The organism is Sphingobium estronivorans (assembly GCF_008692605.1).
In the GTDB taxonomy this organism is placed as follows: domain Bacteria; phylum Pseudomonadota; class Alphaproteobacteria; order Sphingomonadales; family Sphingomonadaceae; genus Sphingobium; species Sphingobium estronivorans.
Window position 1 is genome coordinate 1 of record NZ_LFCT01000002.1, and the last position, 56,332, is coordinate 56,332.

Here is a 56,332-nt window from a genome sequence, read left to right on the forward strand (position 1 = left end):
GTCCGAATTTCCGGCACCACCTCACAGCGCCGAAAGGTCGCCGCCCCGCTTGCGCCGGCTGACCGAGATTATCGGCGGCCGGTGCCGTCCGATGAGACAGAACAGCAACCGCGCGTCGATCATGCTGGCATTGCCTCGTCATGCCGCGATCTCGCTTGATGCCATTACCGATCACTGCCGCTTTCCTGTCGCCCAATAAAGATGGCAGGGCGGGATGTTCCTCCATTCGTAGCTTTCGCGCAGGCTCGCGAAATGACGCCTCAGCAGCGGACGGATGGCGGTGCGCATCTGGTAGGCCGCCAGCGTGCCGCACGGCGACATGGCCCGCACCGTCTCGCGCATGATCGCCTCGGCGTCGCCCGGCTCGAGCGTCGAGAAGGGCAAGCCCGTTAAAATACAGTCGGCCTCGCCCAGTCCATGCTCGGCAAGGTGGCGATTGACGTCCTGCGCCGTTCCTTGAACGACGATGAGCCGGCGATCGTCGCAGCGCTGCCGCAAAGTTTTGACGAATCTTTCGCCGGTCTCAATCGCCAGAAGAACGGCATCGCGCCGCATGCGCTCCAGCGCTTCGAAGGTAAAACGCCCCGTGCCCGGACCATATTCGACCAGAATGCTGATGCGCTGCCAGTCGAGCGGGGCGAGCATGCGGCGAACCATGCGCGCGCTCGCCGGGACGGCCGAGCCGACCATGCCGGGATTGCGCACAAACTCCGAGACTGCCACCCAAGCTGAATCCTGCGCCATCGCTCTCTCCTTGCAACCGTGACAACGATACTCGCGGCCAGTGGTTCGCGGGGAGGAAGCAGTACCTCGAACTGCGCCGGTGGCGATAATGGTCGTGCTCATCCTGTTCGGCGATTCGCTGGTCCATGGCCTCCTCTCGCCGCTCGGCTCGGCCTAATGGGCGGCGGCCATTGCTATCATCATAATCGAGCGATTGCCCGCCGGGCTGATCGGCATGACCGCTTTCAGGGCGGCGCGGCACGAGAAGTCGATGCTGACCTTTTTCGGCCTCCTAGTTTCGGATCGTTTTACTATATAGCTTATGGGGTCGACGACGGCCCGTTTGCCGGTTGCCACCGGCTGCGAACCCCTGCGGATTGTCGGCCCCTTGTCATCCTGCCGGCCAAACGATCGATGAATATCGGGTTCTGACAAGAGCTGCCCTCCGATCCATCGCTTGCGAACGGCAGCAAAGTCCCAGCCCTCGCCATTGCGCCTCCCGCTTCCGCCGGTCTTCAACGGCAATAAGGTGGGTGGCCGATGGCCATCTAAAGCACGCACGGTCGGCTTCTCGGCAACGAGATGCGGAGCGTCGGAGCGCCGCACAAGCCAACCGGCATAACCTGCACCCCTGCCTGCATATTCCACTTGCCTGCGCACGCCAGTCGAGCAATGTGGTCCTGCTTCCCGTGAAAGCCGGGAAGCGGGGCGTCGAAACCCCTTCTGAACAAGCTCGGTCACGGATTTTCCGGGGCCGGGTGGCATGCGCGCATGTCCAGCCGGCAACGGTAAAGGCGCATGCGCCTGTGTTCAGCAGGTTTCGAACATCCGGCTTCCGAGCCGTCGCCCCGAGAGGACATAGGAGCGACGCACGAGGCCAGCGCCAAGCGCCGCTCCCGAGATGAGGAGCGTGACCACTGAGTGCATCTGCCATCCGTAATGCCGCATCGAAGGGCGAGCTGTCGCGCCAGTCGACCCTGATAGAGACCACCCTCGAATATCATCTCTGCGGAGCGATCACCTCCGAACTCCTGCTGCGCGGGTACGCCTACGAACTGCTGCGCAGCGACCGCGACCTGACCGGCTATGACATCGTCGTCGAGGCCAATGGCGTGACCCGCCACATCCAGTTCAAAACCCAGATTGCGGGCGGCAGGGCCGGAGAGGTGAGCGCTCAGGTAAAACTGGAAACAAAACCGTCGGCCTGCATCATATGGACGACCTATGACCCGGTTACGCTGCGACCCGCCGCGTGGCGGTTCTTCGGAAACAGGCCCGGGCAGCGGATAGAACCCCTCGGCGACCGGATTGCCCGGCACAGCCGTGGCGACCGGGGCTTCCGGCCTGATCACCGCGTGATTGCGGCAAAAAGGTTCGACCGGGTCTCCGACATTGAAGAACTGGTCGACCGCCTCTTCGGCAATACCGATCATGAGATTGCCGGCCTCATCGATCATATGCGTGACCCGCCCAAGCCGGCGGGTGAACCTTGGCTAAACGCCGTGCGAAAAGGGCAATTCGCAGCAATTCCCGAAAACTGCGACTGGGAGAGTTCTGACGGGCTTGCCCATCTGATTGATGGCTATGCGCTCCTCAGGCAGCGGGGCAGGAAAGATCCTGATATCTTTGCCGATCACGCCCTCTCGGTGGCCACGCAGATCGGGCGCTGGTGCGGCTCCCCGTCAGATCTCTGGATAGCACTGTTTCTCGAACATCGCCGCTGGCGGCAGTCCGATCCGCACGAACCCGATCCCTCGCAGCGCATGCTGCTCGACACCCTTGTCCGTCAACTCCGGGAGGCCCTCGTCGCATGAAGAACCATTTCACTGTCGCCGCCATCTCGGCCCTGACCCTGATGGCCGCGCCGGCTGCTGCAAAAGACAGGGAGCCGCGTACATGGCAGGCAACCCGCACCGCTGACCCGGTGACCGGTGTGACGCGATGCGTCGTGTCCGCTCTCGATTATATCGGAAAGACCCGATACTCGCGTACCGGCTTTCTCTATCCCGTGATCGAAAACCATCCCCGGCATGGCCTTCTCGTCGGCGTAAGCAGTGGCGGGCGCTTCAGGCTGCCGACCGGTACCATCCTCTGGCGGGTGGATGACCAGCCCTTTCGGGAAGTGCGGCCAGAAGACGGTCCAGTGACCACTGACATGTCTGCAATGCCGGCGGGTCTCACGCCGCAGGACCCGGTCGCAGCGAAGGCGATGGCCGACGCCATGGCAGTGTCCGGTCGCATGATCATGAGCGCGACCGCCACAAGCAGCTTTGCAGCGGGTGATTCGGCCCGGGCAATGCTCGCAGAAATGCGCAGCGGCCATGGCCTCCTGTTCAGGGCAAAGGCGGCAGCGGCTGATACCGGCCTCCCCGATTCGGGCATGTACCGCGTCGGGCAGATCACGAAGGATGGTCTCAGACCTGTGCCCCTGGATGCATCCCTTCATACGGCTCTGGCGGAATGCAGCATTGAGTGATACATCACTCACATAGCCAGATCCATACCGGCTTGGAAAAATGATAACTACCTATTGATTAGTACCCATGGTTCATGTAGGAACCCCCACGTTGATCTGGAGGTTCCTGTGACCCACGAAGAAATGGACCGGCTGACGGCCGGCATGACCAGCAAGGCCGCCAAGGTGCGGGCGCTCAATGAAGCAGGTGTCAGTACCGGCGACATCAGCCGCTATCTCGATATCCGGTACCAGCATGTCTACAATGTGCTGCTCCGTGCTGGCGCCATCGAGAAAAGCACGCCTCCAAAAGAGGCAAGGGCTGCCGTCCTCGGCGGCGATGGCGAGATCATCATCGGCCGCGTCAACGATGCCGGCGCGATCGAACTGCCTGCGCAGATCATGGAACGCTACGGGCTGATCGCTGGCGAACCACTATACTGCCGCACCCTGGATGATGGGCTCGCAGTGCTGAGCCAGCAGGCCGCCCGCCAAGCAATTACCCAGGCGGCCCGCGAGAAGATGCCGGAGCAGGCCGCCCTCCTCGAAGCCTTGATTGGCGGACTGACACCTCCGCCACCAAAAGCCTGCTGAGTGCCCGGCCCGAACTGATCAGGAGTGAGACATGGATAATGACAATGTCCGGGGGAGCGGACTCATCCGTTCCCTCAAGGTAGAGTTGCGCCCGCTAAAGGCGCTGAAGGAAGCGCCGCGCAATGCGCGCCGTCACAGTGAAAAGCAGATCAGCCAGATCGCCTCTTCGATCCGGCAGTTCGGCTTCACCAATCCCATCCTGCTGGATGGCGAGGGCGTGATCGTGGCAGGCCATGGCCGCTATTCGGCGGCGAAGATGCTGGGAATGGAAGATGTCCCCGTCATCCCCATCGTCGACCTTACCGAAGCCGAGCTGCGGGCGTACGCTCTTGCGGACAACAGGATCGCGCAGAACAGCGGCTGGGACGAGGAAGTGCTGCGGATCGAGTTCGAGGAGCTTCATGCCCTCGAACTCGCCTTTGATCTCGAGATCACGGGTTTCTCCACAACGGAGATCGATCAGTTTCTGCTCGTGACGCCGGAGGAGGCGAAGCTGGAGAAGCTGCCGGAGGTGGATAGCCGACAGACCTGCGGCGTCGAGCGGGGAGATCTGTGGATCCTCGGCAATCATCGCCTGCTTTGCGGTGACACGCGCAGCCCGGACAGCTTTGAGCGCCTGATGGGCGATGATCGTGCCCGTCTCGTTTTCTCCGATCCGCCCTTCAATGTGAAAATCAACGGTCATGTCGGGGGACTGGGCAAGACGAAGCATGCCGAGTTCGCCATGGCGACGGGCGAGATGAGCGTATCGGAATTCGCGGGCTTTCTCGAAACCGCATTCCGCAACGCCGCCGACGTCAGCATGGACGGCGCCATCCATTATCAGTGCATGGACTGGCGGCACGTCGAAGAGATGATGAAGGCTGGTCGCGCTGTCTATTCCGAACTGAAGAACATCTGCATCTGGTCCAAGGACAATGCAGGTATGGGCAGCTTCTACCGGTCGCAGCATGAACTGGTGTTCGTCTGGAAGGTCGGCACGGCCCCCCACCTCAACACGGTCGAGCTGGGGAAGAACGGTCGTTATCGCACCAACATCTGGAACTATCGGGGCGCCACGAAAACCGGAGCGGACGCGGAGCTGGCGATGCACCCGACAGTGAAGCCGGTTCCGATGATCATGGATGCCATCAAGGATACGTCGAAGCAGGGAGAGATCGTGCTCGATCCCTTCGGAGGATCAGGCTCGACGCTGATCGCTGCGGAGAAGACGAAGCGTCATGGCAGGCTGATCGAATATGAGCCGGGCTATTGCGAGGTGACGATCAGGCGCTGGCAGGCGCTCACCCGCAGGGCCGCCATCCTCGAAGCGACGGGCGAAAGCTTTGCCGATGTGTCGGCGCGGCGCATCGCCGACATGGAAAACATGGCCGATGCGGCCCTTGCCGCGAGTGCAGCCCATGGCTGAGCGCGACAGCAGGGGACGGTTCCCCCGCGGCACTTCTGGTAACCGCCGTGGCCGTCCGAAGTCCGCGAATCGTCGGCTGGAAACTCCCGAGGATCTGGATGACGTGATCATCGAGGTCATGAACCTGCCCACGACCATCCGCACATCCGCCGGGGAAGAGAATGTCCCGCTGTTCAAGGCGACCATGCTTCGCCTTGCGACCGGCAAGGCCGAAAACAGGCTGGCGGCCGTTCATGCCATTCACCTGATGCGCCAGGCGACATATTCGCGTCAGCAGAGGGTGGCGCGGGAAGAAAGATGGCATCGCCAGCTGGAGGAACGGGAGTTGACCGCCGCCATCAATTCCGATGCCGGGCGCGAAAGATGAACAGAGCCCTGGCACCTGCGGCAGCGGATCCTGCTCGTACCACGGTGGAGGATGCCCGGCGGGCGATTCTCGAACTGGCCAATATGAAGGTCAGGATGATCTGCCCCGATGGTCGGCGACGCACCATCAGCGTACTCGAAGCCCGGCTGATCGAGCTCGCTTCGCCGAACTGCAGCCGACGCATCATGTGCGAGGATTTCATCAGGCAGGTGCGGCAGGCGCTGCTGATGTTGACATATCAGTTGGATGTTGCAGCTTCGCCGTGAGAGCCGCAGAAATCTGCGGTTTTCGTCAAGGGATACGCTGAAATTTCTGTCAGGGTTGGAACAGGCCGGAACTGCCTGTTCCAACCCTTTTTTATGAGCGATCGCGGTAGAATTGCTTCCTGTTTCCGCCTGTTATTGGTCTGGCGCGATATCGTCAAAGTGAATGCATGGAAGGCAATAAAATCAGTAGTTTACGGGATTTTCCACGAGCAATTCGGCACGAGTTTCATCCAGAAAATTGTTGGGAGCTTTTCTTACGCCGTACCGGAGAACAGTATTCGTGCGGGATATCTGGATTTATGCATTACGCCTGCGGCGGCCGCCAAAAGGTGCTGCGAGCCATTCCGTAGTGCGGGGGATAGCAGCAGAGAAAGCTGGGCCAAATTCCGTATCTTTGGTTCGCATCTGACTCTCTGCAGTACCGAACTGAACTGAACGCGCGCGAATTTGCGCCGCTTTTCGACAGATTCTCTAACGTCTGCAATATGTTGAGACTAGGTGGCGGAGCGGGAGGGATTCGAACTCAGGCGCTAAGCGATTGATTTAACGCAGTCCTGTTTCGATCATTCTCGCCGCGTACCATGGAAAGTACCATGCCGACTTTTTCGCCCGAAATCAGCCCTTTGCAGGCTCAGTTCGACGGACTGCCACTCTATCGAACCCACGATACGCTTTCAATCCCGTGGCGACACTTTGGGCGTTCCGGATGTGGAAGCCGAAATGCTAATGCCGGTGGATGGACTCAATTCACCTTTTCTATTCCTGGCAGTCCGATCGCGATCGGATCCTCTGCAGCGATTTCGTTCAGATTGCGCTAGAGATGGCGAAGGCCAAGCTAGAAACTCAATTCGACATCGAACTCAACATCGATCGGGACACCCAAGGTGTGTCTGGGCAGCCGGAGGTCACACGAACGATCCTAGCAAAGCTTCGCGCCTGCGACATCTTCGTCGCCGACATGAGCTTCGTTGGCCGCGCCGATCCATTGGGCGCGGAACCGGGCAAACTGATGCCGAACCCCAACGTGATGATCGAATATGGTTATGCCCGCCATGCCCTCGAAGACAGCCGTATCCTGTTCGTGTTCAACGCCGCGTTCGGATCATTCAAGGACCTGCCATTCGACTTGGCGACCATCCGCCGACCCACCGAATATACGGCGGCGCCCGGCATCAAGGATGGACCGCGCCGAGCGGCTCGTGAGGTGTTCTCAAATCGGTTGGCGGACCACCTCGGCGAGATAATAAAGGTCGTGCTCGCCGCGCGCGCGAACCCCTCCGCAGCCGATGCGGAGGCTAACGCGCGCGCGTACGACAATCTCACCCATCTCGACACGCATGCGGCGCTCCACATGCCTGCGATCGTCTCGCGGCCTTTTTTGCGGGTCCGCCTCGTCCCGTTCGACCTGAACGACGATCACCTCTTCGACCTCACCCAGGTCAAGTCCCTTCGCCCAAGCTTCGCGCCCGGCGGGTTCGCGTCCGAGCGCCGAAAGGACACCATCAGCGCGCGAATGTTCGCGAGCTTCGAGACCCCGCGTCCGATGGCCGAACGTCCAAATCCCGAATCTCGCTGGTACACCCGCATTCTGCGGCCCGGCCTGTTCGAACTGGCGGCCACGATCGGCGAACGCATCGACAATGATCCGACCATCGTCGTCAATGGCCATCAATTGGAAGCGCGCATCGTCGACGCCGCCACTCGCCTCGCTGGACTGGCCAGCGCCCTGGGATTTTCAGGGCGGGCGCTCGTCTCTGCCTCGCTCCATCAGATGGACGATGTCGAGATTCTCTGCGGCCGAACCAGCTGTCGCCTACTTGGACCGCCCGACCACCACATCTCGACCATGTCCATTCCCTCGATTGGGGCCGTTGACGGGATGACGCTACGGCCAATCATCGATGCGCTGTGGCTCGACTTTGGGATGGAGTACGGGTCGCCTTCCTACTCGTCCGGCAGTTGGGCGGGCGAAGAGAAGCAAGGACCCTATCGGCTAGATTGAACCGCGCTCAATGTAGATGGCAACGCCCGGGACGGGACGGCCGTCAGACTTTGCGGCGCTTGCCTTCGAAACCATCCTTCACCTCGTCAATCCAGGCGACGATCTCCCGGTCGCTCCAGCGCGACGCGAATGGCGAAAGCTTGTATGGTGGTGGAAACTTTCCTTCCTGGATCAAACGATAGATCATGGTCTTGCCAAGTCCGACGCGGCGCTTGACCTCGTCGAGCTTGACGAACCGATCCGAGATCTCCGTCTCGCTCATTTTCCGGCCAGGCGGCTGCGAACGAAGTTTCGGTCGCTCTCGAGGAACGCCGCCAACATGGCAGGTACGAGTTCGGTGACAGACTCTTCACGCCCGTACGTTTCCGCGTAAAGCGCCGCGTATTGCTGCAGCATCAGGTGCAGATCGGGCGTGACGGTGATCGCCAGCTTGACCGGAGTCCTGTCCGGCAACCTTGCCAGTTTCAGTTCGGGCATGACGTGCTCCTAGCCGCGCCAAGGCGCGAGAATGAGATCCTTGTGGACGACCAGCCGGACGATCGCTCCGGGCCGGATCGTGATCGTCGGCTGAATGTTGAGATTGCGCGACGTGAGCTGGTCGCCGGCCCGCGATACATTCTGCTGAGTCGACTCCCTGATCGCCTGGACGAGGTCGCTCTCACCGGTAACCGTCAGTTGCGAACCCACTCCAAGCAGCGTGGACAGCGCGACCCCTTTGAGCAGGGCCCAGGTGTGGAAATCGACCTTGTCCTGAAGCCCAGCGTATCCGGACGCATCGGTCGCCGGCACATTGTCGATCCTCATCGAACTGCCGTCCGGCAGCATGATCCGCTGCCAGACGATCAGCGCGCGCTTCTGGCCGAACGCCACGACGCTGTCATAACTGCCGATCAACCGCGATCCCTGGGGAATGAGCAGGATGCGGCCCGTGGGACTATCGAACACCTGGCTGGTCACCTGCGCCGTGACAAGACCGGGTAGATCGGAACGAAGTCCCGTGATCAGGCTCGCCGAAATCACGCTCCCAGCTGAGAGCAGATAAGGCGAAGGTGCTGCTGTCAGCTTGTGCGGGTTGACGTCGTCCGAACGGTCGAGCGTCTCAACGAATTGCGCCTTGCGGCCCTGCGCGTTCGGATCACGATCGGGGTCAAGCGCCGGACTTGCCGTGGGTGTTGGAGTTGGAGCTGGTGTCACTGCTGCCTCAGCAACGATCGGTGTCGAGGCGGTGGTGTGGCCCTTTACTAGGACGTCGGACTCTCGAGCGGCCTTGAGCGCCGCGAGCTGACGCTCACGTTCCTGCGCCGCCTGCTGGGCCGCCGGATCGCTACCGTTTCCGGTTTCCATCGCCACCCTGCGCTGGCTTTCGAGGATCGGGCGTCCGAGGTCTCCAGGCAGCGGTGGACCGAGTTTCGGCGCGTCACCATAGGTCGCGGGCAGTCCATTCAAGGCGTCGGCCGATGGCCGAGTGCTGGGCTCCGACAGTTCCTGGCGATCGGCAACGGCGCTGAACACCCGCGGCTTCAACGCGATCCAGGCTACCGCCATCAGGCTGACCGACCCCAGGGCGGCGATGGCGATGATAACTCCCCGGCGAAAACGGATCGCGCGAGCGGGTTTGGTCCGGATCGCCAAGGTCTCGGGATCGACCTTGGGCGCCGGAGGAATGACGGCCTCGCTCATGAGCGCTTGCCCTTCCGCGAGGCACCACCCTCGGCGATACGACTGATGCGGACTATCTGCTGTTTCCTGGTGCCGAGCCTGAGTTCGGCCACATCGAAGATGCGATCGACGACGTAGAAGCGGCCACGGACGCGGTAGTTGGCGAGTTCGGCCTCTCCGCCCGCACCAATGATGAAGAACGGCGGCGCCTCGCCGACCGCGATGCTGGCCGGAAACTCGACGAACGTTTGACGGCCGTCGTCGAAGGCACGGAGAGGTCGCCATGCAGCCTGGTCACCGCTGATGGTATAGTTGAAATGAAGGCTGTCGACGGACAGACCCTCCGAGACCGGTGCGGCTGCGGCGGCCTGTTCGGCCGCCCGGCGCAGTGCGATCAGCTGGTCCGCGGGATAGGTCCACGACAGTGCCGCCATCGCGGTGCGCGACGTCGCGGTAAGCTGGAGGTGGTAGCTCCGCCGATCGGTCGTGATGACGAGGTTGGTTGCGAGGCCTGACGCGAACGGCTTCACCAATATATGGGTGCGTTTCTCCGTGCCGCTGCCGCTCGTCGTGTCGCCGATCACCCAGCGCACTGTATCGCCGGCGGCAACCGCCACGAGGCTTTCGCCAGGCTGAAGGGCAATGTCGGTCACTGCGCCCGGCGCGGTGTAGACTTGGTAGATTGCGCCGTCCGCAAAGGGAAAGACCTGCACGGCATTCACGAACCCCTGCGCCTGCGGTTCCTGGGTCGCCGCCCTGTTCGCGGTGGCGACGCGGGCCACGCTGGGGCTAATCGGACGTTTGACGCGGACGCGACGGACCGATGGCTTCGAGATTGGTACGACGGCGGGCGCGGCCACCGGCGTCGGCACCTTCGGCGATGCGACGGTCTGCGCGGACGCTGGCGCCGTCGCGAGGGCGATGGCCGATACGGCAAGGATGAATCTCATTGGCGTGACTCCGGGGCGGGCTGCGTAGGCGCAGCGAGATTGGGATCGAGGGGTGAACCGAGCGGCAGGTTGACCGCTGCCGGTGGCGACGGAGCCGGCGGCGCGGATGGTCGCGGCGTCGGCGGATCGAGTTCGCGGCTCCAGTCGACCGCATCGACATAGACGCCGAGCGGATTCCGGCGGAGGGTATCGGCGTCGCTCGGTGGCTTGATCACGATCGTGAGGATAGCGGTCCAGCGCGATGTCCCGGCCTCGGTACCACGCTCGTAGGCGGTCTCGGTCCACTTGACCTGGAACGAACGGTCCGACGCCCGCACCACGCTGGTGACCTGAACCGAAACAGTCCGCTCGCCGATATTAGCGAAGGGATCGGCGCCGCGCGCATAATCGCCGAGGAACTGGCTGCCGCGCTTGGTTGTGAAATCATAGGCTTCGAGCCAGTCCTGGCGAACCAGCACAGGATCGAGCGATCGGCCGCGGACGTTCGCGATAAAGCGTGACAGGTGCCATGCGATCTGCGGATCAGTGGGGTGATAGCCTGCCTCCGCTTCCGAGACGGCGCGTGCCTCGCCCAGCCGGTCGACCTCCACGACATAGGGCGTGATGCGGCTCTGCACCGACTGCCAGACGAGACCTGACGAGAGACCGCCGGTGAGGGCAAGGCACCCGAACGCCATCAGGCGCCAGTTACGCGCTTGCACGCGGGCGGAGCCGATCCGCTCGTCCCACACTTGGCCGGCACGCTGGTACGGCGTCTCCGGCTCCGGGGTTTGTCCGTAACGCTGGACGGCGCGTTTGAAGATCATCAGTCGTCCCTTTCCTTGATATCGGGGGTGGCGGAGGCGCCGCCACGATCGCCTTGCTGCAGGGTGTGCAGCGCGATCTGGCGGTGATGTCGGGCGGTCTGCTGGCCGCGCATGGCTCGTGCCCAAGCCGGGGTGCCGTCGGCATCGGCGGATGATCCTGCTTCGGCCCGGCCGCCGCGGTTGAGAGCATTCCAGGCCGCGGCCCAACCCTGCGAAGCGGCCTCGCCCAGGCCGAGCGCGCTCGAGGCCCGCTCGCGGGCGGCATTGCCGGCGGCGCGTGCCACGCCGCCGAGGCCAGCCGACATCGTCGGTGACGACGCGGTCTCCTTGCCCAGCGTGTAGGCGGTCGAAGCTGCCGATCCCATCGAGGTGCCGGCCCGCACTGCGCCGAGTGCCGCGCCGCCAAGGGCACGAGCACCGCCGACGGCTGCGCCGCCCGCAAGCATCGTGATACCGGCCGCCCCGACGGTCGTGCCGAGCGCGGCACCGGCACCAAGTTGCGGAGCTCCCGCAACGAGGCCCGAGGCAATGCTTGGACCAAAGATGCCGAGACCGAACATGGTCAGGCTGGCGAGCATCAGGCTCAGCGCCTGGCCGATGTCGGGCTCCTGGCCCTGAAGCGCGGCGGTGAACTCGATGAAGAAGTTGGAGCCGATACCGACGATGACGGCGAGCACCATCACCTTGATGCCCGACGAGACCACGTTGCCGAGGACGCGTTCGGCCAGGAAGCTGGTCCGGTTCCAGAGCGCGAATGGTACTAGGATGAAGCCGGCCAGCGAAGTCAGCTTGAACTCGATGATCGTGACGAACATCTGCACCGCGAGAATAAAGAAGGTGATGATGATGATCGCCCAGGCGAACAGCAGCACAGCGATGGTCAGGAAATTGTCGAAGAAGCTGACGAACCCCGTCAGCTCGGACACCTGCTGAAGTAGAGGCCACGCGGCCGAGAAACCTGTCCCCGCGAGGCGGCCGGGTTTGAGAAGATCGGTCGCTGACATGCCGCCGCCGCCCGCGGTGAGGCCGGCCTGCGCGAACGAGCGGAAGATGATGTCGGCAAGGGTCGAAAAGCTGTTCAGGATGAACGCGAACGCGCCGATGTAGAGGATCTTCTTGAGGAAGCGGCCGATCACATTGTCGTCGCCGCCCATCGCCCAGAACAGTCCGGCCAGCGTGACGTCGATGCCGATCAACGTCACGGTCAGGAAGTGGACGTCGCCGCCGAGCAAACCGAAGCCAGCGTCGATGTAGGTGATGAACGCCTGCATGAAGCGGTCGATGACATTGAGATCGTTCACGTCTGTTGGTTCCTCGGCGAAGTGAAAGAGACCGCGGGGCGAGGCCGGGGGAGCAAGACCCCACCCCGCGGCGGACGCCGACGGGAGGCGGACCGTCGCCGCCCTCCGGCGCGCCTATTGGGGGGTGTAGGCGGTGCCGGAACCGAGGAACTTCTTGGTCGCCGCCTGCGCATCGATCTGCGCTTGCGCCTGCCGCGCGCGCTCAATCGTCTCGGCGCGATACTGGGCGGCCATCATGTTCTGGATCTGGAACTGCTGCTTGGCGCTGAGCGCGAGCAGCTGGTTGGTTGCCTGCTGCGCTTGCAACGATCCTTCCGCGCCCTGGCTCTTCGCAACCAGCGAGGACAGGGTCTGGGCATCGGCCGCGACGTTTTCGACGACCTGCGCCTGCACGGTCATCGTATGCTGGTAGGCGGTCATGGCGGTGTCGAGGCGAGAGCGCGCAGCAACGACCTGATCGTTCATCCGCAATGCCTGGCCGAAGCTCTGTGGGAAGAGTTGGTGGAATTGCTGGTCGAGGCCGGAGACCTGGAGCCGGATGCCCTGGGCTTGCCCCATGAGGCGGTCGACCTGCTGCAGCGTCTGGGTAAGCGCCTGCAGCTCGGGGAAATCGATCGTCGTCAGGTTCTTCGCCTGGTTGAGCAGGCTTCGCGCCTGGTTCTGCAGCGACTGGATCTGGTTGTTGATCTGGGTGAGCGTCCGGGCGGCCGTCAGGATGTTCTGGCTGTAGTTGCTCGGGTCGAACACCGTCAGCTGGGCGTGGGCAGGCGTAGTTGTCATGGCCAGGCCCATGGCGAGCGAGCCAGCTGATCCGAGACCAAGGGCGCTCGCGATCAGATATTTGCGGGTAAGGAAACGCATCACATTACTCCTTTGCTTGGGGGGCGGGAAAATCGGCGAGCAGGTCGGCGGCCCAGTCGAGGCCGGCCGACGCGAGGAAGCGGGCCGCGAAATCCGAGGGGCCATCGTCGGCGATCATCGCGTCGATCCGCGATTGCGTGGCGGGGTCCGACGCGCCGCACAGGGCTAGCGCGACCGAACCAAGACCCAGTTCGAACAGCCGATTGCCGCGCGCCGACTGCAGGTAATATTGCCGCTTCGGCGTGGCGCGGCTGACCAGTTCGATCTGGCGGTCGTTCAGGCCGAACCGCTCATAGGCCTCGCGGCTCTGCGGCTCGATCGCGCGATCATTGGGAAGCAGGATGCGCTGCGGGCAACTCTCGATGATGGCCGGCGCGATGCTGCTAGATGCGATGTCGGCCAGGCTCTGCGTCGCGAACAGCACCGCGACATTCTTCTTGCGAAGCACCTTCAGCCATTCGCGAATGCGCGCGGCGAACAGGGGATGGTCAAGGAATATCCAGGCCTCGTCGAGCACCAGCAGGGTCGGCCGACCATCGAACCGCTCTTCCAGCCGGTGGAAGAGATAGGTCAGCACGGGCGCCACCACGCCGGCCTGGCCCATTAGCTCCTCGCTCTCGAAGCACTGCACATCGGCGAAGGCGAGATGCTGCTCGGCCGCGTCGAGCAGCCGCCCATAGGGGCCGTCTAGGGTGTAGGCGCCGAGCGCGGTGCGAAGCGCATTGGATTGGAGGAGCAGAGTCAGCCCGGTAAGGGTGCGTTCCTCCGGCGGCGCAGACGCCAGGCTGCCGAGCGCCGACCAGACGGCATCCTTCACCTCGGGCGTGACGAGGACCTTTTCGTGCGTGAGCAGCGCCGCGATCCATTCCGCCGCCCAGCTTCGCTCGGTGGCGTCATCGATCCTGCGCAAAGGCTGGAACGCCAGCGTCTCACCCGCATCGGCACCGAGTCCGAGCGCGTGGTGTGCGCCGCCCATCGCCAGCACGGCCGCCCGTGCGGAAAACCCCTTGTCGAAGATATAGACCTGAGAGCCCGCGTAGCGCCGAAACTGGAGCGCGATCAACGCGAGCAACACCGATTTGCCGGCGCCCGTCGGTCCGACCACCAGCATGTGCCCGACGTCGCCGACGTGTGTCGACAGGCGGAACGGCGTCGATCCTGCCGTGCTGGCATGGAGCAACGGAGGACCGTCGAGATGGGCGTTGCGGACAGGGCCGGCCCAGACCGACGACAGCGGCATCAGATGCGCGAGGTTCAGCGTGTGGACCAGGGGCTGCCGGACGTTCGCGTAGACTTGCCCTGGCAGCGACGACAGCCACGCCTCGACCGCGTTGACGCCTTCTCGTATCGTCGTGAAGCCGAGCCCGTTGACGATCCGTTCGACCCGCCTGACCTTGTCTTCGACGCCGGCGCGATCACTATCGCTGACCGTGATGGTCGTGGTCAGGTGGCCGAACGCGACATGGTCGCCGCCCAGGACCTGAAGCGCGAGGTCAGCATCGACGACCTTGTTGTCGGCGTCGGTGTCGAGCAGCTGCGACGGCTGATTATACATGATCTCGCGCAGGAGCGCGGTGATCGACTTGCGCTTGTTGAACCACTGCCGGCGCAGCTTGGTCAGCGCCTTGGTGGCGTCGCTCTTGTCGAGCGCGAGAAAGCGCGTGACCCAGCGATAGCCGAAGTCCTGATGGTTGAGCGCATCAAGGATTCCCGGCCGGCTCATGCTTGGGAAGCCGAGCACGGTCAGGGTGCGAAGGTGGGTGCCGCCGAGCTGCGGCTCCAGCCCGCCGGTCAGCGGCGTGTCGACGAGAAGAGCGTCGAGATAGACCGGCGTCTCCGGGACCGCGACATTATGCGGGCGATTGGAGATGGTGCCATGGAGGAAGGTCAGCGTCTCGGAGTCATCGAGCGCGCGGACCTCGGGCATGAAGCTCGCGAAGAGATCCAGGGCGCGATCGCTTTCGGCGATGAAGCTAGACAGCGCTCCGTGCCAGTCGCGACCCTTGTCGGCATCGGGCCGCTCGACGAGCGAACGGCCGGCCGCCTCGGCGCTATCCGGCGTGGGCAGCCAAGTCAGCGTCAAATGGTAGCGGCTCTCGTAGTGCTCGCCTTCGCCGAGGAAGGCGGCGCGGCGTTCCTGGTCAACCAGCCAGGACGCGGCGTCCGGAAAGCCGCTGTCGGGGTAGGCAGATGCCTCGCGACGTTCGGCCTCGAAGAACAGCGCCCAGCCCGTCCCGAAGCGCTTGAGGACATTATTGGCCCGGGCGCAGGCCGAGATCAGCTCGCCCTCGGTTGCGGATTCCAGGTCAGGACCCCGGAAACGCAGCGTCCGCTGGAAGCTCCCATCCTTGTTGAGGATGATGCCGGGCGCGACGAGCGCCGCCCATGGAAGATGGTCCGCCAACCGGTCGGGACGGTGACGATATTCGGCGAGATTCAGCACGCGAGATAGCCTTTCTGGCGGAGATGACGGATCAGCACGGGTGCGAAATCCGGGTCGCGGCGCGCGGCAAAGACAGCGATGCTGTGGCCGACCGCCCAGAGCACAAGACCGGCGATCCATTGCTGGAGGCCGAGGCCGACGGCGGCGGCCAGCGTTCCGTTGACGATCGCCAGCCCGCGCGGTGCGCCGCCGAGCAGGATCGGTGATCCGAGGCTCCCGTGGATGGGAGCCTCGAACCCTTCGAGATGTTGGCCGGCGCCAATCACGCGATCAGCGCCCCACCGCCGAAGCTGAAGAAGCTGAGGAAGAAGCTCGACGCCGCGAAAGCGATCGACAGGCCGAAGACTATCTGGATGAGGCGCCGGAAGCCGCCGCTGCTCTCGCCGAATGCCAGCGTCAGGCCGGTGACGATGATCACGATGACGGCGACGATCTTCGCGACCGGACCCTGGACTGATTCCAGCACCTGCTGGAGCGGTTGCTCCCACGGCATGCCTGATCCCGCCGCCTCCGCGGCGGGGGCTATGGCAAGGATCAGGCCGATGGCCGCGCCGACGAGGAAGGTCGATCCGCGAGACGGAATCTTGGCAAGTTGCATGGTCATTCTCCTTGGGGGTTGAGGGGCGAGAGGAAGTCGGCGAGCGCGTAGGCGCCGGTGTCGGGATCGAGCCCGGCGACACGCGCGATCTGCGAGATGCGGCGCTGGAGGCCGCGTCCGGAGATGAAGACGATGACGTCGATCGCCTCGGCGATCAGCCGGCGCGGGACCGTGACCACCGCCTCCTGGACAAGACCCTCGATCCGGTAGAGCGCGGAGAGCGCGCTATTAGCGTGGACGGTGGCGATGCCGCCGGGATGGCCGGTGTTCCAGGCCTTAAGCATGTCGAGCGCTTCGGGACCGCGCACCTCTCCGACGATGATGCGGTCGGGGCGCAGGCGCAGCGTCGAGCGGACGAGATCGGCCATCGTGACGACGCCCGGTCGCGTGCGGAGAGCCACGGTGTCGGCGGCGGGACTTTGCAGCTCGCGCGTGTCCTCGATCAGGATGACGCGCTCATCGACCCAGGCCATTTCGGCGAGCAGCGCATTGGCGAGCGTGGTCTTTCCCGAGCTGGTGCCGCCGGCGACCAGAATGTTGTAGCGCTGGGTGACGCAGGCCTTCAGCCGGTCGGCAGCGGCCGGCGCCATGATGCCGTCAGCGACATAGTCGTCGAGGCTGTAGAGGCGCTCGGCGGGCTTGCGGATCGAGAAGCAGGGTGCGGTCGATACGGGCGGCAGCACGCCTTCGAACCGCTCCCCCGCGCGTCCCTCGATATGCGGTGGCAGTTCGGCCGAGACGATCGGTGCGTCACCGTGAACCTCGGCCCTAGCATGGGAAGCGACGAGGCGGATGATCCGCTCGACCTGCGCGGCGTCCATCCGCACGCCTGTGTCGGTGCGGCCCTCGCCAAGCCGGTCGAGGCGCAGCGCGCCGTCGGGATTGACCATGATCTCGATGACGCGGGCATCGGCGAGGGCATCGGCGATCGCCGGTCCCATCGCCGTGCGCAGCATCGCGCGCCGCCGGTCTGCGGAGATACCGGCGCTCACCGGCCGGACTCCGTCGCGCCGCCGAACCCGTCGGCGATTGTCCGCCGTCCAGCGGCGATCTGCCGCCCGACCTGGGCGATGAAGGCATCGAACCTCTTCGCGGCGATTGCCCGACCCGCATGATCATTCTCTGCAAGCGGGGCCTGGATCGCCAGCTCATAGCGGACGAACAGGGCCAGTGTTTCCAGCTGGATATGCCCGTCGCGCTCAAGCCGGCCGATTGCGGTGGTCAGACGATCGAGTCGGATGCCGAAGCGATCTTCCAATTCAGATGCGCCGCGGCGGTTGAGCCAGGCTGTGACCGCGTCGGTCAGGATCGCCGATTTGGACGCGCCCGGCTTTGCGGCCAACGCTTCAAGGCGATCGCTCACCGGTTTCGGCAGGAACAGCTGGTGGCGGATCTTCTCGACCATGGTCAGAGGTCCAACTGGAGGTCGCCGGGCCGATGCCCGCCGGAACCATCGGCGCCGGCATCGATGGCGTAGACGGTGCGTGCGGTGCCAAGCGCTCGTGCCTGATCCATCGCGCGCTGATCCGCTGCGGCATCGTCGTCGTCAGCGCCGAGACCGAGCGGATCGGTGGTGACCGGGTCGGGAGTCAGCGGACGATCGATTTCCTGCCCGGGTTGCCGGGCCTGCTCCAAACCTCCCCCAGCATCGCCGCCGGCCTCATCTTCTCCGGCACCGAGACGTGCATCGGTGCCGCGAACGGTGCCTGCCCAAACGTCCGACCGCGCTGTCGGCCGATCGGCATAGTCGCCGCTCGTCAGGTTCGGCGGTGGCAGCACGCGAGCCTTGAAAGTGCTGTCCTCGAAGTAGCGAAGCTTGGTCGCACGGATCGGCGGTGTGCCGGCGACGAGCACAAGCTCGTCGGTCGCGGGCAGCTGCATCACTTCGCCTGGCGTCAGTAGGGCGCGGGCGGTCTCCTGCCGGCTAACCATGACATGCGCCAACCAAGGCGCGAGCCGGTGGCCGGCATAGTTGCGCATCGCGCGCTGCTCGGTGGCGGTTCCGAGCGCATCCGAGATGCGCTTCGCCGTGCGCTCGTCATTGGTCGCGAAGACAACACGAACGTGGCAATTGTCGAGAATGGCGTTGTGCTCGCCATAAGCCTTCTCGATCTGGTTGAGGCTTTGCGCGATCAGGAAGGCACGCACGCCATAGCCGGCGAGAAAGGCGAGGCTCGTCTCGAAAAAGTCCAGGCGGCCGAGCGCTGGAAACTCGTCGAGCATCATCAGCAGCTTGTGCCGGGCAGCCGCGTTCGCCCCATTCTCGGCGTGGAGATGCTCGGTCAGCCGGCGGCCGATCTGGTTGAGCACGAGGCGAATGAGCGGCTTGGTGCGACTGATGTCAGACGGTGGCACGACTAGGTAGAGCGAGACCGGCGACCTGCCCTCGACAAGGTCGGCGATCCGCCAGTCGCAGCGCGACGTAACCCTTGCCACTGTCGGATCGCGGTAGAGACCAAGGAACGACATGGCCGTCGACAACACGCCGGATCGCTCGTTTTCGGACTTATTGAGGACTTCTCGCGCCGCCGACGCGACAACCGGGTGAACGACAGGCGCTTCGGCCGTGCCGAGATGATTTGTAGTCATCATCCGGCGCAGCGTGGCGGTGAACGGACGTTGCGGATCGGACAGGAAGGACGCCACCCGCGCGAGCGTCTTATCTTCCTCGGCATAGAGAATATGGAGGATGGCGCCGACGAGCAGGGAGTGGCTGGTTTTTTCCCAGTGGCTGCGGCGCTCCAGCGCGCCTTCGGGATCGACGAGGATATCGGCGATGTTCTGAACATCGCGGACCTCGTCGATCCCGCGGCGAACCTCCAGTAACGGGTTGTAGCGCGCCGAACGAGCATCGGTCGGATTGAACAGGAGGCAGTGGGAGAAGCGCTGGCGCCAGCCGGCGGTCAGCTGCCAGTTCTCGCCCTTGATGTCATGGATGACGGCCGAGCCTGACCAGCCAAGCAAGGTCGGCACGACCAGCCCAACGCCCTTGCCACTGCGGGTCGGGGCGAACGCCATGATGTGCTCGGGACCGTCATGACGAAGATAACGTGGTCCGGTCCGACCAAGAAAAACGCCGGATTCAGTGAGTAGACCAGCACTACGGATATCCTTCGCGGTGGCCCAGCGTGCGGAGCCATATGTCGTGATGTTCTTGCGTTGCCGTGCACGCCAGAGCGATCCGAAGATCGCGGCGGCGCAGCCGAGCAGACCGCTCGTCGCGGCGATCGCACCGGCCTCCTCGAACAGGGTTGGCGCATAGGCCTCGAACGAGAACCACCAGCCGAACAGGGACCAGGGCAGGTAGACCGGATGACCAAACGCCACGAACCATGGTCGGCCAAGCTCGGGTTGATAGGCCAATTCGGCGGCAGCCCATTGCGTGGCGAACCAGACGCCCGCCAATACGATGGCGAACACAACGATGATCTGTCCGATGAGAAGTTTGGTCGGGGTCATGCGGGCCTCCGCCCGCACGAGAATCAATTCGTGTGGGCTCGGCCGTTAACTTCGACGAAAGCGCTCGATTGAATGAGAGGCTGTCTGGTGACCCAAGGTACCGATCTGGGGACGATCAATCCCCCCGTTCATTCTCCGGGCTGTTCGGGGCGTCGGCTGAGGCGCTGGCGGCTAAAATACTGAGCTCACCATTGATCGCGTCAAGTCGAGCGCGAAGTTGGGATCGGTCGGAGGACAAGCGCTCGCCATCGAGCGTTGGGCTTCCCGAGAGGGTCTGGACAATGCGCTCGCGCTCGTCCTCCAATTCGGAGATTCTGATGACGACGTCATTCGCGTCGTTCGCCTCTCGCTGGCGGCGCTTGGCGCGCTCATCGCCAAGAAGGCTCTTTTCCACCTCGTCTACATTTTCACGGATTTCCTGGTGGCGTTCCGCAGCGACCCGAAGGAAGTTCGTAAACTCATAGATCAGGAATTCCTGACCGTCCGTTTCGCTATGGAATTCCTCGACCAATTCGGGGCGCGGCCCTAGTTTCCGTCCCCTGTAGAGCCACCACCAATCCTCCTTCACGTCGTCGGAAATGAAGACGATTGGCCGCTTCTCCTCCTTCGCTTTGGCTATCATGTCCTTCCAGATGATGAGATCGCCGAACTTATCGAGATCGCCGTCCTTCTTGATATCCTTGAATCCGGGCGGGATCTTCTTGGCGTATCGATCGTCGCCTTCCTTCTTGATCGCCGCGAGACGATCGGCAGGCCATTTTTCACCGACTCGTCCCTCCAGCAGAGCAGTTAGCTCGTCCATGGCGGTCTGGATCTCGTCCTTGGGGTGAGATTGGGCGGCCGCGTCCATGCGGACATGGAAATCTGCCTGGAAGGTCGCGATCGCGGCGAGTTCCCTTTCCACCTCAATGACGGGGTGCGCCCTCAACTGTCGGAGCTTTTCCTCGATTTGCTTCAGGAGACCGTCATAGTCGGCGGTCAGGCGCTGATAGGTATCCTGAGCACCAAATTCGACGTCGAGGCGGTTTCGATGAAACTCCAGGCCAACCTGATAGGGTATCCAGAGGGACTCGCGCAGGATCGTGAATACCCGAATCAATTCGTTTCGGACTTTCGCTGGATGACGGAGACAATGGAGTAGGACATTCGCGTCCGGAACGAATATCGCAGTCTCCCAAAGCGCGGAGATGCGATCGGCGTCGCGGGTGTACCAGCCCGGAAACTTGTCCTTCATCGTCACTCCAGCCACGCCAGTTTATCAATCCCCAGAAGCGAGGCCGCCTCTCGAACCAGGGATCGGGATTTCTCGCTCTCGGTCTTGCCGCTCTCCAGCAACACGACACCGAAGGCAGAGTAGGATTTTGCCGCGCGACTCCGCTCGAAGACGGCCATGAGCACCGATTTCCAATCTCGGCTCCGACCCCAGCCCACTATTCGTCCGTCTTCGAGCCGTCGGCCATGAGGCTTAATGAAGGTTTGTACGGATCGATCAGTCTCGGTCAGGTCCAAAAGCCGCCAAACCTCGGATTCATTCAAGGATAGTCGCGCTCGTACATACGGTTTGACCAGCGAGTCCTTTATGTAAACTCGAACCTTTCGCGCATCCATGACTTGGGCCAACTGACCGCCGATGGTGCTGTCGCGAGTCCACTGCTCATAATATCGGGCGCGCTCGACATCCTGCAGCGCCATCCAACCAAGATCGTCGCATTGTTCCCAAAGCTTGTCGCGCATCGCGTCGCGTATCTTGGAGGGGATTGCCGTCATTGAATTCCCCCTCCCGCATGCGGTGGAGGAAAGTCGAACGCGGGAAGTTCAAGCGTCGGATCCCCCTCGCGCATAAAGAGATCCGCTTGATCCTTCATCCAATCGAGCATGAAGCTGCCGGCGCCCTCATCGCGAAACTGGATGACGCCCGGCAGGGACAGGCGCTCGACATCACCGCGTACGGCCCGTTCAAGCTCGACCACCTCGGCCAGCCGCCGCAGGTCGCTGACGAAATCGAGCACTACGACCTTGGTCTTTCGCGGACTGATCCTCAGTCCGCGTCCCAATTGCTGCACGAAGATGCGACGGCTGTGGGTGACGCGCATGAACACGATCATGTCGACATCGGGCACGTCCACACCCTCGTTGAAGAGGTCGCGCGTGGTAACGACGTCAAGAGCGCCTTTGCGGAAATTCGACATCACCCGGTCGCGCTCGCGCGGTGTCATGTCGCCGGTGATCGGCTCCGCCCTGAATCCGAAAAGACGCAACATCGCCGCGAAGCTCTTGGCGTGGGCGACCGACGAGCAAAAGATGATCGCCGAGCGCCGTTCCTCCTTGTCGAACGTCTCGCGGATCGAACGCGCCGCCTCCTCGTCGCGGGTGGGCAGGAGCAGCAACTTGTTCAGCTGCGTGAGCGAGTAGCTGTTCCTTGATTGGGCGCGCACGAAGGACCAGTCGATGTTATCAGCCAAGAGACGGTAGTCCGCCTCGCAAAGAAAGCCTCGCCGCAAGCCCTCGGCTATCCCGATGCGGACGACCGGCGGGCCCAGCAGATGATCGATGTCATACCCATCGCCCCGCCAGGGAGTTGCGGTCACGCCTCCGATCATAGCATTGGTCAGTTGGTCGGTGACGCGTCGAAAACTGTCCGAACCGACGTGATGGGCCTCATCGATCAGGACGACGCCGAATTCGGGTAGCTGATCGAGGCGCGAAACGGCGCTTTGAACCGTCGCGAAAGTGATCCCTTCCCAGGCGCTTGGGAACTCGCCGCCCATCATTCGGTGGGTCGGCACCCATTTGGGGAGTTGATCCCAGAACGCGCGCTGTAGCTGATCGACCAATTCGCGCGTCCCAGCCAGAACCAAGACCTTCGAGCCGGAAATCGCCTCGTCGCGAAAGAGTTGCGAAACGCTTTCCGCCAAAACCACGGTTTTGCCGAGACCCGTCGCCAACACGACCTGTCCGCGACCAGTCTCTCTCAGCGTCCCGATGAATTTATCGACCGCTTCCGATTGATAGTCGCGCAAGTCCCGCCTGCTCGGCGGATATTCGGGACTACGCCGCGCCATCTCGAGCAGCGTCGCGGGTTCCAATATGCCGATCGTTATGCCGAGAGCGGCCCAGCGCCGGATCGCGTCCAGCATCGCCGGTCCCGCTCGCCGGCTCGTCGCGACGAAGAGACGGTCCGCTTTGTAGTAGCGACCAGCCTCACCGACCTGATCAACCGCGCCTGCGGAGGGGTATCCGTTGGTGGTGAACTTGCACTGGATAACCCATAGCTCTCCGTTCTTCACACCGAGGACGTCGGCGCCCGCGTCCCCCGATCCACCGATGAGCCGCACATCGTCAAAACCGTTGCAGACGAGCAATCTGGCGATGTCACGCTCGAACGCCTGCCACGAGCCGTGCAGCAAGCTGTGGGTATTCAGGAACGGTTCCGGGATCACACGTCCGAGTCCGGTCTCAACAATCGAAGCGAACACGTCGCTCGGATCACCGCGTCCCGGGAAGCACGAGCGAGATCGGCGGGAGTCTGATCGGCGAGCCAGATCGCGTCGCCGAGGTAGGCATCATACCGGGCCACGGTGGCGGCCTTCGCCTCCTCGGTGACGTCGCTCGCGCCGAAATCGAGCGACGAATAGGCGTCCTCCCAATAATTGCCGTCGAGGAACAGTTCCGGATGGCGCTGGAAAAGTCGGCGAACGGCGGCGCCGTCCGCATACTCCCAAAAACGGCCATCTTGGATCAGGGCGCGCGGGTCGGAGACACCGCGTCCGGCCATGCGGCGGGCGACGCCCTCCTTTTCGCGCTCGGTCAATTCCCCATGCATCGTGTCGGCCGGCTGTCCACTGACGAGGCCGGCCGCCGCACGGCAAATCTCCGTCAGCGTATTTCCCGCAACGGCGATGATGTCCTGCTCATCCAACTTGGTGTCGACACAATATTCGGCGCGCAGGTCGGCGAGCACATTCGCCACGGTCGCCTCCAAACTGTGCCCCTTGATGAATTCGATCGTGCGGTAGGTCAGGTCCACCAACAGGGCATCCAGCGGCGTCATGGTCGTCGAGCGAAACATCTCGTGGGACGTATCTACCAGGAAGGCGTATGTTCGCGTCGCGACGTCATCCAGCCGCACCGTCCAAGCCTGGCCGGTGGGAAGCTGTGGGTCGGCCGGATCGACCGCGAACGCCTCGACATCGAATTCGGCGCGGTATGTCGGATGAATGTATTTCCGAGTGAGCTCGAAAATCGGACGTCTCGCCGGCGGTGGCGGGGGTTCGGGCGATGCCGCAGGAGGCGCCGCATCGGGTTGTTCAGGCGCGGCCGGTTCGCCGGGTTCGGCGTCGCCACCTTTGCCGAGAAAACCTTCGGGAATCGCCGCACCGTCACCGCTACCGGGCGTGTCGCCAAGTATTTTCGCGTCCTGCTCCTCAACGCGCTGCCACCATCGTTCGTCCGTGAGATAGTCCGGGTCGGCCGCCGCGAAGAACCCGGCCATCTCGACGGCTCGGTCGTTGTCCTGGACGACCATGATCCGAGACCATAGTCCGTTTTTTCCCTGCGGGCTGGTCCGCCGAAATGCTTGGAACAGCTTGTAAAGCGGACTGTGGTTGCCTTCATATCCCTTGAGCCTCGCCGCGTTAGGCCGAAGTGGTCCCTCACCGCGCACGACCCGGACCATTTCGCCCCATGCCGGGTCGTCCCGCTCAAACCGGTTCTTGGTGTAGCTAACCTGGCAGTGGTCGAGGTGGATCTCGCCGATGAAGCGTCCCCGACTTCTCGGATCGTCGATCGGATACTCGCTTTCCTGTGTTTCCCCGTCGTTCCAGATGAAGAGATCCTTGTTTCCGATCTCGATTTTTCGCCCGTTGCGGATGAAGTCGATTCCGAAGTCGGATTTGTCGAGATAACGCTGCAGGCCCACCCAGCCTCGGACCCTTCGGGGTGTCTCGACGATGGAGCAGGACGCGCTGCCGGTCGGGCACGACTCCTGGTCCGACGCCAAGGTGCGCATGCAATGCTGGCAGTAGCGCCGAGGCGCGAGCGCCACGTCGAACTGCTCAACGGCGTTGACGGTCGTTCCGTCCGGCAAATCAACGGAACGACTGGCGTCCCAAACACACGGCCGCAACGGCATGACGCGAGCACCGCCAAGCATGAGTCGTATGGTGCCGGCGTCCGAATTCGAGAGAAGCGCCGAGTAGGTTTTCGCCAAATGTTTCTTGATCGTGGTGCGATTGTTCGCGCGCGCCAGATAGGCCCTCTGCTCCGGCTTCAGGCGTGAAATGACAATCTCGGTGCCGTGATCGGTATGATCGGCCTTGGGACGTGTCTGACGCGGCACTCGATAATTGTTCGAAGCACGCAACTCTTCGAGATCGATGCGAACGCCTACTTGCTCCGGATCACCGCTGCGGCTGGTCCAGACCTCGGTGACCACGCCGAGGCGCGCGGTCGCAATGTTGAAGCCCATACCGAAGAGCCCAAGCTTCGAGAGCGGGTCGTTTCCGGTCCAGCCCGCCCGCAACGCGTTCTCGAGTATCTCAAGCGACATTCCCGGTCCGTTGTCCTTCACCGAAACGCGCGCCGCGTCGGTGTCAGCCATTGGTATGGTGACCGAAATTTCCGGCCGCGTGATGGGCGTTCCGGCCCTGGCCGCGTCGATGAAGCCGTCGATCGAGTTATCGATCAATTCCGCGAGACATCGCCATTGCTCGAGCGTGATCTCGCCCAGCATTTGCAGCACGCGTGGCGCCGGCGTCAGATCCAGTTCCTGCGGCATTCTAAGACGGCCTCCCCAATTTCACGGTGGGGTCGCCGATGCTCCGCCAGCCGCGCGAACCACATTCACCAGTTCCGCGAGATGATCCTGATCGAGCTGGCACTCCCAGATTTCGATCACTCGCCAACCTTTGTCCTGGAGCGTAGCCGTAACGGCTTCGTCACGCGACCGATTTCCGTTCAGCTTTGGTTCCCAGAAGTCTTGGCGCGACTTCGGCAATCTCGCGCGTTTGCAGTTGGGATCGGGGTGTTGATGCCAAAAACAGCCGTGGACGAATATTGTCAGGCGTTTGCGGCGGAAGATGATGTCGGGTTTGCCGGGTAGATCCTTGGCGTGAAGACGAAAGCGTAGGCCCGCGGCGTGGAGGGCTCGACGGACGATAAGTTCGGGCTTCGTGTCGCGCGCTCGAACGAGCCGCATTTGCGCGCTACGCTTCGGATCAACCGCCTCAATCTTCGGCGCCACCCGCTTCCTCCAAGCTGGGCCCCGTCGCGTCGCCGACCGGCGGGGATTCATTTCCCTCGGCGATCTCGCCATCCTGACGGAAACCAGTCAGCATTTCCTCCAATAGACTGGCGTGATCGGTGCGTGGCGGTGCCCGCTCCAGCGTGGCGTTGATCCGAGCCTTGATCTCGTCGGGACTGATCGAGTCGACGAGCCGTGAGTCCAGCGCCCATTGCCGGCCGGGATGTACGACGTCCCAAGGGGAGCGCTTGTTGGCCCGCGTGGTGGCGGCGTCACCGTGTTTGCTCATGCCCCAGCATGCTTTCGTCTCCTGGTTCCAAAGCGGCCAGAAGGTCCGGATCAAATGCTTTTCGGCGACGAGCTGCGCGTTGGTCGCGCACACGAGCCGCCGACAATTGAAGTCGTCAAGTTGGATGGCGTGGAGGCCCGACGGAAGCCGATCAGCGTAACCGGCGGCAGTCGCGATTGTGCCGGCGTGCTCCAGCAACCGCGCGGTAAGCTTAGCGCCCTGCTCGCGGGGATTGCTCGCATCATCGTTCTGCGGGTCGGCCTTGCCGACGTAGATCGGCGTCTCGGTGCCGGAGATCGCTGCGTAGAGCGGATGGTCGCCGGTGTAGTAAATCGCGTAGACGCCCGACCCGTATGCGGATTTGATCGCGCTCAATGGAATCATCGGTTGCGCCAGCAAAGCCAGCGACACCATTCTACCAACCGTTTTTGGATCGGAGGGATCAAAAGTCGCAGTGGGCATACGAACGGGGTCGGTCCGCGACCGCGCCGCCTCCACCGCATTGGCGTGCGCGGCCAGGCTTTCGCGAATCCGGCGCACAACCGCCTGAGGCGGGTTGTCGCCCGCCGCCGCGAGTACGCCGGCGAGCGCCTCCTCCAATGCTTTGATCGCGGCCCGATCGGGTGACAGCGCCATCAATACCCCTTCAAATTCCTAAGGGGGGCACCGTAGTTGCGACTCAACCGACTTGGTTCCCCACCAACCCGTGTTAAGCGGCGCGACGACGGGGGGCCAGCCCGACCTTGCCGGAGTTCAGGAGGCGACGCAGCCAACCGCCCGCAGCCAAGGCGAGCGGCACCGGGACGGCGTTGCCCATTTGGCGCATGCTCTCACTCCACGAGCGCGGAAACTCGAACGCGTCCGGCAAGCCGACCAGCCGCGCCGCTTCGCGTTTCGTGAAATAGCGCACGGACCCATCGTCCCGAACCATCATGTTCTCGCCACCGGGCACGCCATGGTCGCCCGCCTTGAGGGCTTTCGCCGGCAAATCGAGAGGGCTGCCCGTGTGGCCGGGGTAGACGCGCGCGCCCGGCTGCAAAACATGGTTCCGCAGTCCATCGGGATCGCCAAGATCGGACAACGCGTCTCGAACCGTGACCCAAGCCGCGCCGACCGGCGCTGCCTTCGCTTGGCGCAAACGCGCGACGGTGGCCTGATCCTGTCTAAGGGACGGCGCCTTGCGCGGCTTGAGTCCGTGCCGCTTCCAATATTCGCCGGTGACATATTGCTCCCACAAGAGGCGTTCGCGGGAATGCGTCGCGATCATCGGCATTGGCGTCACGCCCTCGCTGGCCCGGGCACCGAAAATCAGAACGCGATGCCTTATCTGGGAAGCGCCGAAATCCGCGGCGTTCACGATCTGCCAGCAGACCTCGTAATCGCGCGGTTGCGAACTCGCGCGCAGCCGATGGGTATGGGCAATATACGACTCGCCCGGTCGACGGGCCACCGACGGCCGTTCGAGATGAGCGAGAATCCATTCGAGATAGTGCCTGAACTTCGGACCGGCGAGATTCCGGACGTTCTCGAAGAGAAAAGCGCGAGGCGCGCCATCCCGGATCGCCCGAATCGCCTCGGGCCACATGTCGCGGTGATCTTCCTGGCCAAGTTTTTTGCCGCCGATGCCAAAGGGCTGGCATGGCGGCCCACCAGAGATCAGATCTAGTGCCTTGTGCGCCGACCAATCGATATCGCGCACGTCCGTACGCTCCATCGGCCAGTGCGCGACGTGCTCGACCTTTCGATCGCGATTATGATGCACGGTGGCGACCGCGTCGGAGTCAAACTCAGCCATGAGAAGGTGACGGAAGCCCGCCTGCGACATACCGAGGGCAAGCCCTCCACATCCGGCGAAGAGTTCAGCGCTGCGCATCTTCGCCCCTCTCAAAATCCAACGGCAGCATCGGGCCGCCCGACGCCTGCTCCAAAAATCGTTCCACGGCCCGGCGAACGAGCCACGCAACCTTTACACCCTCAGCCTTCGCTAAACGGTCCAACTCCAACTTTTGCAAGCGGGACAATGTAGTCGTGACGCGTTCCGCGTCCTTTCCATCCTTGCCCATCGTTGGCTCCGCAGCGATCCGCGGCATTCCGCGGCGCAGCGACTATGCCTTATTCGCTCACTTCACTCAATGCACTTGACACATAGCATCCACAACGGAACAAGACAAGAACATTTGATCAGGGAATCTCTGGCCCCCCTCGTCCACGGCCTATGCGCCAGCTAATTCCATCGGTTCTGACGACCCCGGCCACCGGGTTGCCGATGCGCCGATCAAACACCGGCCGCCAAGGCACGAGGGTGAATTCACGGCTCTTCTCAACCAGGGCGAACCGACCGCTGGCGAGATCCACCCGACGCGCCAACCGCCCCTCGATAGTTTCCCCGGCTCTCGCCTCGACGAACGGCTTGCCCAACTCGCCAGCCAATTCCTCGCCGGCACGAAGAAGCTCACGTCGCTGAAGCATCATGATCGCGTTGGCGCGAAGCCGGATACGATCCCCTTCGACATCCGCAAGCTGCTGCTCGACCAGCCACTGCTGACGGCCCGCCATGGCCGCACGGACGTCGCGTCCGAAGCCGGCGTCACGGATCGGCAGCGGAGATTGCGATGCCAGCTCTCGATCGACCCAAGTTGCCGCGTCGGCTCCACGAAGCTGGTCCAGTGGTTGCGCTGACAGGGTCTCCACCTCCACCGGCTGGTCGCGATGGCGGCGCGCCTCGTAGGCGGCCGCACGATCGACATGGTCAGCCGGGATCGTCCAGGTCCCGTCGGCCTCCCGCTCGACGCCCGCGCCGGCGCGTCGCATCGCCTCGAGCCGGCGCACATGGGTTTCGGCGAACGCCTGCGTGGCCGAAGGATCGCTCCGCAGATGCAGGTCGACCGAATATTGCCCGCCATTCGCCGCCGCCACCTCGGCGACGACGCGATCGGCGTCCCGAACTTCCATGCTCCGCGCTGACACCCGCACGATCGCACCCTCCGGGAACGGCGCGACCGCGTCACCGCGCCCGATGTCGACATAATGGGCATGACCGTCGACGCCGTCGACCAGCAGATAGTGGCGATCACGGTGCTCATCGGCGAGGCCGCGGGCGATCACGCGTCCGACGATCGGTTCGGGATCGCTCTCACCGGCGCCGAACAGGCTGCGACCGAGCCAGGGCCGCTCCAGCTTTCGCGCGGTCAATTCGCGCTGCATCGTGCGGATGATGTCGCCGCGTTCGCCGAGCGTCCTGAGCGCCGCTTCGAGATCTTCGGCGAGTTGCCATCGGCCGGCGCCGACATTCTCGGCCAGCCCCAAACTGGCGAGCTTCTGCAACCGGCCGGCCCGGAGCGATTGCTGGAAGGGATCGCGATCCGCCGATGTGACCAGACGATCGGCGTCCATCGACCGGATCAGGCGGCGGTCGATTGCGGTCATCCGCTCGTCGCCGATATCATGACGAAGCCGCGTTTCGATATCCTGGTCGGTGCGTGGCCCGAGATCGAGCGTCACCAGCTCGGCCGCGCGCTCCCGGATACCATGGGAGATATATTCGCGGGCGATGATCAGATTCTGGCCGGTGTCATCGACACCGCGAAGCATGATGTGGGTATGCGGATGGGCCGTGTTGAAATGATCGACCGCAACCCAGTCGAGCCTGGTGCCGAGGTCGGCCTCCATCTGTGTCATCAGCCGGCGGATATAGGGCTTGAGATCGGGATATTCCGAACCGTCCTCTGCCGAGACGATGAAGCGGAACTGATGGCGATCGCCATCGCAGCGCTGGAGGAACGCCTTGCCATCGGCCGTGTCGCGCTCGGCCGAGTAGAGCTCGCCCGGCGCGCCCTCCCGCGTCACGCCGTCGCGCTGAATGTAGCGCAGATGGGCACGCGCCGCCGGCATCCCCTTGCTGCCGATGCGGACCAGGCGCGTCTTCACCACCGCGCGCCGCGCGCGCATGCCGCCGAACCGATCGCGGCTGGAGAGAAGTCGTCCGATGCTCGCGCCACGTCCGATCCGGCTGCCGTCGAACCTCCGGCTTCTGATCGCGCCCTTCTCGGCCGATCGGATCGCCGCGCCGACGACGCGACCGAGATATCGCCGGGCCTTCTTGCCGCTCCGCTGACGTTGCCGACCGAGCCGGGGCGTGAACTCGTCATCCTCGCTCATCGACTGCCCCGAATCTCGCAATCTGGCGGCGAAAACGACGGATTTCCCCCAGTCTTCACGAGCATGTCTCGCGCGCTGTGCGGCATGTCTCGTGAAAAAACGATGTGCAGACAATATCTTAGCAATGCCTGAGAGGCATTGCCTTTCTCTTGCTTTCGCTTTTCCCCTTCTTCGTCCCACCCTCGGCTCAAAACAAAGGCCGGGACACGATGCCGACCTGGCACAGCGCCCCGGCCTGAAATGCGCAGATCCTCACGCATCCGCGAACGCCGCCAACGCCTGCCTGCGCCGCCCGAACTCGCGCTTTCCCATCACCCCGTGCGCGTTTCCATTGCCATCGACGATCATCACCGCGACGAACCATCTGCCGTCCAGTCGCCCGAAAATCCGAACCCGATCCAGGTCGATCTCGTCATCGTCGGTGCTCTCATAGGCGCCGATCCAGCGCTCCTGAACTCGCGCATCCCAGAGAAAATCGGTCTCCTCGGCCTCCAGAAACCTATGAGCCAGAGCCTCCCCGACACCGTGGCCGAACTCGATCTCCAGGCCCGAAACCAGCGCCGCCATCACGCGATCCGACGCCACCGAAATGGGTTGAAACACGCCCATGATTATCTCCTTCGCTTCTGTTCTCCTGATCGAGAACAGCTGTCCGGAGACGGGTGGCGGAGTGGCTGTCAGGGCCGCGGAGCCAAGCGGAGCGCCGCGAAGCGGACGTGGGGGGAACCGATTTTCGCAGAAAATTGGGGGGTACCCACGGGCCTTGAGAGCCGCTTCGGCAGCCGTCATGTTGGGCCTATCGAGACGAGCCCCAACGCCCGCGATCATGGCATGACTTTCCGGACAGCGAACAGCGATGCCTGCTGCTCACTTCCCGGCGCCAGGGATTGATCGGCAGAGACGGAACGGCGAACGACAAAAAGCGACGATGGCGGTGGCGATTGGTTGGCCGGCGGTACGGACGGTGCCGTGGCACCCACCGATCCGAGATAGGCGACCGTCTCGCCGGGAAGCCGTCGCACGCCCGCCAGCCAGGCGGCATAGGCGCCGGGTCCAGCATTATAGGCGCCGAACAATCCGGGATAGCCGAAGCGGTCGTACATCAGCCGGAGATACAAGGTGCCGGCGAGGATATTGTCGCGCGGATCGTCGGGATTGTTGCCCAGGGCGAGGCGCGCGCACATTTCTTTCCAGGTCGCGGGCATCAGCTGCATGAGGCCCATCGCCCCGGCACGGCTTCGGATCGGCCGTCCGTTCAGAGTCGTGAGGCCCCGACTCTCGGCTCGCATTACGCGCTCGATCCAGCTCGTCGGGATGCCGAATCGGGTGGATGCCTCCTCGATCATCGGTCGCCAGCGCCCGATGTCGTCGGCCTTGGCGGGCGCGGCGGCGAACAATAGCATGGCCGGGATAAACCGGGCCAGCGCCCCTCCGTCGACCTTCCAGCGGTGCCTATTCATCGCTGGGTGATCCGGGTCGGCTTTGCCCAGAGCAGCCGCGCCTTGCCAACCACCTGGACGCCCTCGGTCACGCCGAAATAGCGGCCATCGAAGGACGCGGGGCTGCCCGACATCAGCAGGAAGATCTGGGGTCCGCGAAGTCGTACGCACCCGTTCCACCAGGGCATGGACCGCCCTTTAGCATCGGTGGCGTGGCGTTCGGCCAGCCACCGTCCGTTGACGAAAATCTCCTGACCCAGCGCGCAGACCTCGTCGCCCGCCGCCGCCGCGACGCGCTTCACCAGCGGCACATTGGCGGGAATATAATGGCGCCGCGCCGCCAGCATCCGCCATGGGTCGGGCACCCGGGCGATGACCATGTCGCCTGGATCGACCGAAGCGCCAGGGGTCACCTCATAGAGGCCAATCGGCGCGCTGGTGCTGGCGTTCCAGACGAGGCGCGGCGCCGGCGGAAACGCCATCGTGAGCCCGACTAGGGCGATGCCCGCGCCGGTGATCGCGATGCGCCGACGGAGGATCCGACGCCTCTGCTTCGCGGCGCGAAGTTGCTCGCCCCAATCCAGCAGCGGCATGTCCGCGCGGCGATTATCACGCCTGATCATGGTCGCCGCCTCCCATCGATTGGGCCTTCGACCAGGCGTCGAGATCGTCGATATGATATTGGACGAAGCGGCTGTGACGGCGAAAAACGGGTCCCTTTCCGATGCGCCGCAGCCGCTTCAGCAGCCGGTTCGAGAGTTTGAGATAGGCGGCCGCCTGATCGGTATTGAGATAGGGGGAGCCGCGTTTCGCACGGTTCGCGCGGGATATGTCGTCGTCGCTGTCCATTCTGCCTGTCCGTGACGTTGCGGGACGGCGAACTGCCGTCGCTGGCACCCGGAATGGCGGGGATGACACCGGCTGCGGAGTGTCGAAAACATGGTCGCCGTTTTCGACACCCACGAAGACGGAACCGGAGAAGCCGGCGCGCCGGAGCGCGGGTGCTCGTCTTCGCCAGGAAAAGCGGTGTGGGTTATGCCGGATGGCACGGGAGTCTCAGCCTCGCCCGACCGAAAGCGGACGGTGCAGACGCCCCCGCCTGCAAAGTCCTCGCGAGCGATGGCAAATCCGGCTCGTCGCTCGTGTCCCGCGCGCGCTGGCGCGCGGGACACTTGGGTATCAGCGCGACCAGATGAGCTTGTGCTCGCCGTCGTCACCCTGGCTGAGGGTCGCGTAGATCGGAGCCGGGAACGATGGATCATCGAGCTTGAGGCTCAGATATTCCGCGCCGGTCTCGCGTGCCGCCTTGGTCCAGGCCGCGCCGAACTCGACGCCGCCTGCGCTGACCCGGTGGTCGGGCGACTTCTGGCTGTCACGCTCGCAGGGGCGGATGGTCGCCTTGACGCGAAGCGACAGGGTCCGGATTTCGCCGGTGTAAATGCCGTTTTCGCCGCGGGTAAAGCTACCAATCTGTGCCATGTCAGGTCTCCTAGTCGTTGGATCGAAGGCCGCTCCATGCGGCCTCGATGGCAGTCGATCAGGCGGTGGTTGGCCGCCGCGCACCGTCGGGCCGAAGCGACAGCGGAGGACGGCCCGAAGCCGAGCTTCTTGTTTCGCGAGGAAGCCCGAAGGGCGGGGAAGAAGGTCGGCGAAGCCGTTGCGCGGACAAGGCCGACTGGCGCCAGACGTGCCATGAAGAGAGGCCAGTGGACGGTATTCAGCTGCGGGCAAAGAGACGATGAAGCCGCAGCCGGACAGCCATGCGAGGCGGTATGACAGCCGCCTACAGCTGCGATTTCGCCCGTTCCCCTCAGCGACCGGGCGTCATATCCTCGAGGAAGTCGAGCGAGGTGTCGCGCCCCGGAACGCCCGGCATGTCGTGGACAATCTTCTCGACGACATTGCGTGACGAAGTGAAGTGCCGATGCTTGCCGTCTCGATACTCGTCGATCAGCTCGGGCTTGTCCGAACGATAGAAGAGCCGTTCACCCGCATAGATCTGGACGACCTGGTTCAGGGCCTCGGCCTCGTCAGCGCCGATCACAAGGGTCGAGAGGCGCGGTTCCACCGTATATTGCGTCGGGATGGCGTAGAGGACGGCGATCCTCGGCGTCAGCGGCGCGAGGATGCGGGGCGAATGCGGCGCCATGCTCGGCGATTTGAGGTTGTGATAGAAGCCGTCGCCGAAGATGAACTCGCGGTCGGGCGAGAGAATGGCGGTCGCCTTTCCGCGCACGCCAAAGGCCTGGACGGCGCGGTGATGCATGTCGCGCATGTTGACAGCGATCAGGCTATTCCGCTCGCGCTCGGGGAGCGAGCCGCGCAGATGCTCGGCGAGCGAAACGACGGATTCGCGGGTCATGGGACTGCGGATCGCAAGCGAAGTCAGCGATTCGACCATTTGGCCGAACCGCTCGTCGGTCGAAGGCTGGGGCATAAAACGCTGGCGGCCCGGCTGGCCGATCCGGTCCTCATATTCGAGCCCTTCCAGCCAGGAAATCACGGCCGGAAACCTATCATCGGCCTGCTGAAAGATGCTCTCGAAATTCTGGTCCCAAGGCGTAGCCTCGCCCGGTTCCGTGCCGAGCTTGATATAGTGGCCGTTTCCGATCACGCCGAAAGCGGCAGGCTTGGCGCGCTGCTCGGTTCCGTCCGGCCGGAGCCAGTGGACCCCGGCCTTGTCGTCTGCCCAGTGCTTCGAGACGCATTCGGGCCACCAGTGGTGCCGCTCGGATTTCGCTTTACTCATAGTGATTGAATAGATCGCCGCCGCCCGCGCGTCAGCCTCGATCCTCGCGCACCGCCATGCACCAACCGCGCGCCGACGCCGAAACGGCGGAGGCGCGCGGCCGATTTTCAGGCTCCGGAAGGATGCGGGCGGGCTGCGCCCACCCGCAATAGGTCACGCGGCTTGCGCGAACGGTTCGACCGCCACTTTGGGATCCGGCCCGACGGCGCTGTGACGCGCCGCTGCAACCTTGGCATGGGCGGCCACCGTGCCGACGCCGCCACGCGCGGTATAAGCGGAGGCCGGGAACCCCAGCCATCTGGGCACCCAGCGCTCGACCCTGGTCCGCCCGTCCGCGCCGTCGAGATGGTCGCGGACGATGCGCTTCAAGGTCTTGCTCTTCTCGCCCGCATTGGCCGTGGCTACCGTCTCGCCCGCCACTTCGGCGACAACCCGCGACAACACTTCCCTGTCGCGGATCAGCTCGAAGAACGCCGCGTCGGCCTGCCACCAGTCGGCCATGGCGATGCCGATCTGCGTTCCCACCGCCGCGACGGCGGCGCTGCCGCTCGCCAGCGTCTCGCCCATGATGACCGTGATGATCTCCATGATGACCGAGTCGGGCAGGTCGATCAGACGCAGGAAGACGCCCGCCACGCCATAGTCGTTGCCGTTGCCGTTGCCGTTGCCGTTGCCGCCGGTGACGGTCGGTTCCTCGGGGCAGAAGTCGAGCACGGTAAGCACCGCGCGGCGGCGCTCGTCGAACACCGTCTCGCCGCGACTGGTCTCGATGCTCTCGCGGACCTCGTCGTTGCGCGTCATCTGCGGCTCGGCCGACACCCGCCACAGATGCGATCCGCCGATGGCGTGGGCGACCATCAATCGCAGCGCGATGCCGGGATGCCCGAGCAGGGCGGCGCGGACGGCGGCATGACGATGCAGGTCGAGATAGGTCTGCATGGTCGATGTGATTTCCGGTCGCGCGAGTTTCGCGGGTTCCGGGCCGTCGCCGCGCGCGGCGCGCCGGGCTTCCTTCGCGGAAAGATAGCCCTCGTGGAAGGTGACCTCGCCATTGCTACGGACATCCACATAGACGCGCCCGCCCTTGCGCTTGCCCGCCTTCTCATATTCCCACGAATGGAAATGATCGGACGCGGGCACGATCACGACATCGCTCCAGCCTTCCTCCAGATAGGCCGCGCGGCGCGCCTCGATGGCTTCGTTCTGGGCGGTCCAGAACGCATCGGCATCCGCGAAATAGCGGTCGTCGCCGAACAGGTCGGCGACGGTCGCACCCTTGAAACCGTCCAGATCGAACAGCGCGAAGCGGGCCGGGACCGACTGCCCGCCGAATAGCCACGCCTTCAACTGGTGGCCGGTGGGCACATAGCCGTCCGGATCGTCGAACAGCGCCAGCCACGCGCGTTGCTGGCTCTTGCTGGCAAGGGTCAGATGACGGACGGTCGCGCGGTCGATCTTCTCCGCCGCATAGAGCGAGCGGATGCGCGGCAGCAGATTGCCGAGCGCCAACACCCGCGCGATGGTCAGGTCGGGAAGCCCGAAGGTCGCGGCGATGTCGGCGACGTCGCGGCCTTCCTTCACCAGCCGGGTGAAGGTCTCCCATTGCGTCACCTCGTCGGCGTCCAGCCGCGCGAGGTTCTCGATCATTGACGCCTCGATGGCGGCGGCATCGTCGGTTTCGGAGAGGATGCGGCACGGCAGCGGCTCGACCTCGCCGGTTTCCTGCGCGACGATCCGCGCGGCATGGAAGCGCCGCGCGCCCGCGACGATCTCGAAATGGCCGTCCTGACAATTGGGGCGCACCAGCAGCGTCTGGATGACGCCGCGCTTGCGCACGGTCGGCAGGATGTCGGACACATCGGCGGCCTTCTTCCCGTAGCGCATGTTGGTCTTGCTGACAGACAGCTTGTCTTGGTCGATGAAAACGAGTGTCATGGCACAACTCCTTGTGAGTGCCGGTCGCGTCGTTCCTGCAAAGTCTGGCGTGGCCGGTTTTCAGGATGACGGCGAAGCGCGCCGCCCGCGCATCAACCGCCGTCCGGTTCGCCGGATCGATGCGGAAGATCGGGATCCGCGCCGGTATGTGCGGCGCGGCGCAAGAGCGTTTCGGCCCACAGGATCGAACCGGCGTGGCGCGCCCATCCGGTCCAGATTGTCAGCCGAAAGCCGGTCTCGAACGACAGGTCGCGTTCGATCGCCATTCCGAACGGCAGCCGCACGGCGGCGATCTCGGACAGGCTGAAATAGCCCAGTTCCGGGCAACCGAAGCCAAGGTCGGCCAGCCCGAACAGGGCGTCGCCATCCTCGGCCAGTTCAGTCGCCAGCCATGTCGCCGCGCCGACCGGATTGAACAGCTTGACCACGGGCGGCGGATCGAAGCGTTCGCCCTTCGCCTCGCAGGCGCGACGGGAAATGTCATTCGCGCGGAGCGCGAAGCGCAGTTCGGGGGGCAGGAGGATCATGCCGCGATCCTCCCTTCCTCGCGCGCGGCCTGCACCTCGCGGGGGGGCGCCAGCAGCCAGTCGGCGGCCTTGGTCGCCGCGCTGGCGGCGCGGAAGATTGCGCGACTGTCCTCGCGCAAAACTTCAAGCCAAGAGCCGATATAATCAGCGTGGCGCACGGTCGGCACGATGCCGAGCGCGGCGCAGAGGAACGCCGACCCCATCTCGGCGATCAGTTCCTCGCGCGCATAGTCCTTGCTGCCGAAGCTGTTGGTCAGGTCGCGATTGAGCCGCTTGGCGTGGCCCGTGGCGTGGGTCAGTTCGTGCAGGCAAGTCCGGTAATAATTGATCTGTTCGAAGAAAGCGGGCTGCGGTGGCACCTGCACGAAATCTTGGCTGGGCACATAGAAGGCGCGCGTCCCGCCGATGCGGAAATCGACGCCCGACGCGGCGATAACTTCCTCGGCAACCGGCACGATCTCGCGCTCGGGCAGCGGCGCGGGATCGGACGCCAGTCCGGCGGGCAAGCCCTCGCACTGCGCGACATTGAACACGGTAAAGCGCTTGAGGAACGGCACCGCCTTGGCCTCGTCGCCATCGCGCGAGGCGCGTTCCTTCTCGGCCTCGGGGGTGAAGCGGTCGGCATAGACGACGGTCACGCCATGCTCGCCCTTGCGGACGCAGCCCCCGGCCTCCTGCGCTTGCCGGAAGGTCAGCCACGATTGCGACGGCCAACCATGCTCGATGACCGCACCCCACAGGATCAGGACATTGACCCCCGAATAGCTGCGCGCGGTGAGGGCATTGCGAGGCAGGCCGGGTCCGGCGCTGCCGGTCACGCCCCACGGCTGCACCCACGGCAAGCGCCCGGCCTCAAGCTCGGTGATGATGCGGGCGGTCACCTCGTCATAGAGGCTCACCCGGCTGTCGGTCTGACGATCGTCGCTGGCACCCTTGCGGCGGGCACGGCGGCTGGCGGCTTCACGCATCGCTGTCCTCCATCACCACCCCAAAAAGCACAAAGCCTCCCCGCAAAGGCGGGGGTGGGCGGCAAAGAGCGACCAAGAGGCCCGGCTCCAGTGGCCGGTGGCACCGCCAGGGCGAAACGAAGTGGAGCACCCCGAGCGCAGCGGAGGGGTTGCCGCGGGCCGCGACGGGCCTAGCCGGGAGCGCCGCCCGCACCCGCCAATACGGGAGAGGTCACCGACAACGCGGCCGCGCAGGCCCATGGGTGCCGCGATTGCCAAGGAAATCGCACAAGCGCGGCGACAGATTCATGCGCCAGCGATCGCAACCTTACGGCCGAGACCGAAGGGCTCGGCGGCGAGCAGGCGCGAGCCGTAGAGCGCGGTCGCGCGTCAGCGCGAGGCGTCAGGCCTGGCCCGTTTTACCGACCCCAGTCCGGCTTCGTCGCGCAGTTGCGCGTAGCCCTCGCGCACGATCCAATTGGCACGTGCGACATGGCTGTCCCAACAGCGACGCGCTGCCACGGGATACCGCTCGACGTCACGATCAAGGATTATTGCGGCGCCCTCGCGCCAATCTGTGCCAGCGGCTTCAGCGTCGAGCAAGCGTGCGTAGGTCAGAAAGTGGTGTGCGTCATATGCGGTCACCGCGCCTTCCCCGGGCGCCTGGTCGTGAACTTCGGGAAGGGAACCATCCACTTTCAACGCTGCTCCACTGAACTTGCCACCTATTATTCACTATAATGAATAACGCGACCGGATCAATTCCCCGACCTTGTCGCGAATGGATATGCGGAAGGTTGTGGGCGCCAATTTTGCCCGCTTGCGGAAAGCGAAGGGGATTACCCAGGAAGTCGCGGCAGAACGGTCAGGGTTCGCGCAGGGCTATATCGGCTGGCTGGAACGCGGCCGCCGGAACCCAACGGCAATTTCGCTCTATCTCCTCGCGCAGGCAGTCGATGCGATGCCTGCCGACCTGCTGCAGCCGATCGAATCAAACGATTAGATCAACCTACCCATCACGCCGCGAGGCCCGGCACGTTGAAGGCGACGCGCCAGCATAACGCGCCGCCGCACCCAGGATTTAAGGTGCTCGCCGTCGCCCGGCCAGTCCCGCGCGATGCGATCGGCGCCCACGAGCACTGCGCCAATCGCCGTGAGGCTGGCGCCACAGGCCAGCGCGTCGAGGACGCGCAATGCTTCGACCAGCCGCGGCATCCGCCGATCCGGTTGGGGTGTCCGTCGCGTCGGATCGGGAATGCCATAAAGACGCAGCAATACGTGGAGAGCGTCGAGCTGTGCCGGGAGTACCGCCATGCGCGACAGGTGAAACTCAAGTTCGACGGGGCCATCGCGGAGCGTGCCGGCAATCACGTCGATGCGGAGGTGACGGCCGGCGAACGCGATCGCGACATGCTCGCCGCCATCCGCATCGGCGGTGACCACGGCGTTGCCACCGATGACGCTAAGATCGAGGAGTCCGCTTTTTGCACGGGCGGGCACGGCCGACACCGCGAGAACCGCGGGATCGATCGCCGCCGACCAGATCAGCCGGGCGTCGGCAAATGAGCGCGCCGGATCCTCGGCGAAAGTGCAACCCCCAGCGAGTCACAAAGCCGGAGTCTGCCGCGGCGAGCATTCCAGCGTCATCCCCAATGGCAACCGTTGGCGTGTAGTCGGGATCGCGCCGCAGCAGCTCCCAGGCGAGGGCGGCGCGGCCTGCTTCGGCAAGGCCGCGATACGGTGCCTCGCCCGTCCAGTCGATTTGCACGGGTTCAATCCGGACCACGACCGGCTACGAATGCAGCCAGCGCTTCGGCCTGGTCAGGGCGCAACGAATCGGTTGCCGCCAGCTGCGCGGGCACTTCATCGCGCAGGAGCACCGACGGACACTGGCCTTCATAATTGCCGAGATTAGGCCGGTGCTGCGCATAGCCCACCAGCGCTGCGAGTTCGGGATCAAAGGTTCGTGCGACATGGGGCGGATAGACCAGCCATTGGAGCTCGAAGGGCTTGAGCCATCCCAGGCAATAGCTGATGATGATCCCCCTACGCGGCGTGTCGGTCATATTCGCGCCGCCGCCGTGCAAAGTGGACCCGAGAAACACGAATGCATCGCCTGGGGCGATCTCGATGGACAATGCATTATCTTCCGCCAGGAGCGAGCTCGGCGCGACACGATGGCTGCAGGGCCATACACGGGTCGCTCCATTCCGCGCAGTGAAGGGGGTAAGCGGCCACATCACGTTCACGAGATATTCGACCTGACCCTTCGGGCCACCCCACATGTCCTGGTCGCGATGGGGGAATTGAGCCCGAGCGCCGGGATGGATTTCGACCGCCTGGGTAAGATTGAGGGCGATCCGTTCGCACCAAGGCCCGAGGGTGCGTTCGGCAAGTGCAAGGATCAGGGGATGGAGCACCAGAGCCGCTGCATGAGCTGACCGAGCAAGCAGGCCGCCAAACCGCTTGGTTCGGTGGCCATAGAAATGACCATCGCTGAATGGCGTGCTCGAAAAGTGCAAATCGAGGTCGCCATTTAGCGCTTCGATCGTGGCGGCCGGCAGGGCCGAGCGGATGACGCAATACCCGGCTCGATCCAGCGTCTGGGTGAACGCGGCGACTGCGGGCGTGTCCGCCGAGGCCTTGATAGCGCTCATGCGCCTGTTTCCGCGACAGGGCCGACGATCCGGTTGGGGGAATAGATGTTTGTCCAGCGCAGGCGGTCCGGTGTGTCAGGCGCAATATGGATTGCGAAAGCGCCAAGGTTCGCGCCGCCGAACTGGCATGCTGGTCCAAGAGGCTCTGCAAGCCACCCCATCGACAGAATCTGTTTGCGAAAGCTGGCCTCGACGACCCCGGTCAGTAGCGTGATGCCAAAGGCGAGGGCATGATCGACCATAGCCGAGATTAGCCAATTGCGCGCCTCGAGCCGCGTTGCTGCACCAAGACGCTGTGGAAGGCAGAGACGCGTTACTTCGAAGACAGTGGGGCCCTTCGGCACGCCGCCGGGGCACAGATGGGGAAATTGGGTATCCAGAAGGTGCGGACGACAACTCGGCAGCAGTCGAAGCGATCCCATGTGCGTGCTGCAGTCATCTGCGGCAGCAATCATGTAAAGGGCATGCTCATTGTCGAACTCGTCCATCTCGAAACGATCATCGACGACAGGAATGTCCCAGTCGAGAAGGTCGATGAAAATGCTCTTGCGATCTTCGAACATGCTTTGGAGCAAGGGATTAGCGTCTCGAATATTCTGATTACGCAACAGGTGGATCATGTCTTGGCTGCCTCTCGCACTGATCGGTCCCGCGAGAGAAGCAGAGGCGCGTCGTGACAGCTATCCGACCAGATGGACGTATTGCCAGGGAGCAAGTTCGGAAAGGCCAATCTCATTGTCGAGAATCGCGCAGATCACGAGCTGTGTCCGGCTCGGCACGTCGTAGACCCGGCGCGCATCCGCCAGATAATGTTTGACCGTAATGGGACTCAGTCCGAGGATCGTCGCGATTTCCCAGTCCGATTTTCCTTGGCCGACGAGGATGACGCATTCACGCTGGCGCGGGGAAAGACGAGGCGCCTGGGGCACGACCAGTTCGTTGCCCGAGGCGAGACGCCGTGCAGCGGCGAAGCCGAAGGCGCCCACGAGCTGAGCGATCATCATGTAGCGTTCAAGTGCCGTGCCGTCTCGCGGGCCGCCGAACGAGCATGAGCCGCTCCGCTCCCCGCGCACGCAGGCGGGAATGGTGATGCCTTCATTGAGCCCTTCGCGCCCGGCATGTTCGAGAATGGTACGATGCCTGCCGTTCAGCCGGATCAGATCCGACAGGTTCGACCAGCTGAAGCCGGCGTTGGTCCTGAGGCAGGCATGTACAATTGGATCCTCGATGTAGAGCCGTCGTTCGATGAAATAGTCCGCCCAGACGGGCGGATAATTGTTGATGTTGATGAGACCGGGCTTGTCCTTGCGAAGATCGTCATGATGGATCAGCGCAAAATGCCGGAAGCCGATCTCGCTGCAGATGTCCTCCATCAGGCGACGCAGTTCAGCGCCGCTAGCCACGCTTCGGGCTCTTGCAAGGAAAGTATCGGCAAGCGCCAGGGATCCATCGGCAGCGGATGCGGACCATCGGGCCGGCATATGTCAGCGCTTCACGGCCAGCACCCGTCGATCACCGCATGGGGTATCGCCCGGTTAATATCGTCGACATAGGCATGCAACGCGGTCTTCATATCCTGTTGGCGCATATCGCCTTTGTCTGCGGATTTTCCCATCCCAATAGCTTTGCGCGTGCATTTCGACGGGCGACGGGCGACGGGGGTATCGCCGCATGTCTTTCGTCAAAGTTCAGCGGGCTAAGCTCGGCCTGCCTGGGTAGGTTCATTTCCCGCCACGCTTGTGCAAAGGCGTAATTAGGAACAAGGCGTCCGGGGAGTGAGGGCTTCGATGCTGTTTGACGAAAGCTGTTCCTGGCTCATGCTTGGCCGCGAATGAATTCGGCCGCCTTTTCGGCGATCATGATCACCGTGGCGTTCGGATCGCCCGAAGTAATGCGAGGCATGACAGATGCATCGACGATCCTCAGCCCATCGACACCGTGGACCTGCAGCTTGTCGTTCACCACGGCAAGCGCGTCATGGCCCATCTTGCAAGTTCCGACCGCTTCAAAATTGGGGTTGATGGTTTCACGGAAAAAGCAGTCCAGATCTGCCTCCGACGTGCAGTCCGAACCTGGTATGACCTCCTGGCCCCGAAATCTGTCATAAGCCTGTTGTTGGAATATTTCGCGCACAAGCCCGACACCCCTTTTTAGGGCGTCTCGATCCCGATCGTGCGATAGATAATTGGCGTCAATGAGAGGTTGGGCGAAGGGATCGGCCGATTGCAGCTTCAATTCGCCCCGACTTTCCGGCCGCGACAGAATGACAAGGTTGGTGACACCATGTTGCGGCAGAATCCCGCCCGTCTCGCCCAGCATGAGGGGGATAAGATAAAATTTGAGATCGAGTTCCGCATGGCCCGGCGCACCCGAACGAAGATAGGCGACGGCGTCGGTGCCGTTTCCGGCCATCGGTCCGCCTCTCGTGAACAGATAGCGCATCCCAATCTTTGCCATCGTGAGCGGGCTGCTCATATACTTGTAATCGGTCACCGGCCGAGGGCAGGACATCTGTACCTGAGTTCCGACATGATCGTGCAGGTTCTGCCCAACACCTTTCAGATCGAGGATCGGTTCAACGCCGACTTGGCGCAAATGGTCCGCATCTCCAATACCGGAAAGCATCAATAGCTGAGCAGACTGGAACGTCCCGCCGCTCGAGATCACCTCTGTCGTAGCGTATGCGCGCTTGACCTCGGAATGCTGGACATATTCTACCCCGATCACACGAAGGCCGTCGAAAAGCAGTTTCGTGACGCGCGCATGGGTTTCGACGAACAGATTTGATCGATCACGTGCAGGCTTCAGATAAGCCACCGCTGTGCTGCAACGGCGTCCACGAAAGATCGTGCGCTCCGATGGACCAAACCCCTCGGGTTGGGAACCGTTATGGTCGTCGCTGTAGGGATAGCCAGCCTGCTTGGCTGCTTCGATCCACGCTTGCTGAACGGGGCTTGTGATCTGCGCGCGCGTGACCCGAAGTGGGCCGCTGCCGCCATGATATTCATTTTCGCCATGCTCATTGCCTTCCGCCCGCTTGAAATGAGGCAACACCTCCGCATAGGACCAGCCCGCATTTCCCAGGCGCGCCCACTCGTCGAAAATCTCCGGGGCTCCGCGGCTGTATACCATGCCATTGATCGAGCTGCTTCCGCCAAGCACCTTGCCTCGCAGATCGAACAGAACCCGATCGTTCAGATTCTTCTGCGGCGCAGTCTGATAATGCCAGCCGTACCGCTCCCGCTCCATCAGCATGGTCCAGATAGCGGGGATATGAATAAGGGGGGTGCGGTCGCGCCCTCCGGCTTCCAGAACCAGAACCTTGCACCCCTGATCCGCCGACAGCCGATTGGCAAGGACGCAGCCCGCCGATCCAGCCCCCACGATGATATAGTCATACTCCAAGCGAGACATTTCGAATCTGCTTCCTTAGTGGCAAGTCGCCGCGGCAAGGGGGGAACTTTATCTCACCCCCGCGCGGCTGACCCATCGACGGTCAGTTCAGGCTTCGGCACATTTCCACGCACCGCCTGCAGCACTCCTGGTCCTAGACGCCCCGCGCCGGTCAGAAACTGTAGCGCATTCGGAAACCGTACATGCGCGGCTCGCCATAGAGCGAGCTCTGCGCACCGATCGAATTGAACACCCCCGTGTTCCCGACGCGATAAGTCTTGTTCGTCGCGTTGGTCATGAAAAAGGACAGGTCGATCGGTGTCTCCATGATCCTGTTCCAGTTGATCGACAGGTTGAGCAAGCCATAGCCCTTGATCAGCGTACCGGGTTCGCCGCCACCGGCCTGGGCGATGGGCAGTTCGGTCGGCAAGGTCGTTGCCGTCTGATACGTAGCGCCGGTATAGGCGTAGACCGCTGACAGCACGACCTCGCCGACTTTCTCGGAGAAGGGCATGGTATAGCGTCCGGCGACGCTGAACTGGTCCCGCGGAGTATACGGAAAAGGAATGCAGCTGAGCTCGACCTGGCCGCTCTGGAACGCACCCGAACAGTCGAGCTGTGGATTGTTCGCTAGAATTGAGAAGCCAATATATTTCGAGCTGAGATGGGAATAACTTCCCGAGAGCTCAAAGTCATGGAACAGGCGCAGCGTCCCTTCGATCTCCACGCCCTTGATTCGCGCCGCCGCCGCGTTGAACACGGCCGCCCCGCTCCCGAATGTGACCGGATTAAAATCACCAGTGGCGATCTGGATGTCCTCATAGTCGGTTTTGAAAACGTCCCCGTTGAGGGTCAGGCGAACATCGTTGCCAAAGCGGAAGGTTGATTTTATACCCGCCTCATAGGTTTTCACATACTCGGGCCGGAAAGTCAGATTGGACTGGTTGACCGCGGCAAGATTGATCCCGCCCGTTTTGTAGCCGCGGCTGACCTTGGCATAGGTCAGCAAGTTGTTGGTGACCTGATAGTCCAGCCCCACCGTCCAGGTTGGCGCATCGGATTTAGTCCGAGAGGCGATTTGGCAATCCTCAAATGTGGTCGCCGCAGCAGCCACCCCGTTGGTGCAACTTGACACGCTACCATCGTCATTGAAACCGACCGCCGAGCCAAAGCCGCGAGCCTTATCCCAGGTATAGCGGATGCCGCCGGTAAGCTTGAGGCCCGACAGGGCGCGGACGATGCCGCCGAAATCATACGTTCCCTGCGCATATATGGCGCGCGCGCTGGTCTTGTAACGAGAAGCCTGCGCAAACGGGAAAAGGAACGTCTGGGCTGGGGCGATAACAAAGCCGCTGCCGGGTGTCCTTACCTCCTCATAATAGATGCCAGTCGTATATTGCACATGATCATTCAGCGCGTTGCCCTGAATTTGCAGTTCCTCGGTGAATTGCCGGAGATTATCGGTTGGTCCAGCCCCAGGAATGTTCGACTGATATATGCCGAAAGGCGTGCCATCACCATCGAACGGACTCAGCACCTGCAGTTCACTGTAGCTGATAATGTTGCGCAGCGTGATATTATCACTCAACGCGACCTTAAACTGGTCGATCGCGCTCCAGCCTGAAATCTTGCTGTAAATTGGCTTTGGCCCCAGCGCGACCCGGCGCGGACTTCGTGAGTTCTGAGCCGCGGCGGAATCGGTCAGCACCGAACAACCCTGGCCAAGGTTGACATCTGCGCAGCCATTTGGGGCGCCGAAGGACCGATAAATTGCATCGAGGAGGGGAGCGTTGAAGGCGTCAACGACGTTGCCGGTGCCGTTGCTGCGGCTTCGGGTGCCTGTAATCAGGAGATAATTCTCAATTTGGTCGGTGGGCTTCCACATGACACCGAGACGACCGATATAGTAGTGTCGGTCGTCGTAATCAGTCCCGGTTTCGACGTCCTTGGTGTATCCATCACGATCGACATACCGACCTGCGAGGCGAACCTGCAACCGGTCGCTGAGCGGCACATTGATTACCGCCTCAATCTCCTTGTCTTCATAATTTCCGCCCTGGATCTGGAAATAGCCCTCATATCTCTCGGTGGGCTTGGCTGGCTCGAGGAGAACCGCACCGCCAGTGCTGTTGCGGCCAAACAGCGTACCTTGCGGGCCCCGCAGAACCTGGATGTTGGCTAAATCCAGGAACTGACCAGGCGGACCTTGAAGTGACGCCACCTTCCCGGCAACCAGCGGCACTTCTGCGAGATAGGTTACTACCGCAGGGGACGCGGTGTAATTGGTGCCCTGACCGCGAATCGTAATTGATTCCACGTCTCGGCTCTGCCCGGAGGGCGAAACCGCCAGTGAGGGCACTTGACCCTGCAGGTCCTGGCCGGTCGTGATATGACGTTCGTCGAGCATCTTGGCCGAAATGGCCGTGATCGCAACCGGCACTTTCTGCGCCGACTCTTCGCGCCGACGCGCCGTCACGACGATGTCGCCCGTGTCAATATTTTCGTTTTGGACACTTGTGCTGGAGATGCTCTGCGCGCTTGCTAAGCTCGGAAGCGCAAACGTCGACGCGACTGCAATTATCGCCAGTCGTGATGCCTGCGTCGACCTTAAATCAGAGCTATGAGATCCAAACAACATGCGATTTCCCCTCTTTCTTACTGATGCACTCGCTCCGGAGCGCCGATCTTTTATCGGTCAGCTTCAGAGAAATTATTCGATTTGGAGCACGAGCGATTATTCGGCGCACGCTCCAAATCGGAGTTTTTGCGCCACTGATTTTCATAACAATACTAGGCGTCGCCCATCAAACGAATCATATGTCTCGTTAAGCACTATCGATCCGCTGCCGGTTGCGCAAGCCATGACGCGTCGTTTTTGCGGCGAGCATCTCAGCGTTCGGCAATGGGCCTTGGGATGCCTGGAGCGACTGCTGGCGAACGTTGAGCGCGGGGAGAGCGCCGGTTTTGGTCCAGATCAATCGAGCCTGCAAAGACTCGACTAACGGGGCGGCTGTGACGTTGCACTTCGCTTTGCGAACACAAGGGAGCGCGAGCGTTCGCGGCCCTCGCCCCGCAGGATCTATGCGCCGGGCGATGTCGACCAAGTTGGACCGAAACGGGTAAATTGTGGCTGTCGGCGTTGCAACGAAGACCGGAAATGTGGCGCAGGGTTGGTTTTGCCATAGCCCGACGGTTTCGCACGGTCGGCAGGAGATGACCCTCCGCACAACGCGGCGCTCGTCATTTTCGCCGATGGCTTCCGGCCAAAAAAAGCGAAACTGCCATTGACTTGATGAGACATATGCCTCATTAAGCGTCGGAACTCCTATGCCCCCGAGGTTAAACACATGTCCAATCTCAAACACCTGCCGGCCACGACCTCCGTCAATGATGTTTTCGTCGAAATGGAAGAGAACGGTGCCGTCATTATTGACGGCTTCTTGTCGACGGAGGTGCTCGACCGTTTTAACAATGAGATCGATCCTCTGCTCGAAACTAAGAGTCCTACAGACGCGTGCGTGAACGAAATGGTTGCCCTCTTCCATGGCGACAAGACGCGCCACCTGACCGGTGTGGCTGGTGTTTCGGACACGTTCGTGAACGACATCCTGCTCCACTCGATCTACAAGGCCGTGGGTGACCATTTTCTGCTGCCGCACTGCGCCTCTTACTTGCTCAACCTTGGACATGTCCTCGATCGCGGCCCTGGCAGCGGCGGTCAGATCCTCCATCGCGACCATGACGTGTGGCCGCGCCGGATGGGCGGTGCATATCAGCAACGGATGTTCGCTTCGCTGATCGCGCTGAGCGAATATACGGCGGAGATGGGCGCGACCCGGCTGGTGCCGGGCAGCCACAAATGGCCCCTCGATCGCGAGGCGAAGCCCGAGGAGGTCGTGGCCGCGGAGATGGAGCCGGGTTCGGCCGTACTCTACCTAGGATCAGTATTGCACGCGGCCGGTTCCAACACCACCAATAGGCGTCGGCGTGGCATGCACACGAGCTTCTGCCTCGGCTTCCTGCGCACCGAAGAGAACAACATTCTCTCAACCCCGATGGAACGTGTGCGCAAGATGCCGCGCCGTGCGCAGGAACTGCTCGGATTTGGCGTGTATGACGGCATGGAGTTCGGCGAGGGCTTCCTTGGCGCGCTCGACAACCGCAACCCGTTGGACCTCATTGCGGCGGGCGACGTGTGATCAATCGGCGTCGAGGATTGGTGCGGATGGTTTCTATCCCGGCTCCCAATCGCCCGATTGTGACCAGGGGCATTGCATTAGCGGAGGATCGTTTGACTGCTCCAATCCCGCGTGCCGATACAATCGAATCGCCGGGGAACATCAACAAGTGGCCGATCCTCGCCGCCTTGGCCATCATATCCTCCTTGCTGATCGGTGGGACTCTGGTGTCGCTGAGCGTCTACATCCCGGTTCTTGAGCACAACGAGCGTTGGGCGGCTGAGTCCCTTGGGGCGGCAGCAACTGGGCTGCTACTGGGAATGAGTCTTGCAGGGATAGCGAGCGGGATCATCATTGACCGCTTAAGTGCGCGATATGTCATTATAGGTGGCACTCTCGTTGCCAGTCTGGGATGCTGGCTAGCAGGAGAGTCCACAACCGCCGGCATGTTTATCGTCGCGACGACGATGATCGGCGCCGGGCTGGGATTTGCGACGAACGTACCTTCGATCCCCATCATCAGCAATCTCTTCGGTCCTAATCGCGGCTTAGGTTTGGGTATCTATTTTTCGATGTTGGCGCTTTCCGCGGGCGTCCTGCCGCCGATCGCTTCGGCCTTGATCGGGCATCTGGGATGGCGATCGGCAATGTACGTCACCGGCGCGACCATCGCATTCAGTTGCATGCTGGCAGTTTTGGTCCGATTGCCCACAATCGCCGAGCAACGCACTGGCCACTCGCCCGACGAGGTCGAGATCCAAGTGGGCGTTCAAGTCGGCTCCGCAATTTCTACGGTCAGTTTCTGGGCACTCGCGTCAGCCATGACCCTCTCGCTGATCTCGGTACAAGGCGTCCTCTTCTCCGTGGTCGCCTATTTCATCAATAGCGGAATGAGCAACTTCAGCGCTGTCAACATCTACAGCGTTGCCAACATGGCGGGCGTGCCAGGGCTGTTTGCAATTGGCGCGCTTGCCGATCGGATCGGCGCACGAAGGGTGCTTCCATACGGTCTCATCGTGCAGAGCGTCGGGACGCTCGCGCTTCTGTTCGCGATCTTCCACGGACCCGCAGGATGGATCGCGGTTGGCATCTTTTCAGTATTCTGGGGAGTTTCCAGTGGTCTGCCGTCACAGGTCGGACCGATGCTACTAGAGGATGCTTTCGGCTCCCGCCACTTTGGCGCGCTGCTGGGCATCAACACCGCAATAACGGGGATAATGAGTGCATTCGCACCGGTTTTTGCCGCATGGATCCGTGAAATTAGCGGAAGCTATGCCACCATATTCATCACATTCTCGCTGATGACGCTTGCCGCCGTGCCCGTCATTTGGCTGGTCCGGCCACGCTTCCTAGCGGAGCCGGGCTCGCTTGCCTCCCCCGAAGGCGCGTAGCGCCGCTGACCTGACGGCTCTATAACGCGTTCAATCCATGAAGGCGCCCGGGACATGGCGCGAAATCTCCTCACCACGGATGCCTATATCACCTCACGAAGGCAGCGGAAGAAGGTCGAGATGCTGTTCGCGCACCTGAAACGCATCCTCAAGCTCGACCGGTTGCGATTACGCGGCCCGAACGGAGCGAAAGACGAGTTCCTCCTGGCCGCTACAGCCCTGAATCTTCAAAAAATTGCCAAGCTGATCCCGCTCAACTCACAGCCCGCCCCAGCCTGACGACGAACGCGCCCTGCAGCCTCTCGCAACACTGTCCCAGCCCGGCAGCTACAGTCCCTTTTTCAACACAATCGAAACGATTACAGACGGTCGTCGATGGCCCGTATGCTGCTGGACAGTCGCTCCATCGGCAGCCAATCTTCAACGCGCGCGGGACGCCCGAGATCACCAGGCGGCCATACCCGCCGCCCCTCGGCTGGCTCTTCAGCATTTCTACCTAGCGCAGGTGCCACGAGTGAATTCGCTGGAGGAGAATGTCGGTTCGGGCGCCTGGCATTTTGATCTGGGCACCTTATCCCGGTCGAAGTTCAATGCTGAAGGCAATTGACCCAAGTGACCGGAGATGGAATATCTTAACGGATTTGCTCAATTTTTGTTAGATTTCGAGCTGGAAGATTGGCGGAAGTAATGCAGAATAAGCGCCCGCGCCCGGGCGGCCGCAGCGAGCGGATACGCAAGGCAGTTGCTCAGGCAGTGCTACAGCTCATTAGGGACCACGGCATCGATTTCGAAATCCAGGAGGTTTCCCGGCTCTCCGGCGTGGGGCGGGCGACAGTCTTCCGCCGCTGGCCCGATCGCGCCTCGCTGATCGGTGAGGCGCTCAGTGAGCATGTTTCGGGCTTCTCGGTCACGCTCAAAGGTGAGTGGCCAGACGATCTCCTTCGTATGACGCGCGACTTCCGGGAATTCATGCGCGACCCGGTTGAGCTAGCGATGAACCGCGCGCTTCTGCTCACAAACAACAATGCTTTCAGAGACCAGATGTCGGACTATTGGAAGCCGATCATCGAGCTTTTCCAGAAGCCTTTGCGAGACGCTATTGATCGAGGCGAGATCGACCCCGGCGTGGACGTGGAAATTGTGATCGTGGCGATCAGCGAGGTCCTGGTGATGGAGTCTCTTTTCGAGAACTTTGGGGAGGTGGATATATCAGAACGCCTCGTCAGCCAGTTGGTGCGCGGCTGTCCCCCCGCCAATCGAGAATAGGCGAACGCTTCGCAGTCCAGCGCAGCAAATGCATCAGGCGCCCAAATGGAGGGATCGGGAGAATTGGCCGGGTCTTGGCCGGCAGCGCGTCCCAAGGAACTTAATGGATTACGGCGGAACCGAGAGACGTTCACCATATTAAGGATCAGTGGACCGCAGCGACCGCCACGATCTCAATCAGCAACTCCGGCGACGCTAGTGCCTTGACCTCGATGAAGGTCGACGTCGGCGCCTTACCCGCGAAAACGTTCGTCAGTGCCTGACTATGTTCAAGGAGCTGACCCATGTTGACTGTATAGACTGTCGTCGCCACGACATTAGCGAGCGTCATCTCCTCGGTCTCCAGCATCTTCTGGAGGATGTCGAGGATGAACCGGATCTGGCCGGCCACGTCACCGGGCGCGACGATCTCGCCACGCCCTTTCATGGCGACAAGTCCCGATAAGTAAACTGTGTTGCCCACTCTTACCAAGCCGGACATGCCGTCGCCGAAATACTCCAGATCGAGATAGCCAACGTCAGGATTGCTCCGCTTGATTGTCATTGTCACTTTACCTCCATGAAAGCATTGTGCGCCACATCGGCAACAATTTCACTGCCTCACCGCAGTGATACAAATGAAACGTGAGTATCATTACCTAGGGATGCGCAACCGCTCCTGTCAATCTCTTTCGTAGAGGGAAATCCCGATACGAGCGTGCGTCGTCCGTCGGACCGAGTTCGATAAGGTGACCATGTAGAATGCGGACAGATCGATGTGGCGAGGAGATTGCGGCCGACATCGACGCCGCTGATGTTGGACCTAAGCTACTCTACGATCTGGGTCAGAACATGCGACCTGCCGGCCGATGACCTGCGCCGTATCCGCTCGTTCAGGAAGGTTCGGGCCTTCCGGATCAACGTCGCGCTTTCGGAGCTGCCGCGCTTCACCGCGTTGCCCGAGCCCGGCGAGCATCTACAGTCCGTTGTCATCATGGCGCCAAAGCCCCACTATATGACCGCGCTTTCGATGCGACGGCGCACTGCTGGTCGAGGCAGCAGGTCGTCGAGCTGCTGATCCCCTCGATATCGACGACAAAAAGATGGATTTGAACCCTCGATACGCAAATTGGATTCCATGTGGTCGCCGGGGATGCAAGCCGGCGACGTTTATACAAATTGGCGATAATGAGCGGGCTGGCCCCTTTGCCATATCCCCTGATGGTGTTATTGATGGTGTCGGCAATTTTTCTTGCGAATTTGGCGAGTGAGGTCAGCAGCTTGGGTGCCCGATGGGAGTGTTCTTCTGGGCTTCACATCAGTTCGCGGTCTCGAGCCTTAAGCCGCCTCGACCGCGTGAGCTTCGAAGGCAACACCCAGCCGCTTGCGCACAGCGCCGAAGATGGCAGCAAGATTGTCCATGCTTGGATTGCCCTTTTCGGACAGCATCCGGTGCAAGCTCTTGCTTGGCCGGTTTGTCTCGGTCGCCAGTTCCTCGAAGCCGACCGAAGCATTGACGAGATCGCGGAGGATCAGTCGCGCCACATGCGGCTCACCGTTGAGGAACGCGGTCGCCGCTTCATCGAGCATGGCCTTGGCGAAGGCGGGATCGCGCGCAGCGCGCTCTTTCACCGTCTCCTTGAAATCACGGGTCAGCACCATCTCGTCAACTCCTGCCTTTCCTCGCCGCCGCCTTGCGGGTCTTGTACTCGCTCAGCAGCACACCTGCCCGGTCGATATCGGCCTGCTGTCGCTTCTTGGTTCCGCCCACGAACAGGATGATGAGTTCATCTCCATCCTGGGCGAGATAGAGCCGGTAGCCGGGGCCCCAGTCGATACGATATTCGCCGAGCCCGGCACCGATCCATTTGACGTTCGACAGATTGCCCAGTTCCAGCCGAACGACCGCAGTCGCGACCTTGGCCGACGCTTGGGAAGCGAGATCATCGAACCATGATCGGAACGGGCTCGAGCCGTCCTCGCGAATATACTCCTGAACGATCACCTTACCGCCTCTCAAGTAACATATACGTTACCAATTGTCCAGCTGTGACTCCCGGGCTGCTCGACGCTGAACCGGAAAACGAAAGTCCGGCTCGAGGGGCGAGGGCAGTCTCCGCGGCGAGCGCGAACCTATGTCCTTCACGGGCCGATCGATCAGAGCCACAGGGTCAGGCAGGCCTTCGCTCAGCATTTTGGCCCAGATCACCGCGAGCTCTCGCCGGCGTGGCATGTAGGCCGCGCGGTTGTATGCGCCCTCCACCTTGTCCTTGGGTACATGGGCGAGCATCAAATCGATCACTTTGCGGTCATGCGGATCGCCATGTCGTTCTGCCCATTCGTTCATGATCGTGGAGAACGCCGCTCGAAATCCATGCGGCACGTGATGCCCGTGATAGCCGGCCCGGTTCAACAGATAGCCGATCGCATTTTCGCTCATCGGCCGGTGCGCATGGCGGTTGCTGGGAAAGACCAGCGGTCCGCCGCCGGTCAGCGGCCAGATCGCCCTCAATACAGCGACAGCCTGCGGCGTGAGCGGAACGAGGTGATCGCCGTTTATCTCCTCCTTCCGGTCAAGATCACCCTTCATCCGGGCCGACGGGATGCGCCAGAGTGGCAGCTCGCCATCCAAGTCCTCGAACTCGGCCCACTCCGCACCGCGAAGCTCGCTCGGCCTTACGGCCGTGAGCGCCAGCATCCTGAGTCCGAGCCGTGTGATCGGCCGTGCATTGTCCTCTTCGGCTGTCAGGATCATCTTGCGCAGGGGAATAATGTCGGTGATCGCCGGCTGCCGGCCTTTCCGCAGCGGCTTAAGCACGGCGCCCAGCTTTTCGGCGGGGTCGATCGTCGCGATGCCTTGGGCGATGGCGTAGACGAACACGGCCGAGATGCGCTGGCGCACCCGTTTCGCAGTCTCGATGGCGCCCCGTGTTTCGATTTCCCGAAGGACGCCGAGGATCAGGGGCGGGGTAAGCTGCGCGATCGGCAGGGCGCCGATCGATGCAAAGACATCGCGCTCCAGACTGCGGATGACATCGCTGGCATGGACGGTGGCCCATTGTGCCCTGGAATTTTCGTACCACTCGCGAGCCACACGCTCGAACGTCTGACGCCCGGCTTCGAGGTTCGCCTCGATCTTCAGCCGCTTCGCGACATTGGGATCGTGCCCTTCGCACAGCAAAGCATATGCTTCGTCTCGTTTTTCGCGAGCATCGGCCAGCGACACCAACGGATAGGCGCCGAACGCCATTGTCTTGTTTTTGCCGTTATACTCGTAATTCCAGCGCCACAGCTTGCCGCCGCTGGGAGTGACCATCAGGAAGAGGCGACTGGCGTCTGTGAGTTTATAGGCTTTGGGGCGCGGTTTGGCGCTACGCACCTTGGCATCGGTAAGCATGGTTCGGTCTCCGAAAATACCTCGTTTTTCGACCGCGCGTACCTCGTTTTAGCCCCTCCGATTCGGTGGATGGGCATGGACGGGCACGGACGGCCGAGGCCAAACCGGTCTGCTAAGCATCGGTATTCAGGAGAAAAAAGTCGAGACCAGTGGTCTTTTGCGGACCCCTGTGGAATGGTCCGTGGCGGAGCGGGAGGGATTCGAACCCTCGATACGCTTTTGACGTATACTCACTTTCCAGGCGAGCGCCTTCGACCACTCGGCCACCGCTCCGCATTGCACTGGAAGGCGGCTCCCTATCGTGGGTTTTGCAACTAGGCAAGGGGATGCTTTACTTTCCTGACACGGGAGGGGTTGATCGACGCTCGCCCCCCAAGCAATTTGCCGGAACAATTCCTATCTTGAACGATATCGTCCTGAAACGAGGAGAAGATGACCATGATCGTCGGCACCGTCAGGGAGATCAAGAACCACGAATATCGCGTCGGCCTCACGCCGGAGAGCGTGCATGAGCTGACCGCCCACGGTCATCGCGTGCTGGTGGAAAGCGGGGCGGGCGAAGGGATCGGCGCGCATGACAGCCTGTATGCCCGCGCCGGCGCCGAAATCCTGACCGATGCGGCGGACATCTTCGCCACGGCCGAGATGCTGGTAAAGGTCAAGGAACCGCAAGCCGAGGAACGGGCGCTGCTGCGGCCGGGGCAGATACTCTACACCTATCTGCATCTGGCGCCCGATCCCGAGCAGACGCGCGACCTGATGGCGTCGGGCGCGATCTGCATCGCCTATGAAACGGTCACGGACGGCAATGGCGGGCTGCCGCTGCTGAAGCCGATGAGCCAGGTGGCCGGACGCATGGCGATCCAGGCGGGCGCGACAGCGCTGGAGAAGGCGCATGGCGGGCGTGGCGTGTTGCTGGGCGGGGTACCCGGCGTGCTGCCCGCCAAGGTCGCGGTGATCGGCGGCGGCGTGGTCGGCTTCAACGCGGCGCAGATGGCCGCCGGGCTGGGCGCGGACGTCACCATCCTTGACCGCAGCCCGGAGGTGCTGGAGCGGCTGGGCATTTATTTCGAGGCGCGGGCCAAGACGCGCTTTTCCAACCGCGCCAATCTGGCCGAATGCGTGGCGGAGGCGGATCTGGTGATCGGCGCGGTGCTGATCCCCGGCGCGGCGGCGCCCAAGCTGGTATCGGCGGAGATGCTGAAGACCATGAAGAAGGGCGCGGTATTGGTCGATGTCGCGATCGACCAGGGCGGCTGTTTCGAAACCAGCCATCCCACGACCCATGACGATCCGACCTATATCGTCGATGGCATCGTGCATTATTGCGTGGCCAACATGCCCGGCGCGGTGGCGCGGACCAGCACCTATGCGCTCAACAATGTGACGCTGCCCCACGCGCTGCGCATGGCCGATCTGGGTTGGAAGAAGGCGTTGCGCGCCGACCCGCATTTGCTCGACGGGCTCAATGTGTGGAACGGGCAGATCACCTATCGCGCGGTCGCCGACGAGCTGGACCTGCCTTATACCCCCGCTGAGCAGGCCATCGGATAGCGTTTTTGGCCGAAAAAGGCGCGGAAAAAGGCGCGGAAAAAGACATGGAATTTCCGCACCATCGCCGCTCCTTCAGTCGACGCCCAGGGGCATTTCGTCCAATCTGCACATTCGTTCAGGCACAAAACCCGTCCTTTCACGCGTTTGATCCTCCAGAATTCAGACGAGGAAGGAGAAGAGACATGAATCGCTCGATCATCCGTACCGCCCTTGCCGTCGTCGCGATGGCGCCGGTTGCCGCGATGGCCAATTCTCATGGCGCCATGAGCTATGAGGAAAAGCTGGCGGCCGCCGAGGACGACATGACCCTGCCCGGTCCGATCGCAGGCGTGCAGAATAA

At 62.6% G+C, this 56,332-nt stretch carries 58 protein-coding genes, 1 tRNA gene and 2 pseudogenes (1 of these 61 cut by a window edge); 15 read left to right on the top strand and 46 right to left on the bottom strand.

Annotated elements, in window-relative coordinates:
• Positions 1 to 171: 171 nt before the first annotated feature.
• Entirely contained in the window at positions 172 to 744 is a 573-nt protein-coding gene (locus tag F7P65_RS01420; RefSeq protein WP_004209667.1) for a class I SAM-dependent methyltransferase, read from the bottom strand.
• A gap of 153 nt (positions 745 to 897) precedes the next feature.
• Positions 898 to 1,464 (bottom strand): hypothetical protein, encoded by a 567-nt coding sequence (locus F7P65_RS01425; protein ID WP_139181269.1) that lies wholly within the window; start codon positions 1,462 to 1,464, stop codon positions 898 to 900.
• A gap of 371 nt (positions 1,465 to 1,835) precedes the next feature.
• Between F7P65_RS01425 and F7P65_RS01430 the strand changes: the two genes are divergently transcribed.
• The 7 genes from F7P65_RS01430 (at position 1,836) to F7P65_RS01465 (ending at position 7,815) form a co-directional block, all read left to right on the top strand.
• Positions 1,836 to 2,537 (top strand): hypothetical protein, encoded by a 702-nt coding sequence (locus F7P65_RS01430; protein ID WP_150289981.1) that lies wholly within the window; start codon positions 1,836 to 1,838, stop codon positions 2,535 to 2,537.
• Positions 2,534 to 3,199 carry a hypothetical protein gene (locus tag F7P65_RS01435; RefSeq protein ID WP_092956496.1) on the top strand — a complete coding sequence of 222 codons (666 nt, stop codon included), beginning with the start codon at positions 2,534 to 2,536 and terminating at the stop codon, positions 3,197 to 3,199. Before F7P65_RS01430 ends, F7P65_RS01435 begins: the two co-directional genes overlap by 4 nt.
• Positions 3,200 to 3,307: 108 nt before the next feature.
• Positions 3,308 to 3,772, top strand: a complete 465-nt coding sequence (locus F7P65_RS01440) for a hypothetical protein (RefSeq protein WP_139181268.1) — start codon at positions 3,308 to 3,310, stop codon at positions 3,770 to 3,772.
• 31 nt (positions 3,773 to 3,803) lie between these two features.
• On the top strand, positions 3,804 to 5,180 hold the full coding sequence (locus F7P65_RS01445) for a site-specific DNA-methyltransferase (protein ID WP_205451882.1): 1,377 nt from the start codon (positions 3,804 to 3,806) through the stop codon (positions 5,178 to 5,180).
• Between the two features lie 103 nt (positions 5,181 to 5,283).
• Entirely contained in the window at positions 5,284 to 5,547 is a 264-nt protein-coding gene (locus F7P65_RS01450) for a hypothetical protein (protein WP_139181267.1), read from the top strand.
• A complete protein-coding gene (locus F7P65_RS01455; protein ID WP_150289982.1) occupies positions 5,544 to 5,813 on the top strand; it encodes a hypothetical protein in 270 nt (89 codons plus the stop codon). The genes F7P65_RS01450 and F7P65_RS01455 overlap by 4 nt, the downstream gene beginning before the upstream one ends.
• A gap of 820 nt (positions 5,814 to 6,633) precedes the next feature.
• Positions 6,634 to 7,815: a hypothetical protein gene (locus F7P65_RS01465; RefSeq protein ID WP_150289983.1), complete on the top strand. Its 1,182-nt coding sequence runs from the start codon at positions 6,634 to 6,636 to the stop codon at positions 7,813 to 7,815.
• Positions 7,816 to 7,858: 43 nt separating this feature from the next.
• Here F7P65_RS01465 and F7P65_RS01470 read toward each other — a convergent pair whose 3' ends face one another.
• The 31 genes from F7P65_RS01470 to F7P65_RS01620 all read right to left on the bottom strand — a co-directional run bounded on the left by F7P65_RS01470 (position 7,859) and on the right by F7P65_RS01620 (position 38,198).
• Positions 7,859 to 8,077 (bottom strand): helix-turn-helix transcriptional regulator, encoded by a 219-nt coding sequence (locus F7P65_RS01470; RefSeq protein ID WP_150289984.1) that lies wholly within the window; start codon positions 8,075 to 8,077, stop codon positions 7,859 to 7,861.
• Entirely contained in the window at positions 8,074 to 8,292 is a 219-nt protein-coding gene (locus F7P65_RS01475) for a DUF2274 domain-containing protein (protein ID WP_150289985.1), read from the bottom strand. The genes F7P65_RS01470 and F7P65_RS01475 overlap by 4 nt, the downstream gene beginning before the upstream one ends.
• Before the next feature lie 9 nt (positions 8,293 to 8,301).
• Positions 8,302 to 9,495, bottom strand: a complete 1,194-nt coding sequence (locus tag F7P65_RS01480; RefSeq protein WP_150289986.1) for a TraB/TrbI/VirB10 family type IV secretion system protein — start codon at positions 9,493 to 9,495, stop codon at positions 8,302 to 8,304.
• The gene (gene trbG, locus F7P65_RS01485) at positions 9,492 to 10,424 is read right to left on the bottom strand and encodes a P-type conjugative transfer protein TrbG (protein WP_150289987.1); all 933 of its coding nucleotides are present in this window, start codon (positions 10,422 to 10,424) and stop codon (positions 9,492 to 9,494) included. The genes F7P65_RS01480 and trbG overlap by 4 nt, the downstream gene beginning before the upstream one ends.
• Positions 10,421 to 11,230, bottom strand: coding sequence for a conjugal transfer protein TrbF (gene trbF, locus F7P65_RS01490; protein WP_150289988.1), 810 nt, complete (start codon positions 11,228 to 11,230; stop codon positions 10,421 to 10,423). The genes trbG and trbF overlap by 4 nt, the downstream gene beginning before the upstream one ends.
• Positions 11,230 to 12,531 (bottom strand): P-type conjugative transfer protein TrbL, encoded by a 1,302-nt coding sequence (trbL, locus tag F7P65_RS01495; RefSeq protein ID WP_150289989.1) that lies wholly within the window; start codon positions 12,529 to 12,531, stop codon positions 11,230 to 11,232. The genes trbF and trbL overlap by 1 nt, the downstream gene beginning before the upstream one ends.
• Positions 12,532 to 12,645: 114 nt before the next feature.
• Positions 12,646 to 13,392, bottom strand: coding sequence for a P-type conjugative transfer protein TrbJ (trbJ, locus tag F7P65_RS01500; RefSeq protein WP_150289990.1), 747 nt, complete (start codon positions 13,390 to 13,392; stop codon positions 12,646 to 12,648).
• A 4-nt stretch (positions 13,393 to 13,396) separates the two neighbouring features.
• Positions 13,397 to 15,835 (bottom strand): conjugal transfer protein TrbE, encoded by a 2,439-nt coding sequence (trbE, locus tag F7P65_RS01505; protein WP_150289991.1) that lies wholly within the window; start codon positions 15,833 to 15,835, stop codon positions 13,397 to 13,399.
• Positions 15,829 to 16,101, bottom strand: a complete 273-nt coding sequence (locus F7P65_RS01510) for a VirB3 family type IV secretion system protein (RefSeq protein WP_150289992.1) — start codon at positions 16,099 to 16,101, stop codon at positions 15,829 to 15,831. The genes trbE and F7P65_RS01510 overlap by 7 nt, the downstream gene beginning before the upstream one ends.
• Positions 16,098 to 16,439, bottom strand: a complete 342-nt coding sequence (locus F7P65_RS01515; RefSeq protein ID WP_205451884.1) for a TrbC/VirB2 family type IV secretion system protein — start codon at positions 16,437 to 16,439, stop codon at positions 16,098 to 16,100. The genes F7P65_RS01510 and F7P65_RS01515 overlap by 4 nt, the downstream gene beginning before the upstream one ends.
• Positions 16,436 to 17,425 (bottom strand): P-type conjugative transfer ATPase TrbB, encoded by a 990-nt coding sequence (trbB, locus tag F7P65_RS01520; protein WP_240334150.1) that lies wholly within the window; start codon positions 17,423 to 17,425, stop codon positions 16,436 to 16,438. Before trbB ends, F7P65_RS01515 begins: the two co-directional genes overlap by 4 nt.
• A complete protein-coding gene (locus F7P65_RS01525) occupies positions 17,422 to 17,838 on the bottom strand; it encodes a CopG family transcriptional regulator (RefSeq protein ID WP_150289994.1) in 417 nt (138 codons plus the stop codon). The genes trbB and F7P65_RS01525 overlap by 4 nt, the downstream gene beginning before the upstream one ends.
• A 2-nt stretch (positions 17,839 to 17,840) precedes the next feature.
• The gene (locus F7P65_RS01530) at positions 17,841 to 19,892 is read right to left on the bottom strand and encodes a conjugal transfer protein TraG (protein WP_150289995.1); all 2,052 of its coding nucleotides are present in this window, start codon (positions 19,890 to 19,892) and stop codon (positions 17,841 to 17,843) included.
• A gap of 115 nt (positions 19,893 to 20,007) precedes the next feature.
• Positions 20,008 to 21,126 (bottom strand): PIN-like domain-containing protein, encoded by a 1,119-nt coding sequence (locus F7P65_RS01535; protein ID WP_150289996.1) that lies wholly within the window; start codon positions 21,124 to 21,126, stop codon positions 20,008 to 20,010.
• 2 nt (positions 21,127 to 21,128) lie between these two features.
• Entirely contained in the window at positions 21,129 to 21,659 is a 531-nt protein-coding gene (locus tag F7P65_RS01540) for a hypothetical protein (RefSeq protein WP_150289997.1), read from the bottom strand.
• Positions 21,656 to 23,368 (bottom strand): DEAD/DEAH box helicase family protein, encoded by a 1,713-nt coding sequence (locus F7P65_RS01545; RefSeq protein ID WP_240334151.1) that lies wholly within the window; start codon positions 23,366 to 23,368, stop codon positions 21,656 to 21,658. Before F7P65_RS01545 ends, F7P65_RS01540 begins: the two co-directional genes overlap by 4 nt.
• Positions 23,329 to 25,668, bottom strand: a complete 2,340-nt coding sequence (locus F7P65_RS01550; RefSeq protein WP_205451886.1) for an ATP-binding protein — start codon at positions 25,666 to 25,668, stop codon at positions 23,329 to 23,331. Before F7P65_RS01550 ends, F7P65_RS01545 begins: the two co-directional genes overlap by 40 nt.
• Before the next feature lie 21 nt (positions 25,669 to 25,689).
• Positions 25,690 to 26,133 carry a very short patch repair endonuclease gene (locus F7P65_RS01555; RefSeq protein ID WP_240334152.1) on the bottom strand — a complete coding sequence of 148 codons (444 nt, stop codon included), beginning with the start codon at positions 26,131 to 26,133 and terminating at the stop codon, positions 25,690 to 25,692.
• The gene (locus F7P65_RS01560) at positions 26,117 to 27,058 is read right to left on the bottom strand and encodes an Eco29kI family restriction endonuclease (protein ID WP_150289998.1); all 942 of its coding nucleotides are present in this window, start codon (positions 27,056 to 27,058) and stop codon (positions 26,117 to 26,119) included. Before F7P65_RS01560 ends, F7P65_RS01555 begins: the two co-directional genes overlap by 17 nt.
• A 73-nt stretch (positions 27,059 to 27,131) precedes the next feature.
• Positions 27,132 to 28,295: a DNA cytosine methyltransferase gene (locus tag F7P65_RS01565; protein WP_150289999.1), complete on the bottom strand. Its 1,164-nt coding sequence runs from the start codon at positions 28,293 to 28,295 to the stop codon at positions 27,132 to 27,134.
• Positions 28,282 to 28,485 (bottom strand): ribbon-helix-helix domain-containing protein, encoded by a 204-nt coding sequence (locus F7P65_RS01570; protein WP_150290000.1) that lies wholly within the window; start codon positions 28,483 to 28,485, stop codon positions 28,282 to 28,284. Before F7P65_RS01570 ends, F7P65_RS01565 begins: the two co-directional genes overlap by 14 nt.
• A gap of 118 nt (positions 28,486 to 28,603) precedes the next feature.
• A complete protein-coding gene (rlxS, locus tag F7P65_RS01575; protein WP_150290001.1) occupies positions 28,604 to 30,580 on the bottom strand; it encodes a relaxase/mobilization nuclease RlxS in 1,977 nt (658 codons plus the stop codon).
• A 252-nt stretch (positions 30,581 to 30,832) separates the two neighbouring features.
• Complete coding sequence (locus F7P65_RS01580; RefSeq protein WP_240334153.1) at positions 30,833 to 31,189, bottom strand: hypothetical protein; 357 nt, start codon at positions 31,187 to 31,189, stop codon at positions 30,833 to 30,835.
• A gap of 215 nt (positions 31,190 to 31,404) precedes the next feature.
• On the bottom strand, positions 31,405 to 32,040 hold the full coding sequence (locus F7P65_RS01585; protein ID WP_150290002.1) for a lytic transglycosylase domain-containing protein: 636 nt from the start codon (positions 32,038 to 32,040) through the stop codon (positions 31,405 to 31,407).
• Entirely contained in the window at positions 32,037 to 32,642 is a 606-nt protein-coding gene (locus F7P65_RS01590) for a S26 family signal peptidase (RefSeq protein WP_150290003.1), read from the bottom strand. The genes F7P65_RS01585 and F7P65_RS01590 overlap by 4 nt, the downstream gene beginning before the upstream one ends.
• Positions 32,629 to 32,868 carry a helix-turn-helix domain-containing protein gene (locus F7P65_RS01595; RefSeq protein WP_150290004.1) on the bottom strand — a complete coding sequence of 80 codons (240 nt, stop codon included), beginning with the start codon at positions 32,866 to 32,868 and terminating at the stop codon, positions 32,629 to 32,631. Before F7P65_RS01595 ends, F7P65_RS01590 begins: the two co-directional genes overlap by 14 nt.
• Positions 32,869 to 33,198: 330 nt before the next feature.
• On the bottom strand, positions 33,199 to 33,498 hold the full coding sequence (locus F7P65_RS01600; RefSeq protein WP_150290005.1) for a DUF736 domain-containing protein: 300 nt from the start codon (positions 33,496 to 33,498) through the stop codon (positions 33,199 to 33,201).
• Between the two features lie 331 nt (positions 33,499 to 33,829).
• Positions 33,830 to 34,768, bottom strand: a complete 939-nt coding sequence (locus tag F7P65_RS01605) for a DUF4238 domain-containing protein (RefSeq protein WP_150290006.1) — start codon at positions 34,766 to 34,768, stop codon at positions 33,830 to 33,832.
• Between the two features lie 153 nt (positions 34,769 to 34,921).
• Positions 34,922 to 36,703 (bottom strand): ParB/RepB/Spo0J family partition protein, encoded by a 1,782-nt coding sequence (locus tag F7P65_RS01610; RefSeq protein ID WP_150290007.1) that lies wholly within the window; start codon positions 36,701 to 36,703, stop codon positions 34,922 to 34,924.
• Positions 36,704 to 36,795: 92 nt separating this feature from the next.
• Entirely contained in the window at positions 36,796 to 37,230 is a 435-nt protein-coding gene (locus F7P65_RS01615; protein ID WP_150290008.1) for a DUF2958 domain-containing protein, read from the bottom strand.
• Positions 37,227 to 38,198 (bottom strand): ArdC family protein, encoded by a 972-nt coding sequence (locus F7P65_RS01620; protein ID WP_150290009.1) that lies wholly within the window; start codon positions 38,196 to 38,198, stop codon positions 37,227 to 37,229. The genes F7P65_RS01615 and F7P65_RS01620 overlap by 4 nt, the downstream gene beginning before the upstream one ends.
• Positions 38,199 to 38,964: 766 nt before the next feature.
• On the opposite strand from F7P65_RS01620, the gene F7P65_RS01630 reads away from it, so the two are divergent.
• Positions 38,965 to 39,180 (top strand): helix-turn-helix domain-containing protein, encoded by a 216-nt coding sequence (locus F7P65_RS01630; RefSeq protein ID WP_338053874.1) that lies wholly within the window; start codon positions 38,965 to 38,967, stop codon positions 39,178 to 39,180.
• Here F7P65_RS01630 and F7P65_RS22595 read toward each other — a convergent pair.
• From F7P65_RS22595 to F7P65_RS01665, 7 genes are all read right to left on the bottom strand, one after another.
• Positions 39,177 to 39,491 carry a DNA -binding domain-containing protein gene (locus tag F7P65_RS22595; RefSeq protein ID WP_150290012.1) on the bottom strand — a complete coding sequence of 105 codons (315 nt, stop codon included), beginning with the start codon at positions 39,489 to 39,491 and terminating at the stop codon, positions 39,177 to 39,179. The two genes, F7P65_RS01630 and F7P65_RS22595, sit on opposite strands and share 4 nt — an antisense overlap.
• Positions 39,492 to 39,639: 148 nt before the next feature.
• Positions 39,640 to 39,963, bottom strand: a complete 324-nt coding sequence (locus tag F7P65_RS22600; protein ID WP_420853289.1) for a transcriptional regulator domain-containing protein — start codon at positions 39,961 to 39,963, stop codon at positions 39,640 to 39,642.
• Entirely contained in the window at positions 39,950 to 40,834 is an 885-nt protein-coding gene (locus tag F7P65_RS01645) for a phytanoyl-CoA dioxygenase family protein (protein WP_150290014.1), read from the bottom strand. Before F7P65_RS01645 ends, F7P65_RS22600 begins: the two co-directional genes overlap by 14 nt.
• Positions 40,831 to 41,454, bottom strand: a complete 624-nt coding sequence (locus tag F7P65_RS01650; protein WP_150290015.1) for an acyl-homoserine-lactone synthase — start codon at positions 41,452 to 41,454, stop codon at positions 40,831 to 40,833. Before F7P65_RS01650 ends, F7P65_RS01645 begins: the two co-directional genes overlap by 4 nt.
• Before the next feature lie 60 nt (positions 41,455 to 41,514).
• On the bottom strand, positions 41,515 to 42,237 hold the full coding sequence (locus F7P65_RS01655) for a LuxR family transcriptional regulator (protein ID WP_162854510.1): 723 nt from the start codon (positions 42,235 to 42,237) through the stop codon (positions 41,515 to 41,517).
• Between the two features lie 412 nt (positions 42,238 to 42,649).
• Entirely contained in the window at positions 42,650 to 44,248 is a 1,599-nt protein-coding gene (locus F7P65_RS01660) for a GMC family oxidoreductase (protein WP_150290017.1), read from the bottom strand.
• Positions 44,249 to 44,399: 151 nt separating this feature from the next.
• Positions 44,400 to 46,865, bottom strand: a complete 2,466-nt coding sequence (locus F7P65_RS01665; protein WP_150290018.1) for a TonB-dependent receptor — start codon at positions 46,863 to 46,865, stop codon at positions 44,400 to 44,402.
• Between F7P65_RS01665 and F7P65_RS21915 the strand changes: the two genes are divergently transcribed.
• The 4 genes and pseudogenes from F7P65_RS21915 to F7P65_RS01680 all read left to right on the top strand — a co-directional run.
• A complete protein-coding gene (locus F7P65_RS21915; protein ID WP_162854511.1) occupies positions 46,864 to 47,229 on the top strand; it encodes a hypothetical protein in 366 nt (121 codons plus the stop codon). The genes F7P65_RS01665 and F7P65_RS21915 overlap by 2 nt on opposite strands.
• 345 nt (positions 47,230 to 47,574) lie before the next feature.
• Positions 47,575 to 48,426, top strand: a complete 852-nt coding sequence (locus F7P65_RS01670) for a phytanoyl-CoA dioxygenase family protein (protein WP_150290019.1) — start codon at positions 47,575 to 47,577, stop codon at positions 48,424 to 48,426.
• Between the two features lie 26 nt (positions 48,427 to 48,452).
• Entirely contained in the window at positions 48,453 to 49,796 is a 1,344-nt protein-coding gene (locus F7P65_RS01675) for an MFS transporter (RefSeq protein ID WP_150290020.1), read from the top strand.
• A 9-nt stretch (positions 49,797 to 49,805) separates the two neighbouring features.
• A pseudogene (locus F7P65_RS01680) lies at positions 49,806 to 50,075 on the top strand (transposase); the annotation flags it as partial.
• Positions 50,076 to 50,145: 70 nt separating this feature from the next.
• Here the strand turns inward: F7P65_RS01680 and F7P65_RS22270 are convergent.
• Positions 50,146 to 50,250 (bottom strand): annotated as a pseudogene (locus tag F7P65_RS22270) (IS5/IS1182 family transposase); the annotation flags it as partial.
• A 233-nt stretch (positions 50,251 to 50,483) separates the two neighbouring features.
• Between F7P65_RS22270 and F7P65_RS01690 the strand changes: the two are divergent.
• On the top strand, positions 50,484 to 51,062 hold the full coding sequence (locus F7P65_RS01690) for a TetR-like C-terminal domain-containing protein (protein ID WP_150290021.1): 579 nt from the start codon (positions 50,484 to 50,486) through the stop codon (positions 51,060 to 51,062).
• A 145-nt stretch (positions 51,063 to 51,207) separates the two neighbouring features.
• Here the strand turns inward: F7P65_RS01690 and F7P65_RS01695 are convergent, their stop codons facing one another.
• From F7P65_RS01695 to F7P65_RS01715, 5 genes are all read right to left on the bottom strand, one after another.
• Positions 51,208 to 51,606, bottom strand: coding sequence for a RidA family protein (locus F7P65_RS01695; RefSeq protein ID WP_150290022.1), 399 nt, complete (start codon positions 51,604 to 51,606; stop codon positions 51,208 to 51,210).
• 773 nt (positions 51,607 to 52,379) lie between these two features.
• Positions 52,380 to 52,703 (bottom strand): helix-turn-helix domain-containing transcriptional regulator, encoded by a 324-nt coding sequence (locus F7P65_RS01700; RefSeq protein ID WP_150290023.1) that lies wholly within the window; start codon positions 52,701 to 52,703, stop codon positions 52,380 to 52,382.
• A gap of 4 nt (positions 52,704 to 52,707) precedes the next feature.
• Positions 52,708 to 53,046 (bottom strand): type II toxin-antitoxin system RelE/ParE family toxin, encoded by a 339-nt coding sequence (locus F7P65_RS01705; protein WP_150290024.1) that lies wholly within the window; start codon positions 53,044 to 53,046, stop codon positions 52,708 to 52,710.
• A gap of 27 nt (positions 53,047 to 53,073) precedes the next feature.
• The gene (locus F7P65_RS01710) at positions 53,074 to 54,438 is read right to left on the bottom strand and encodes a tyrosine-type recombinase/integrase (RefSeq protein ID WP_150290025.1); all 1,365 of its coding nucleotides are present in this window, start codon (positions 54,436 to 54,438) and stop codon (positions 53,074 to 53,076) included.
• 182 nt (positions 54,439 to 54,620) lie between these two features.
• Positions 54,621 to 54,711 (bottom strand) — tRNA-Ser (locus F7P65_RS01715).
• A gap of 165 nt (positions 54,712 to 54,876) precedes the next feature.
• Here F7P65_RS01715 and ald point away from each other — a divergent pair.
• Positions 54,877 to 55,992 carry an alanine dehydrogenase gene (gene ald, locus F7P65_RS01720; RefSeq protein ID WP_150290212.1) on the top strand — a complete coding sequence of 372 codons (1,116 nt, stop codon included), beginning with the start codon at positions 54,877 to 54,879 and terminating at the stop codon, positions 55,990 to 55,992.
• A gap of 182 nt (positions 55,993 to 56,174) precedes the next feature.
• Positions 56,175 to 56,332, top strand: partial view of a hypothetical protein gene (locus F7P65_RS01725; RefSeq protein WP_150290026.1) — the 5' end (the start) only. Its footprint extends 208 nt past the window's final position; 158 of the gene's 366 nt are visible here — the first part of the coding sequence; it begins with the start codon at positions 56,175 to 56,177; its stop codon lies beyond the right edge, outside the window.

Coding starts and splice junctions, on each gene's coding strand:
- F7P65_RS01650 (WP_150290015.1), bottom strand. CDS start 41,454: ATGATCCACCTGTTGCGTAATCAGAATATTCGAGACGCTAATCCCTTG.
- F7P65_RS01540 (WP_150289997.1), bottom strand. CDS start 21,659: ATGACGGCAATCCCCTCCAAGATACGCGACGCGATGCGCGACAAGCTT.
- F7P65_RS01710 (WP_150290025.1), bottom strand. CDS start 54,438: ATGCTTACCGATGCCAAGGTGCGTAGCGCCAAACCGCGCCCCAAAGCC.
- ald (WP_150290212.1), top strand. CDS start 54,877: ATGATCGTCGGCACCGTCAGGGAGATCAAGAACCACGAATATCGCGTC.
- F7P65_RS01455 (WP_150289982.1), top strand. CDS start 5,544: ATGAACAGAGCCCTGGCACCTGCGGCAGCGGATCCTGCTCGTACCACG.
- F7P65_RS01700 (WP_150290023.1), bottom strand. CDS start 52,703: ATGGTGCTGACCCGTGATTTCAAGGAGACGGTGAAAGAGCGCGCTGCG.
- F7P65_RS22595 (WP_150290012.1), bottom strand. CDS start 39,491: ATGGCGGTACTCCCGGCACAGCTCGACGCTCTCCACGTATTGCTGCGT.
- F7P65_RS01600 (WP_150290005.1), bottom strand. CDS start 33,498: ATGGCACAGATTGGTAGCTTTACCCGCGGCGAAAACGGCATTTACACC.
- F7P65_RS01535 (WP_150289996.1), bottom strand. CDS start 21,126: ATGAAGGACAAGTTTCCGGGCTGGTACACCCGCGACGCCGATCGCATC.
- F7P65_RS01645 (WP_150290014.1), bottom strand. CDS start 40,834: ATGAGCGCTATCAAGGCCTCGGCGGACACGCCCGCAGTCGCCGCGTTC.
- F7P65_RS01605 (WP_150290006.1), bottom strand. CDS start 34,768: ATGAGTAAAGCGAAATCCGAGCGGCACCACTGGTGGCCCGAATGCGTC.
- F7P65_RS01465 (WP_150289983.1), top strand. CDS start 6,634: ATGGCGAAGGCCAAGCTAGAAACTCAATTCGACATCGAACTCAACATC.
- F7P65_RS01445 (WP_205451882.1), top strand. CDS start 3,804: ATGGATAATGACAATGTCCGGGGGAGCGGACTCATCCGTTCCCTCAAG.
- trbF (WP_150289988.1), bottom strand. CDS start 11,230: ATGATCTTCAAACGCGCCGTCCAGCGTTACGGACAAACCCCGGAGCCG.
- F7P65_RS21915 (WP_162854511.1), top strand. CDS start 46,864: ATGCGATTTCCCCTCTTTCTTACTGATGCACTCGCTCCGGAGCGCCGA.
- F7P65_RS01470 (WP_150289984.1), bottom strand. CDS start 8,077: ATGAGCGAGACGGAGATCTCGGATCGGTTCGTCAAGCTCGACGAGGTC.
- F7P65_RS01435 (WP_092956496.1), top strand. CDS start 2,534: ATGAAGAACCATTTCACTGTCGCCGCCATCTCGGCCCTGACCCTGATG.
- F7P65_RS01665 (WP_150290018.1), bottom strand. CDS start 46,865: ATGTTGTTTGGATCTCATAGCTCTGATTTAAGGTCGACGCAGGCATCA.
- F7P65_RS01565 (WP_150289999.1), bottom strand. CDS start 28,295: ATGCGCAGCGCTGAACTCTTCGCCGGATGTGGAGGGCTTGCCCTCGGT.
- F7P65_RS01515 (WP_205451884.1), bottom strand. CDS start 16,439: ATGACCATGCAACTTGCCAAGATTCCGTCTCGCGGATCGACCTTCCTC.
- F7P65_RS01595 (WP_150290004.1), bottom strand. CDS start 32,868: ATGGACAGCGACGACGACATATCCCGCGCGAACCGTGCGAAACGCGGC.
- F7P65_RS01550 (WP_205451886.1), bottom strand. CDS start 25,668: ATGCCGCAGGAACTGGATCTGACGCCGGCGCCACGCGTGCTGCAAATG.
- F7P65_RS01695 (WP_150290022.1), bottom strand. CDS start 51,606: ATGACAATCAAGCGGAGCAATCCTGACGTTGGCTATCTCGATCTGGAG.
- F7P65_RS01615 (WP_150290008.1), bottom strand. CDS start 37,230: ATGATCCTCCTGCCCCCCGAACTGCGCTTCGCGCTCCGCGCGAATGAC.
- F7P65_RS01690 (WP_150290021.1), top strand. CDS start 50,484: ATGCAGAATAAGCGCCCGCGCCCGGGCGGCCGCAGCGAGCGGATACGC.
- rlxS (WP_150290001.1), bottom strand. CDS start 30,580: ATGAGCGAGGATGACGAGTTCACGCCCCGGCTCGGTCGGCAACGTCAG.
- trbJ (WP_150289990.1), bottom strand. CDS start 13,392: ATGCGTTTCCTTACCCGCAAATATCTGATCGCGAGCGCCCTTGGTCTC.
- F7P65_RS01610 (WP_150290007.1), bottom strand. CDS start 36,703: ATGACACTCGTTTTCATCGACCAAGACAAGCTGTCTGTCAGCAAGACC.
- F7P65_RS01525 (WP_150289994.1), bottom strand. CDS start 17,838: ATGGTCGAGAAGATCCGCCACCAGCTGTTCCTGCCGAAACCGGTGAGC.
- F7P65_RS01570 (WP_150290000.1), bottom strand. CDS start 28,485: ATGGGCAAGGATGGAAAGGACGCGGAACGCGTCACGACTACATTGTCC.
- F7P65_RS01660 (WP_150290017.1), bottom strand. CDS start 44,248: ATGTCTCGCTTGGAGTATGACTATATCATCGTGGGGGCTGGATCGGCG.
- F7P65_RS01670 (WP_150290019.1), top strand. CDS start 47,575: ATGTCCAATCTCAAACACCTGCCGGCCACGACCTCCGTCAATGATGTT.
- F7P65_RS01590 (WP_150290003.1), bottom strand. CDS start 32,642: ATGATCAGGCGTGATAATCGCCGCGCGGACATGCCGCTGCTGGATTGG.
- F7P65_RS01475 (WP_150289985.1), bottom strand. CDS start 8,292: ATGCCCGAACTGAAACTGGCAAGGTTGCCGGACAGGACTCCGGTCAAG.
- F7P65_RS01580 (WP_240334153.1), bottom strand. CDS start 31,189: ATGGGCGTGTTTCAACCCATTTCGGTGGCGTCGGATCGCGTGATGGCG.
- F7P65_RS01420 (WP_004209667.1), bottom strand. CDS start 744: ATGGCGCAGGATTCAGCTTGGGTGGCAGTCTCGGAGTTTGTGCGCAAT.
- F7P65_RS01530 (WP_150289995.1), bottom strand. CDS start 19,892: ATGACCCCGACCAAACTTCTCATCGGACAGATCATCGTTGTGTTCGCC.
- F7P65_RS01585 (WP_150290002.1), bottom strand. CDS start 32,040: ATGAATAGGCACCGCTGGAAGGTCGACGGAGGGGCGCTGGCCCGGTTT.
- trbG (WP_150289987.1), bottom strand. CDS start 10,424: ATGAGATTCATCCTTGCCGTATCGGCCATCGCCCTCGCGACGGCGCCA.
- F7P65_RS01560 (WP_150289998.1), bottom strand. CDS start 27,058: ATGGCGCTGTCACCCGATCGGGCCGCGATCAAAGCATTGGAGGAGGCG.
- F7P65_RS01675 (WP_150290020.1), top strand. CDS start 48,453: ATGGTTTCTATCCCGGCTCCCAATCGCCCGATTGTGACCAGGGGCATT.
- F7P65_RS01620 (WP_150290009.1), bottom strand. CDS start 38,198: ATGCGTGAAGCCGCCAGCCGCCGTGCCCGCCGCAAGGGTGCCAGCGAC.
- F7P65_RS01630 (WP_338053874.1), top strand. CDS start 38,965: ATGCGGAAGGTTGTGGGCGCCAATTTTGCCCGCTTGCGGAAAGCGAAG.
- F7P65_RS01480 (WP_150289986.1), bottom strand. CDS start 9,495: ATGAGCGAGGCCGTCATTCCTCCGGCGCCCAAGGTCGATCCCGAGACC.